Annotated in this window: 47 protein-coding genes (1 of these 47 running past the window's edge); 19 read left to right on the top strand and 28 right to left on the bottom strand. The window is 61.9% G+C overall.

Features of this window, described 5'->3' with window-relative positions; translation table 11 throughout:
* Positions 1–124 precede the first annotated feature (124 nt).
* The 12 genes from ACM6UT_RS10660 to ACM6UT_RS10605 all read right to left on the bottom strand — a co-directional run bounded on the left by ACM6UT_RS10660 (position 125) and on the right by ACM6UT_RS10605 (position 9,887).
* Positions 125–649: a thermonuclease family protein gene (locus tag ACM6UT_RS10660; protein WP_416797306.1), complete on the bottom strand. Its 525-nt coding sequence runs from the start codon at positions 647–649 to the stop codon at positions 125–127.
* Positions 639–1,157 (bottom strand): hypothetical protein, encoded by a 519-nt coding sequence (locus tag ACM6UT_RS10655; protein ID WP_416797305.1) that lies wholly within the window; start codon positions 1,155–1,157, stop codon positions 639–641. Before ACM6UT_RS10655 ends, ACM6UT_RS10660 begins: the two co-directional genes overlap by 11 nt.
* Positions 1,154–3,451, bottom strand: a complete 2,298-nt coding sequence (locus ACM6UT_RS10650; protein WP_416797304.1) for a phage tail tape measure protein — start codon at positions 3,449–3,451, stop codon at positions 1,154–1,156. Before ACM6UT_RS10650 ends, ACM6UT_RS10655 begins: the two co-directional genes overlap by 4 nt.
* Positions 3,452–3,577: 126 nt before the next feature.
* Entirely contained in the window at positions 3,578–5,515 is a 1,938-nt protein-coding gene (locus tag ACM6UT_RS10645; RefSeq protein WP_416797302.1) for a prohead protease/major capsid protein fusion protein, read from the bottom strand.
* Positions 5,515–5,763 (bottom strand): hypothetical protein, encoded by a 249-nt coding sequence (locus ACM6UT_RS10640; RefSeq protein ID WP_416797301.1) that lies wholly within the window; start codon positions 5,761–5,763, stop codon positions 5,515–5,517. The genes ACM6UT_RS10645 and ACM6UT_RS10640 overlap by 1 nt, the downstream gene beginning before the upstream one ends.
* Before the next feature lie 244 nt (positions 5,764–6,007).
* Positions 6,008–6,238, bottom strand: coding sequence for a hypothetical protein (locus ACM6UT_RS10635; protein ID WP_416797300.1), 231 nt, complete (start codon positions 6,236–6,238; stop codon positions 6,008–6,010).
* Positions 6,216–6,707 (bottom strand): hypothetical protein, encoded by a 492-nt coding sequence (locus ACM6UT_RS10630; protein ID WP_416797299.1) that lies wholly within the window; start codon positions 6,705–6,707, stop codon positions 6,216–6,218. The genes ACM6UT_RS10635 and ACM6UT_RS10630 overlap by 23 nt, the downstream gene beginning before the upstream one ends.
* A gap of 187 nt (positions 6,708–6,894) precedes the next feature.
* Entirely contained in the window at positions 6,895–7,854 is a 960-nt protein-coding gene (locus ACM6UT_RS10625) for a hypothetical protein (protein ID WP_416797298.1), read from the bottom strand.
* Positions 7,847–8,116 (bottom strand): hypothetical protein, encoded by a 270-nt coding sequence (locus tag ACM6UT_RS10620; RefSeq protein WP_416797297.1) that lies wholly within the window; start codon positions 8,114–8,116, stop codon positions 7,847–7,849. The genes ACM6UT_RS10625 and ACM6UT_RS10620 overlap by 8 nt, the downstream gene beginning before the upstream one ends.
* A complete protein-coding gene (locus ACM6UT_RS10615) occupies positions 8,116–8,253 on the bottom strand; it encodes a hypothetical protein (RefSeq protein ID WP_416797296.1) in 138 nt (45 codons plus the stop codon). Before ACM6UT_RS10615 ends, ACM6UT_RS10620 begins: the two co-directional genes overlap by 1 nt.
* Position 8,254: 1 nt before the next feature.
* On the bottom strand, positions 8,255–8,464 hold the full coding sequence (locus ACM6UT_RS10610; RefSeq protein WP_416797295.1) for a helix-turn-helix domain-containing protein: 210 nt from the start codon (positions 8,462–8,464) through the stop codon (positions 8,255–8,257).
* Positions 8,465–8,645: 181 nt separating this feature from the next.
* Entirely contained in the window at positions 8,646–9,887 is a 1,242-nt protein-coding gene (locus ACM6UT_RS10605; protein ID WP_416797294.1) for a tyrosine-type recombinase/integrase, read from the bottom strand.
* Positions 9,888–10,315: 428 nt separating this feature from the next.
* Here ACM6UT_RS10605 and ACM6UT_RS10600 point away from each other — a divergent pair, with 428 nt between their 5' ends.
* From ACM6UT_RS10600 to ftsZ, 6 genes are all read left to right on the top strand, one after another.
* Positions 10,316–11,938: an ABC-F family ATP-binding cassette domain-containing protein gene (locus ACM6UT_RS10600; RefSeq protein WP_416797293.1), complete on the top strand. Its 1,623-nt coding sequence runs from the start codon at positions 10,316–10,318 to the stop codon at positions 11,936–11,938.
* 166 nt (positions 11,939–12,104) lie between these two features.
* The gene (locus tag ACM6UT_RS10595; RefSeq protein WP_416797292.1) at positions 12,105–12,638 is read left to right on the top strand and encodes a DUF992 domain-containing protein; all 534 of its coding nucleotides are present in this window, start codon (positions 12,105–12,107) and stop codon (positions 12,636–12,638) included.
* A gap of 171 nt (positions 12,639–12,809) precedes the next feature.
* Entirely contained in the window at positions 12,810–13,424 is a 615-nt protein-coding gene (locus tag ACM6UT_RS10590; RefSeq protein ID WP_416797291.1) for a GNAT family N-acetyltransferase, read from the top strand.
* A gap of 38 nt (positions 13,425–13,462) precedes the next feature.
* Positions 13,463–13,921: an OsmC family protein gene (locus ACM6UT_RS10585; protein ID WP_416797290.1), complete on the top strand. Its 459-nt coding sequence runs from the start codon at positions 13,463–13,465 to the stop codon at positions 13,919–13,921.
* A 281-nt stretch (positions 13,922–14,202) separates the two neighbouring features.
* Positions 14,203–14,364, top strand: a complete 162-nt coding sequence (locus ACM6UT_RS10580; RefSeq protein WP_416797289.1) for a hypothetical protein — start codon at positions 14,203–14,205, stop codon at positions 14,362–14,364.
* A 223-nt stretch (positions 14,365–14,587) separates the two neighbouring features.
* Positions 14,588–15,625 (top strand): cell division protein FtsZ, encoded by a 1,038-nt coding sequence (ftsZ, locus tag ACM6UT_RS10575; protein WP_416797288.1) that lies wholly within the window; start codon positions 14,588–14,590, stop codon positions 15,623–15,625.
* Between the two features lie 22 nt (positions 15,626–15,647).
* On the opposite strand, the gene ACM6UT_RS10570 is transcribed toward ftsZ, so the two are convergent.
* On the bottom strand, positions 15,648–16,235 hold the full coding sequence (locus ACM6UT_RS10570) for an IMPACT family protein (protein ID WP_416797287.1): 588 nt from the start codon (positions 16,233–16,235) through the stop codon (positions 15,648–15,650).
* 496 nt (positions 16,236–16,731) lie between these two features.
* Between ACM6UT_RS10570 and ACM6UT_RS10565 the strand changes: the two genes are divergently transcribed.
* The 5 genes from ACM6UT_RS10565 to ACM6UT_RS10545 all read left to right on the top strand — a co-directional run bounded on the left by ACM6UT_RS10565 (position 16,732) and on the right by ACM6UT_RS10545 (position 22,144).
* Positions 16,732–18,327 (top strand): ABC transporter substrate-binding protein, encoded by a 1,596-nt coding sequence (locus ACM6UT_RS10565; protein ID WP_416797286.1) that lies wholly within the window; start codon positions 16,732–16,734, stop codon positions 18,325–18,327.
* A 164-nt stretch (positions 18,328–18,491) separates the two neighbouring features.
* Positions 18,492–19,496, top strand: a complete 1,005-nt coding sequence (locus tag ACM6UT_RS10560) for an ABC transporter permease subunit (protein WP_416797285.1) — start codon at positions 18,492–18,494, stop codon at positions 19,494–19,496.
* Positions 19,497–19,510: 14 nt separating this feature from the next.
* Positions 19,511–20,434: an ABC transporter permease subunit gene (locus ACM6UT_RS10555; RefSeq protein ID WP_416797284.1), complete on the top strand. Its 924-nt coding sequence runs from the start codon at positions 19,511–19,513 to the stop codon at positions 20,432–20,434.
* A 1-nt stretch (position 20,435) separates the two neighbouring features.
* Positions 20,436–21,287 carry an ABC transporter ATP-binding protein gene (locus ACM6UT_RS10550; RefSeq protein WP_416797283.1) on the top strand — a complete coding sequence of 284 codons (852 nt, stop codon included), beginning with the start codon at positions 20,436–20,438 and terminating at the stop codon, positions 21,285–21,287.
* Positions 21,284–22,144 carry a dipeptide ABC transporter ATP-binding protein gene (locus tag ACM6UT_RS10545; RefSeq protein ID WP_416797282.1) on the top strand — a complete coding sequence of 287 codons (861 nt, stop codon included), beginning with the start codon at positions 21,284–21,286 and terminating at the stop codon, positions 22,142–22,144. The genes ACM6UT_RS10550 and ACM6UT_RS10545 overlap by 4 nt, the downstream gene beginning before the upstream one ends.
* 50 nt (positions 22,145–22,194) lie before the next feature.
* Here ACM6UT_RS10545 and ACM6UT_RS10540 read toward each other — a convergent pair whose 3' ends face one another.
* The 6 genes from ACM6UT_RS10540 to ACM6UT_RS10515 form a co-directional block, all read right to left on the bottom strand.
* Entirely contained in the window at positions 22,195–23,145 is a 951-nt protein-coding gene (locus tag ACM6UT_RS10540) for an oligopeptide/dipeptide ABC transporter ATP-binding protein (protein WP_416797281.1), read from the bottom strand.
* 17 nt (positions 23,146–23,162) lie between these two features.
* A complete protein-coding gene (locus tag ACM6UT_RS10535; protein WP_416797280.1) occupies positions 23,163–24,149 on the bottom strand; it encodes an ABC transporter ATP-binding protein in 987 nt (328 codons plus the stop codon).
* A complete protein-coding gene (locus ACM6UT_RS10530) occupies positions 24,146–25,060 on the bottom strand; it encodes an ABC transporter permease (protein ID WP_416797335.1) in 915 nt (304 codons plus the stop codon). The genes ACM6UT_RS10535 and ACM6UT_RS10530 overlap by 4 nt, the downstream gene beginning before the upstream one ends.
* The gene (locus ACM6UT_RS10525; protein WP_416797279.1) at positions 25,015–25,965 is read right to left on the bottom strand and encodes an ABC transporter permease; all 951 of its coding nucleotides are present in this window, start codon (positions 25,963–25,965) and stop codon (positions 25,015–25,017) included. Before ACM6UT_RS10525 ends, ACM6UT_RS10530 begins: the two co-directional genes overlap by 46 nt.
* 115 nt (positions 25,966–26,080) lie before the next feature.
* A complete protein-coding gene (locus ACM6UT_RS10520; RefSeq protein WP_416797278.1) occupies positions 26,081–27,610 on the bottom strand; it encodes an ABC transporter substrate-binding protein in 1,530 nt (509 codons plus the stop codon).
* Between the two features lie 202 nt (positions 27,611–27,812).
* Entirely contained in the window at positions 27,813–28,046 is a 234-nt protein-coding gene (locus tag ACM6UT_RS10515) for a hypothetical protein (RefSeq protein WP_416797277.1), read from the bottom strand.
* A gap of 115 nt (positions 28,047–28,161) precedes the next feature.
* Here ACM6UT_RS10515 and ACM6UT_RS10510 point away from each other — a divergent pair, with 115 nt between their 5' ends.
* From ACM6UT_RS10510 to ACM6UT_RS10500, 3 genes are read left to right on the top strand one after another with little or no spacing between them, the layout of a single operon-like run.
* Positions 28,162–28,869, top strand: coding sequence for a FadR/GntR family transcriptional regulator (locus tag ACM6UT_RS10510; protein WP_416797334.1), 708 nt, complete (start codon positions 28,162–28,164; stop codon positions 28,867–28,869).
* A gap of 9 nt (positions 28,870–28,878) precedes the next feature.
* Entirely contained in the window at positions 28,879–30,081 is a 1,203-nt protein-coding gene (locus ACM6UT_RS10505) for a mandelate racemase/muconate lactonizing enzyme family protein (protein WP_416797276.1), read from the top strand.
* A gap of 32 nt (positions 30,082–30,113) precedes the next feature.
* Positions 30,114–31,037 carry a DMT family transporter gene (locus ACM6UT_RS10500; RefSeq protein ID WP_416797275.1) on the top strand — a complete coding sequence of 308 codons (924 nt, stop codon included), beginning with the start codon at positions 30,114–30,116 and terminating at the stop codon, positions 31,035–31,037.
* A gap of 184 nt (positions 31,038–31,221) precedes the next feature.
* On the opposite strand, the gene ACM6UT_RS10495 is transcribed toward ACM6UT_RS10500, so the two are convergent.
* From ACM6UT_RS10495 to ACM6UT_RS10470, 6 genes are all read right to left on the bottom strand, one after another.
* Positions 31,222–32,226: a TRAP transporter substrate-binding protein gene (locus tag ACM6UT_RS10495; protein ID WP_416797274.1), complete on the bottom strand. Its 1,005-nt coding sequence runs from the start codon at positions 32,224–32,226 to the stop codon at positions 31,222–31,224.
* Between the two features lie 46 nt (positions 32,227–32,272).
* Positions 32,273–33,550: a TRAP transporter large permease gene (locus ACM6UT_RS10490; RefSeq protein WP_416797273.1), complete on the bottom strand. Its 1,278-nt coding sequence runs from the start codon at positions 33,548–33,550 to the stop codon at positions 32,273–32,275.
* Entirely contained in the window at positions 33,550–34,083 is a 534-nt protein-coding gene (locus ACM6UT_RS10485) for a TRAP transporter small permease (protein WP_416797272.1), read from the bottom strand. Before ACM6UT_RS10485 ends, ACM6UT_RS10490 begins: the two co-directional genes overlap by 1 nt.
* Positions 34,084–34,088: 5 nt before the next feature.
* The gene (locus ACM6UT_RS10480; protein WP_416797271.1) at positions 34,089–35,255 is read right to left on the bottom strand and encodes a fumarylacetoacetate hydrolase family protein; all 1,167 of its coding nucleotides are present in this window, start codon (positions 35,253–35,255) and stop codon (positions 34,089–34,091) included.
* Between the two features lie 226 nt (positions 35,256–35,481).
* Positions 35,482–36,198, bottom strand: a complete 717-nt coding sequence (locus tag ACM6UT_RS10475; RefSeq protein WP_416797270.1) for a FadR/GntR family transcriptional regulator — start codon at positions 36,196–36,198, stop codon at positions 35,482–35,484.
* Between the two features lie 35 nt (positions 36,199–36,233).
* Complete coding sequence (locus ACM6UT_RS10470; RefSeq protein WP_416797269.1) at positions 36,234–37,673, bottom strand: FAD-binding oxidoreductase; 1,440 nt, start codon at positions 37,671–37,673, stop codon at positions 36,234–36,236.
* Between the two features lie 135 nt (positions 37,674–37,808).
* On the opposite strand from ACM6UT_RS10470, the gene denD reads away from it, so the two are divergent.
* From denD to ACM6UT_RS10455, 3 genes are read left to right on the top strand one after another with little or no spacing between them, the layout of a single operon-like run.
* On the top strand, positions 37,809–38,792 hold the full coding sequence (gene denD, locus ACM6UT_RS10465; RefSeq protein WP_416797268.1) for a D-erythronate dehydrogenase: 984 nt from the start codon (positions 37,809–37,811) through the stop codon (positions 38,790–38,792).
* On the top strand, positions 38,789–39,688 hold the full coding sequence (locus ACM6UT_RS10460; protein WP_416797267.1) for an NAD(P)-dependent oxidoreductase: 900 nt from the start codon (positions 38,789–38,791) through the stop codon (positions 39,686–39,688). The genes denD and ACM6UT_RS10460 overlap by 4 nt, the downstream gene beginning before the upstream one ends.
* Positions 39,689–39,698: 10 nt before the next feature.
* On the top strand, positions 39,699–41,483 hold the full coding sequence (locus tag ACM6UT_RS10455) for an IlvD/Edd family dehydratase (RefSeq protein ID WP_416797266.1): 1,785 nt from the start codon (positions 39,699–39,701) through the stop codon (positions 41,481–41,483).
* Between the two features lie 35 nt (positions 41,484–41,518).
* Here the strand turns inward: ACM6UT_RS10455 and ACM6UT_RS10450 are convergent, their stop codons facing one another.
* Together ACM6UT_RS10450 and ACM6UT_RS10445 are read right to left on the bottom strand one after the other, a co-directional pair.
* On the bottom strand, positions 41,519–42,286 hold the full coding sequence (locus ACM6UT_RS10450; RefSeq protein WP_416797265.1) for an SDR family oxidoreductase: 768 nt from the start codon (positions 42,284–42,286) through the stop codon (positions 41,519–41,521).
* A 59-nt stretch (positions 42,287–42,345) separates the two neighbouring features.
* Positions 42,346–44,085, bottom strand: a complete 1,740-nt coding sequence (locus tag ACM6UT_RS10445) for a glucan ABC transporter ATP-binding protein/ permease (protein WP_416797264.1) — start codon at positions 44,083–44,085, stop codon at positions 42,346–42,348.
* A 329-nt stretch (positions 44,086–44,414) separates the two neighbouring features.
* Here ACM6UT_RS10445 and ACM6UT_RS10440 point away from each other — a divergent pair, with 329 nt between their 5' ends.
* Both ACM6UT_RS10440 and pyc read left to right on the top strand, forming a co-directional pair.
* Positions 44,415–45,155: a LuxR family transcriptional regulator gene (locus tag ACM6UT_RS10440; RefSeq protein ID WP_378143164.1), complete on the top strand. Its 741-nt coding sequence runs from the start codon at positions 44,415–44,417 to the stop codon at positions 45,153–45,155.
* 111 nt (positions 45,156–45,266) lie between these two features.
* Entirely contained in the window at positions 45,267–48,728 is a 3,462-nt protein-coding gene (gene pyc, locus ACM6UT_RS10435) for a pyruvate carboxylase (RefSeq protein WP_416797263.1), read from the top strand.
* Between the two features lie 103 nt (positions 48,729–48,831).
* On the opposite strand, the gene ACM6UT_RS10430 is transcribed toward pyc, so the two are convergent.
* On the bottom strand, positions 48,832–49,273 hold the 3' portion of the coding sequence (locus ACM6UT_RS10430) for a GH36-type glycosyl hydrolase domain-containing protein (RefSeq protein ID WP_416797262.1). The gene runs 8,060 nt beyond the window's last position; 442 of the gene's 8,502 nt are visible here — the last part of the coding sequence; its start codon lies beyond the right edge, outside the window; the stop codon is at positions 48,832–48,834.

The raw sequence follows: 49,273 nt of genomic DNA, 5'->3' as shown, positions 1-49,273 counted from the left end.
TTTGCACCCCCCCCGCTTCGTGCCGATGGTAATCCTGATTGGCCCCTCAAACAGAAGAAGCTGCGGGCGCGGGGATCAGGACTTGGTTAGGGATGCCATCGGCCACCCCCAGGAAGTCCCGCAGCTATTCGGTGGAAATCATCGGAGCATCGTGATCCTTGCGCCACTCCCAGGGCCGCTGAAACGATCCAGCCCACATACCGCGCTTGGCAGCGCGTGCTTCGGCTTCGGCGTCGGCGTAGGCGCCCTTGCTGTAGCGCGGCCAGTCGAGCGCGTGGCCTTCCCGCACAAGCCAGTCCTCGACGTTGATGCCGCCGGCCGTGCATTCGGCCACGATCCTGCCATAGCGGTCGCGGTCGATCTGGACGCAGGAGACCGGCCGGCGGGCAGCGAGGAAGTCATCCAGCGCAAAGGCGGCCGTCTGGCCGCACCGGTAGCGCCGGCCGGCAGCGTCAAGGCAAAGCTGCCGGCTTTCCGGCGCGTCGATCCCATTGAGGCGAATACGCTGGCCGTGGACCTCGATCGTATCGCCGTCGATCACGGACGCGACGCCGATGATCGGCTCGGCGGCGAAAGACGACGAGGCGAGCGCGAGCAGCGCGCAAGCGGCGATGGCGCGGAAAATAGTCGTGGCGGCGTCAGTAATCATTTTTCTCCCCCTTCCTGTTTGTTCTAGGACCAATCGGCGAGACAGCCTCGCTGGCTCGCGTTTCATCGTCGGCGCTGTCTGTGACGCGCCGAGCCGGAAATGCGACTACGCGGGCCGTCTCCGTGACCGGAGCGGCAGGCTCACTATTCGTCCTCGCAAGGGCTTCTTCAATGCTCGCGCCCTTCATCAGCGCGGCGATGACATCGGCTTCGCGGCCTTTCGCTGCGGGCGAGGATATGGCGGCCATGCAGCGCCGCATCGCTTCGCGCTCGCCGTGAGACCATGCATATGCGAAGGCAAGGCCGGCATCGTCCATGTCGGCTTCGTTCTGCTGGACGTTGCCGACGAAGAAGAGGCCGGCGCGCTTGAGCGCGCCGTGCGACAGGCCGATATCGACCTCGGCCACGTTGCTGCCGGCGGCGCGGGCCTTCTGCATCAGGCGGTCTAGAAGGCGGGTCATGTAGCCGTCCATCAGAGGAGCGAGCTTGCGGAAATCTTCGATCATCATGTCGCCCCGAACCCGTAATCCGCCTGCAAGCCGCGCAGCGATGCGCGGAGCTTCTCGGAAAATTGGCGCTCGATCTCATCGATCGCGCTGGACAGATCGCGCTCGATCTTCACGCCAACGTTGACGCCGATGTTGTACGTGCCGCCCGGACCCGAGCCGTTTGGATGCACGTAGCCGGATCGGCTAGGGGTGATGATCTCCGGTCCCTTCTCACCGACCAGATACGACCGGCCGGCAGAGACCGGCCCGCCGCTAGCGCGCTTGCCGTCTACGGCCGGGGCATCATCGCCCCCGCCCAGGCCGACATAACTGCCGATGCTCGACGCTATTGACTTGATCTGCCCGAGGACGCCCTTGACCTTGCCGAGCAGGGCGTCGGCGATCTGTGATCCGATGCTGGCCGCCCAATCGACAAGGCCGGTGAAGACCGCCTTGATTGCCTCGATCATTTCGGTTGCGGCTTCCGCGCCAGCGTTGCGCCACTCGCGCTTCTGCGCGTCGGAAAGAACTTCGCGGGAGAAGAAGGACGCGATCCAGTCACCGAAGGCGGATAGCGCGGACGTAGCCGCCTGCCATCCCTTCGCTATTACCTCGCCGATCGGCGCGAGCCATTCCAGAAGCGGCCGGGCCGTTTCAAGGGCAGGAGCAAGCGCCTCACCGATGACGGATGCGAAGCCTGCGACGTATGAGGATGCGGCGTCCCAATATTTATAGATCAGGAAGCCAGCAGCGGCGACGGCCGCGATGCCTGCCGCTACCGGGGCCGTGATCGTGCCGAGCGCGCCGCCGATGGCGGCGAGCGCAGGGCCGACCAACCGTAAGCCAGGAACGATCCTAGCCACCGCCTTCATGGCGTCGGCGGCTTTCGCAAGGCCGCCGTACTTCGCCCCGCCGGCAAGCGCCGCTTGCAGTGCCCACGTTGCCTTGACGGCCGCACCCATCTTGGAGCCTGCCGTCGCAATCCGGCCGAAGGTCGCCGCCAGCAGCGATAGCGCGCCGCCCTTCACGAATAGCCCGGCGAAGCGCAGGCCCGCCATCGCGACCCGGAAGCCGACCAGCGCGGCCGTCGCCATGATGACGTTGCGGGTGAGATTGGGATACTGGCTGGCAAAGCTCGAAATCGCTGCCGACAGTTCGGTCGCCATGTCGGCGATCCGCCGCATGGCGGGCAAGATCGTCTTGCCGATGGTGAGATTGAGGTCTTCGAGCGTATTCGAAAAGCGATCCATGACGGCGCTCGCCGTCTTGAGCCGCTCGGCGAAATCTTGCTCGACCACGCCCTGCGCATTCAGCGCTTCGGCGCGGATGCGCCTGTATTCGTCCAGATTTTGGATCAGAGGCCGCAAGCCCTTCTGCACTTGGGCGTCCTGAAACAAGTCGCCGAGCTTGCCGAGATTGCCCTTGAGCGCCTTGTTTGTGATCTCGGCGATGGCTTCGATCGGCGTCAGACCATTTTTGGCGGCGGCGGCAAGCTCGCGCTCAAGATTGATCCCCATCTTCGCGAATGCCTTCCGCGTCTGCGGTGCATTGATCTTCTGCAGGACGTTCGACAGGTTCGTCGCCGCCTCCGCGCTATCGCCGGCACCTTTGCGCGCGATCTGCAACGCGGCGGCAAGGTCGGCGACCGCCGGCACGCCCTTCTGATTGAGGCCGGCATAGGCAGCACCGAGCGACGGAAAGTATTGGGCCATGTCCTTCAACTCGAAGGCGCCGGCCTTTCCTGCCTGCGCCATGCTGTCGAGGGCGCGGGCAAGCTGATCGGCCGGCACCTTCAAGTTATCGAGCGCCGCATACGAAGCGCGCGCGACTTCCTCGATATTGGCTTTGTATGCGGTCGCGACCTTGCCGATCGGCTTGAGCATCGCCGCTGCATCGGCCTCATTCGCCCCGAGACCGACAAGCGCGTCGAACGCGCCCGCCATGACGGAGGCAGACTGATTGGTCTGCCGCGCCACGGCGCGGACCTGATCGCCGAGGCGGGCCATCGCTTCCTGCGAGCCGCCGGTCTTCTGGCGGATGCTTTCAAGGACATCTTCAAACTTCGCCGAGGCGGCCAGCGGCGCGGACAGTGCTCGTTGCAGGGCGTAGCCGGCGGCCATGGCATCGACCATGCGCCCGCGCGCTTTGTCCATAGCGGCGGCATTGCGCTCTACGGCTGCGTTGAGCCGGCCAGCGAGGCCGCCGACGCGGTTTGCAGCCTGCCCGATGCCGGCGAGCGCGCCGGCAGCCTTACGCGCGGGACCGGACACGCCGTCAATCAGGCGAACTAGCAGTTGAGAAACGTGGTTTGCCACCGTGCCACCTCATGAAGGGAGGAAGCGCCCGCCCGGCGCAAATCGGGCGGGCGCTGGTGGCGGCCCGCCTCGCAGGTGGCGGACCGCCGAAGCGGCAGGTGGACTAGGCCCGCCGCCGAACCGTTATCAGGCGCCGTCGAACGGCGTCTTGAAGAGGCCGCGCCAGTCGAGCACCTTGGCGGCCACGTCGAGGCGCGCCTTGATCTCGATCCCGTCGATGTCGAAGCCCATGCGCGTCTCGGTGAAAACGCCCTGTTGCCCTTCAAGATACGCAAGCTCCACAATGTCGATCGTGGCCGGCGACGCCGCGAAATAATACGCATCATCGTCGCCCGCGATGCCGAAACGCGGGATGCCAAGATCGAGGCGAGGCTCGGCGATGACGGTCAGGTTGCGAAGCTCGCGCGGCACGGCGTCATCGGTCTTCGCGGGCGTCACCGTCGTCAGGAACTTGAGCGCGGCCGTTTCCTGCGCCTTGGGCACGATGAGGTAGGCCGGCGTCAGGTTGAGCGCCGTGGCACCGTCGAGGCCGGTCTGCAAGCCCATGCCCTTGCGCGCTTCGCTGACGGACGTTTCGCCGATCGCGAGGTCGGTTCCAAGATTTTTATGGTCGGCGTGGAACAGCGCCTTGCCGTCGCCCATCGTCGGATTGGCGAGGATTTGCGCCCATACCACGTCGCTCTCAAGCTGCGCGGCCTGGACGCCGAAGGCGCGCGGCAGGCGGTCGAATGCGCTGAGATCGTCGTTGACAATGCTCTGACGGGTCAGGCCGATGACCTTACCGTAGGTCGCGAGGCGGAAGGTTTCCTTGCCTTCGCCGATCGTCCCGCGCTTGAATTCGCCGTGCTCGTTCACCGCTTCCAGAGCGGGCGCTTCGCCGATGCTGACGCGGCTCTGTTCCTTGAAATCCGGCACGGTCGTGACGCGGACGAGCGGGCGGAAAGTTTGGGGCGCGGCTTCGTATGCCATCCTCAAGACCTTGCCAGTGACGCCGGCAAGGACAGCCGGGAAGTCGGAAGTGCCGTGCAGGCCGCCGAACGAACGCTGATCCAGCGCCGCAGCCGCGATCTGCATCTTCGACATGCCGGCGGTGCGGACACCGCGACCTTCGACGGCGGCCCTCGCGATCTCCAAGAGCGGCATCGACATGAACACCTCGGCCCCGGCTTCGAGCCTGAATGCGACGGGATCGACGCGGTGCAGGATCGCCGAGGCCATCGCGGCAGCACGGCGATTGTCGAAGCTGTGATCGGCGACCGTTGCCGGCGCGCCGATCTGGTGGCCGGGGCCGCCGGGGTGGACGCGACGCTCGTCTTCGACCATGCGATCGAACAGCGCTGCGCGGAAATCATCTACCGTCGTGCCTGCCTGGATCGCGGGCGCGATCATTTCCGGCAGGCCGGCGCGGGTTGCGAGGTCGGTGATGATGCCAGCGCGCGTGCGCTCGGCTTCAACGGCCGCCGGATCGGCGGCGGGATTGGTCTTCGTGGGCATCTGGCCCTCCTTGATTTCGATGATTACGGGGAAAAGTTCGGTGTTCGCGGCGCGCACCTGCGCACCGGGATCGGCCGGGATCGGCACAGCGCTGATTTCCATTGGCTCCCATTCGAGGACGCGGTGGATGGGCACGGCACCCTTGGCAGCCTCGGATTTCTCGACGCGGATGACGCGATAGCCGACCGAGACGTTGCGCACGGTGCCTTCCTTGACCTTGGCGACGGACGAGGCGACATCGGGCGCGTCCGAAAGCTGAACGCGGGCATATCCCTTGCCCTTCTCGATCCTGGCCGATCCCGGCACGACCGAGCCAAGCACGCGGCTCAAGTCGTAGCTGTCATGCGTGTCAAGGAACGGCGCGCCCGCATTCAAGCGGTCGAGCTTCACGGCAGCGGGCGTGACCTCAAGGATTTCATCATATGCGCCATCGATCCAAGAGACGCGGCGCACCGCTGCGCCTGTGGTGAAGCAGACTTCAACTGTGTTGTCGGCTTCGCGGAACGATGCGGCGCGGATGGCCGCGCTGCGGTGCTGGACCGGCAAGGCGACGGTGAGAGGCGCGTCCATCAGTTTGCCCGCCCGCGCTTCTCTTCGGCTTCGGCTTGGAGCAGCCGCAGCGCTTCATCCGCAATCAGGTAGCCAACCAGCTGCCGGATGAGTTCGTTCGCGTCGAGGCCGACAACCTCGGCGATCTCGGCAAGCGTGAGGTCGCCGCCGCGTTCCAGCAGGGCGAGGACTGCATCGCGGGTGTGGCCGTCGCAGACGGCCAGGATCGTGCTCAGATTAATTTCGGCGGGGGGAAGAGAGTTCGGCATGACGGTCGGTGTCCTTTTATGACCTGACCGCGCCGAAGGCTCGTCTTGTTCGGTCCTACCGTTTTTCACGGGCTCGGCACCGAAACCCACGCATATTTGCGATCAGGCGATTAGAATGATCAGCGTCAACGGCGTTTTTGTCAATAAAACACGGACATGCTGACGTATTTTTTTGTCTCACTCGGCGCGGAATATCTAAACAATACTTTTCCAACGCCGAGGATTATGACGCTGTGTGAGGGAGTTACTTTTGCTTCGGCGGTTCAATACGCTCGGCCGCGTGCTCCATCATCCGCGCGACTAGATCGGGCCGGCTCGGCTTGGAAGTTTTCTTCGTCTTCGTGGTCTTCGTGGTCATCGCCTTTTGTCTCCTGTCTGCGAGGATCGTTTGCTGTGGCGCGATGCGCGCCGCCGCGCGGCGCAGAAGCAGCGCCGCCGTGACGCGCCGCCGCTTAGGCCGCTTCATCCGCATCATCGTCACCCTTCATCTGCTTGCCGCGCAACTCCGCGTCTTTGCGCCGAAGCAGCGCCGCGAGGCGGTTGCGGATCGCCTCGACCTCGGCCTCAATCGTGCGGCGCATCGGCACGTCGCGCGTCACGCGCGCCGGCATGGCGACAAGCTCATCAACGAGCGCGCGCATCGTGAAATCGAAGACGACAAGAAAATCATCAGCCGGGATGAGTTCGCGCCGGGCCTGCGCCATGCGCAGTTCAAGCTGGTCGGCGCGCGCATGGTGCGCGCGCGCCCTTGCTTCGGTAAGCGCGGTTGGCTCGCGCTGCCGGCCGGCGATGTGGAGCGCTGCCCGCACGATCTTCGCGACCGGAAACTGACCGCGCTTCTGCTGCTCGATCTTGAGCGCAGCGGCGATCTGGCGAACGCGGCGCTCGGAGACGCCGATGAGAGCGGCGATGTCGGGTGCGGAAGCGTATTCAGGAATGCTCATTTCGGGGCCTCATTCGGAAATGGAAACGCACTTTTTCAAGGGCAACATTTGTTCGAAACATGCGGCCGCGCCGCCCGCAGAGGGCGGGGGATGCGGAAAAATCCTTTGCATGGCGGGGGGCTGACGGGGCGCGTGGGGGCGTCAGTGCAGCGAGGCACGGGCGAAGGTGGGATGGCGACCAAGGCCATCACCTTGCTCCTGCCGAAGTGAGCCGCCTTGCGGCGATGGCTACAGGCGTGACCTTGCGGTTGATTTCGTCCGTGGCGATTGCAGTGGCGCGGAGCAGAGGGACAAGGCGCCCCTGAAAGCGGAGGATCGAAGCGTGAAGGTTCCCCTCATCCAAAGTGGCCCGCTCGGTAAAAGTGGCCAGAGGTGTAGCCGTATTGTATTCCGTAGGAATACGGTTGCCGACCGACAGGTCTGGCCACTTTTCAACGTTGGCCGGAAGATCATCGATCCCCTTTTTCGCAAGGAAGGCGCGCAGCGCCTCCGCGCCGCGCTCCGCAGCTTTACGGAAGCTCGATCTATGGATGCCGTGCTTCCGACAGAATGCGGCGACCGATCCTGCCGAGACTTCCTCGATAGGCTTCACGCCCTTCGCCCGGCGCTCGGCGGCAATACGCTCGCGGTCCATCTTGTTCTTCCTTGCCTTCTTGTCGCGCGTGATCTGTGCGGCGCTTTTGTCGGCCGGGGCGAGCGTCCGAAGCCCATACCGCTCGATCTCTTCGGAGGAGACATTGAGAAGCGATCCCGCCCGGCGCGCGGTCATACCGCGCGGCCGGCTGGCAATGCGGGAAACGAGCGTTTCGGCTTCCTCCGCGATGATGCAAGGACACCACTTCGTAATCCATTCGAGGGCGCGCTGATTGTTGATTGACCAGCCGCGCACAACGCGCGCCATCGTCAGAGCATTGGCGGCGACAGTGGCGTAGGCGAAGGCGCGTTCGCGGGTATAGCAAGGGCCTTCATGCCGGCCGAGAATGAGCCGTTCAGTGGAGCGGATGCGTTCAAGGTTAAGATTGAAGCCCTGCCGGTCTTCGCGTGGCCGTTCAGATGGATTGCTCGAACGCCAGATGACGCCATGCTGATCGACCTTGACCGCGTAGCCGTCGCGGACTTCGCGATTGAGGATGATGGGTTTAGCCATTGTGCACCCGCCCGATGTCATAAGGCAGGGGCGACGACAGCAGATCATCAAGCTGCGCGATCCGTGCTTGCAGATAGGCGATTACCTGTTCGGCATCGGCGGTAGCGGCTGCGTCGTCGCAGCCGCGCGACCTCGCGGCGCGATAGGTGCTGTTCGCCGCGTTCTCGATCGTTGCATTCTTCACGCCTGCACGGATGCGAAGGGCCTCGCGGTCAAGCCAGCGCGCGAGGCGATATGTTGCGGGAAGCGGAACGACAGCCATCACGCCCTCCGCTGGACGCGGCGGCGAAGCGCCTGGCCGATCCTATTCGGCAAGATCAGCCGCAAGAGGCCGCGCCGCCGCGCGAAGGCGGCGGCGAGCAGGGCGATGCGATCAGGATGGGAGAGGGCGGCCGTCATATCAGGCGGCCTCCGCGATCGAAGCGATGAGGCGCTCAAGGTCGGCCCGCGCAACGAGCGTCCGGCCGAGCAAACGGCGCTTCGGCAGGAGGCCCTGCCTGAACATTTTATAAAGAGTAGGCCGAGATACGCGAAGCTGCCGCGCAGCCTCCGCGACGGTCAGGAGAAGGGTGCCGTCCTTCTCGGAAGCGATGATTTCTTCGGGGTCCATATTGCACCTGCGCGTCGAGTGACGGTTTTCATTGAATTTTCTCCATCAAATCGACGGCTACGGTGCCGAAGTATCTAAATCGTATTAGCGAAAATCGCGAAAATGCAAGTCAAAAAACGAAAAGCGGCGCAATTCAGCGCCGCTCATTCAGTATTCTGTTCGTTGGAATTCTATATGCGCGTTATGCAGACTTCGGAAACTGCACCACGTTGCTTGCTGTCGTGCCTGTCACATATGCGGCCCAATCGCTCATCAGTGCGCGACGCTTCTCAAGCGCCGCGCCGCGTCTGTAGGCGCCCTCGACGCCGCGCACAGTATGCGCAAGCGCTGCCTCCGCAACCTCGCGCGGATATGCGGTCATGTCGCCGCACCAGTCGCGGAAGGTGGAACGGAAGCCGTGCACGGTCGGACCTTCGACAACGCCTCGCAAGCACATGCTCAAGGCCATATCCGAGAGCGGGGTCCGCTTTCTCGACGGGAAGACGAGGGCCGATGCCTGTTCCTTGCCTTCTGGTGCGAGCGGCAGGACATTCCGCAGGACCGCGACAGCTTCATCCGACAGCGGCACCTGATGCGCCTTGCCAGCCTTCATCCGTTCCGCCGGCACGGTCCATAGCTTCTCGTCAAGGTCGATCTCGCCCCATGTCGCCCCGCGCGTCTCGCCACTGCGTGCGGCCGTGAGGATCGTGAACCTAAGCGCCTGCGCGCTGAGGCTATCGAGCGCGGCGAGCGTCGGCCAGAAGCCCGGCATGGCCTTGTAATCCATCGCTGCATGATGGCCGCGTTGGAGCCGCTTCCGCTTCGGAAGAAGAAATTCGAGGTGCCCGCGCAGCCGGAATGGATTTTCACCGCTCCGCAGGCCCTTCGCTTTGGCCGCGTCGAGGATCGCTTCAAGCCGGCCGCGAATGCGGGCGGCGGTTTCAGATTTCACCGTCCACACCGGCGATAGGATCGCAAGCGCGTCTTCCGTGTCGATCTCGTCCAGCCGTTTTTTTTGAATGTTCTTGCAATAGGCCGGCCCGACCGTCATGCGCCATTGATCGATGTGCTTTTCATTCCGCAGCGCGGTCGCCTTCGTGTCGATGAAGGCCTTCGCGAACTCTTCAAATGTCGGCTTCGCGAGATCAGCCTTCGCCTCTTCCAGTTTCTTGCCGCGCATGACTATCGGGTCGATGCCGGCGTCGAGCAGCTTGCGCGCTTCGGCTGCGGCCGAGCGCGCGTCCTTGAGGCTGACGGCATCCGGGCCAGCGGCCGTGCCAAGCCCCATGTCGCGCTGACGGCCGTTGAGAACGAAACGTAGCAGCCAGGATCGCCGGCCGTCAGGCCGAACGAGCAAATAGAGGCCGCCACCGTCGCCATGGCGACCGACAGGCGCGTTCTTGACTGCAAGCGGGGTGAGTTTGTTCAGCAATCGGGGGGCCACGTTTCGTTCCTTCAATCCATTCCGTTCAAAAGGGACCAGCGGCTCCGGTCCTATTTCCGGTCCTATTTCCGGTCGCCGCTAGCAAGTATCTATTTTCAATGGAAATTGGAAATCCGCAAGATATTTCAACGGGATGCGTTTACATCCTTTGACAACGTTTTTCACGGAAAAACGGAATTTCTAAAGACACCCTCTCCGCCATCGAGCAACAAGGCAGTAGGCTGGGTTCTTCCAAGCTGGGTTCCGATTCTGGTTGGTTCTCCCAGATTTACCAAGTATCCGTTTGGCTCGCCTGACACGCACCTCGTGATCGATGATCTCGCCCGGCGCTATCGCCGCGACAGTGATCAGGTTGCGTCCGTCTGCGTGACAGTTGCGCCTGCCCGTGCCATACGGGTGCCCGCAACCAACCAGGCCTGTTCTCCCCAATGATCCGTATCGACAATATCAGCAAATCCAACAGCCACCGCATCCTTTACATCGACGCCTCGGCAGCGTTGAACCGCGGCGAGAAGATCGGACTTGTCGGGCCGAACGGGGCGGGGAAGACGACGCTCTTTCGGATGATCACCGGCGAGGAACTGCCTGACGAGGGGCAGGTCTCCGTCGAGAAGGGTGTTACGATCGGCTATTTCGACCAGGACGTCGGCGAGATGACCGGACGGTCGGCCGTTGCCGAGGTGATGGAAGGGGCAGGGCCGGTCAGCGCCGTGGCTTCGGAGCTTCGCCAACTGGAGGCGGCGATGTCGGATCCGGGCCGCATGGATGAAATGGACGCGATCATCGAGCGCTATGGCGAGGTGCAGGCGCGCTACGAGGAACTCGATGGTTATGCGCTGGAGGGGCGCGCCCGCGAGGTTCTGGCGGGACTGAGCTTCAGCCAGGAGATGATGGACGGTGACGTCGCCAATCTGTCAGGCGGCTGGAAGATGCGCGTGGCGCTTGCCCGTATCCTTTTGATGCGCCCGGACGTCATGCTGCTCGACGAGCCGAGCAACCATCTCGATCTCGAAAGCCTTATCTGGCTGGAAGAATTCCTCAAAGACTATGATGGCGCGCTGTTGATGACCTCCCATGACCGGGAGTTCATGAACCGGATCGTTACCAAGATCATCGAGATCGACGGGGGCACGCTGACGACCTATACCGGCGATTACGGTTTCTATGAAGAACAGCGGGCGTTGAACGAGAGGCAGCAGCAGGCACAGTTCGAACGCCAGCAGGCGATGCTGGCCAAGGAGATCAAGTTCATCGAGCGCTTCAAGGCCCGCGCCTCCCACGCCTCGCAGGTTCAGAGCCGGGTGAAGAAGCTTGAAAAGATCGACCGCGTCGAGCCGCCGCGCCGGCGACAGACCGTCGCATTCGAATTCCTGCCGGCGCCACGCTCCGGCGAAGACGTGGTCAATCTCAAGAACGTCCACAAGACCTATGGTAGCCGGACGATCTATGACGGTCTCGATTTCATGGTGCGGCGACGCGAACGCTGGTGCATCATGGGCATCAACGGCGCCGGCAAGTCGACATTGCTCAAGCTGGTCACCGGCACCACCGCACCGGACAAGGGGAATGTTTCGCTCGGCGCTGGCGTCAAGCTTGGCTATTTCGCCCAGCACGCCATGGACCTGCTCGATGGCGACAGCACCATACTGCAATGGCTGGAGGAGCGCTTTCCAAAGGCCGGGCAGGCGCCGCTCCGGGCGCTCGCCGGCTGTTTCGGCTTTTCGGGCGATGACATCGAGAAGCGGTGCCGGGTGCTCTCCGGTGGGGAAAAGGCGAGGCTTGTGATGGCCGCGATGCTGTTCGATCCGCCGAACTTCCTCGTTCTCGACGAGCCAACCAACCACCTCGATCTCGATACGAAGGAGATGCTGATCAAGGCACTCTCGGCTTACGAGGGCACCATGCTGTTCGTCTCCCACGATCGCCGGTTCCTGTCGGCGCTTTCCAATCGCGTGCTGGAACTCACACCGGACGGTATCCATCAATACGGCGGTGGGTATGCCGAATACGTCGAACGCACCGGACAGGAGGCGCCGGGCCTGCGCGTCTGACGGGATGCGTCCGGCCGGAGGGTTATCGTCCGACCTCACTCCTTCGTGCAACCTGGTGCCGCGCCTCAACGGATCATTCTTTCGCCACATGCGTTCCCCAACACTGCCCCGCTGCTTCGGGCAGGGACGCACTTGCGGCATCGAAGCCAACAAAGGAGTAACAGGGATGCAGAAGACACTTGCTGTGGCTCTTGCCGTGCTGCCGGTTGTGACGAGTGCGGGTTCCGCAGTCTCGGCAGATGCAATCGCTCGGTCCGAGCCGGCGCCGACCTTTCACGACAGCGGACCGACCGGCGGCGTCCGGATCGGCTACCTTGACTGCAGTATCGGCGGTGGCGTCGGCTACGTGCTGGGATCCGCCAAGGACGTGGAATGCGTGTTCACGTCCGCAATCGGGAGCGAGCCGCTCGACCGTTATGTCGGCGTCGTGCGCAAGATGGGCATCGATGTCGGCTTCACGACACGCAGCCGGCTGGTTTGGGCGGTTTTTGCCCCCACGGCCGGATATCATCTCGGCTCGCTCGGCGGTCTCTACCAGGGAGCCACGGCCGAGGCGACCGTCGGTGCGGGCGTCGGAGCTAACATTCTCGTCGGCGGCACGTCCGGGTCGATCCATCTTCAAACGATCAGCGTCACCGGGCAACTGGGACTCAATCTTGCAGCCACCGGCACCTCCGTCACGTTGACGCCAGCCGGGTGAGCGGCAAGAAGGTACGTCCCGTTCCGCGCGGAACGCATCTTTCCACGATGGGTGACCGAAGGATCAGCGAGATTCTCCACCCGCTTGAAGCGGCCCTTGTGGTGCCACGACCAGTCACCTAGCATTCTGGCTACTTTCAGCCGTCATGTCATCGGAAAGGTGAGGGGGAGCATGGTGCTTATCCGTCCGGCGCGCGCGGATGATCTCGACGCAGTTTACGGGATCTGTCTCGCCACGGGCGATTCCGGTCGTGACGCATCGGGACTCTATTCGGATCCACAGTTGATCGGCCATATATACGCGGCGCCCTATGTCTTGTTGGAACCGCGTCTCGCCTTCGTCGTTGTCGATGAGGAAGGTGTCGGCGGCTATGTCGTCGGCACCGAAGACACCACATCGTGGGAGAAGCGCCTGGAGCGGAACTGGTGGCCGCCTTTGCGGCGACGATATGCCGATCCCGATGAGACGGATCGTCCAACAAGGACGCCGGATCAACGTCTGGCGCATCTCGTCCATCATCCAAGGTCGGACCCCGCGGCGGTGTGCAAGGACTATCCTGCGCATCTGCACATGAATGTACTGCCGAGGCTGCAGGGTCGGGGCGTCGGGTCCGCGCTTCTGGACTGCTGGATCACCGCAGCGGCTTTGCGCGGCATTCGTGCGGCACATGTCGGCGTCAGTCCAGTCAACGCCAAGGGAGCGCGTTTCTGGAAGCGGGCGGGCTTCGCGGAACTGCAGGTTCCGGGTGAGGGAGCTGATGCCTTGTGGCTCGGACGCCTGCTATAGACCTCCTTACGATCCGACAAAGTGAAAGGTGTAACAGGATGAGCAGCGCCGCGACGATCAAGGTACGACCCACGGGCGCGACGGCCACCCTGGGACGTACTGGCTTTCCGCATATCGTGTCGGAGACCGGCGGGGTGATCGATGTCAGGACCGGTGCCGCAGAGGCGGGTTTCAATCCGCTCGACCTGCTCTATGCTTCGTTGTCGGCATGTCTGGCGATGAGCGCTCGCATCGCGGCGAGCAGGCTCGGTATGCTGGATCGCCTGACGTCCGTTACCGTGCATGTCACCGGCTCAAAGGCACCGGGCGAGCCTTCGCGCATCGCGCGCTTCGACATCGAGTTCAGGATTGCCGGTGATTTCGCTGAAGCGACGAGAGAGGAAATTGCCCGTCTTGCCGAAAGCGAAATCTGCACGGTGAGCAATACCATCAAGGATCAGCCTGACTTCGCGATCACGGTCGGCGGCCCCGACGGAGGTCACGATGCCGGCGCATGACCGCGGGTCCACCCATCAGACAGAACCCGCTTCGACCATGTAGCTGTCGGCGGTGCACATGAGCATCGTCGGAGGCGTTGCCGGTCACGTGCTGCGGGGCACCGTCATGCTGGCGCCTCATAACATCTCTCACATCAGCAATAGGTGATTCGCACCTGTCAGCGCCGCCGGATGCGCCGTCGGATCTGCCGCTTTCCGCTTGGCTCAAGCTTTGCGCAAGCGAATTTTCTTACGGACGAAGGGTCAGCCGGGATGTCGACCGGCCTCAAGGGGACAATGATATGTCGAACGAAGCCGATCACTTCTACTACCGCCAGGATCTCGACGTGCAGGCTCTCATTGCCGAAAACAGGGGCGACGAGCTTACCGATATCCTCGTGGAGGCTCTCTATGACGCCTTCCGGATCCTGCGCGACGAGGCGGAAGGCGAAACGCTGCACTAGTGCAGTGACCCGACCTCCCACCAAGTGCCGACCACCGTCTCGCTTCGCTGTGGGCCGTCGGCAGGCCGATACGATGGACATTCAGCTCCGCCTGCTTCATGCCCTTTTTCGAATGTTACAGTTTGTGCGGTGATTCGCATCGTGCCGGCCGGAGGCCGGACAGTACCAATTCCGGCCGCCAGCGCGCAGCGCTGAGCGGCTTCAACGGCTCCGGGAGACGAGCATGACGGACAACAGGAAACCGGAGATTACCGAGATGCGGCCCAAGATAGCGGTCATCGGTGTCGGAGGCGGCGGCGGCAACGCGGTCAACAACATGATCGCCGAGGGGCTGGAGGGCGCGGAATTCATCGTTGCCAATACGGATGCCCAGGCTTTGACGATGTCTAAGGCCGCGCGGATCATCCAGCTGGGCGCGACAGTGACGCAGGGGCTCGGCGCCGGCTCCTTGCCCGAGGTTGGACGTGCCGCAGCCGAGGAGTCGATCGACGAGATCATGGACCATCTGGCCGGCACACATATGTGCTTTGTGACGGCTGGCATGGGTGGCGGCACGGGAACCGGTGCTGCGCCCGTCATCGCGGAGGCGGCGCGCCGGGCCGGCATTTTGACCGTCGGGGTTGTCACCAAACCCTTTACCTTCGAGGGGCGGCGGCGCATGCAGGCGGCGGAGGCAGGCATCGAACGCCTGCGGGAAAGCACCGATACCGTCATCGTCATTCCGAACCAGAATCTCTTCCGCGTCGCAGACGCCAAGACCACCTTTGCCGATGCATTCTCGATGGCCGACCGGGTGCTCTATTCCGGCGTCGGATGCATCACCGACCTGATCGTCAAGGAAGGCCTGATCAATCTCGATTTCGCCGACGTGAAGACGGTGATGCGCGACATGGGGCGCGCCATGATGGGAACGGGCGAAGCCTCCGGTGAGGCCCGCGCCATGAAGGCGGCGGAAGCGGCAATCTCGAACCCTCTGCTCGACGAAGTCTCGATGAAGGGTGCCCGCGGCGTGCTGATTTCGATCTCCGGCGGCACCGACATGACCCTGTTCGAAGTGGACGAGGCTGCCACCCGCATCCGCGACGAAGTCTACCACGACGCCAACATCGTCGTGGGTGCAATCTTTGACCAGAGCCTTGCCGGAAAGTTCAGGGTTTCTGTGGTCGCGACCGGACTGAGCGATCCCCTCTCGGCGGAAGACGCAGCGGTGGCCGGAGGTGAGGGACACATGAGCGAAGGCATGTCCCGACTGTTGCAGTAGCTGCTGTGGTGGCCCCGACGATCTAGGTTGATACGAGAAGGATCGAGCGGCCGCTCGTCACATCGCCAACGAGTCGGCGAACGTTCGTGATCTCGCGCTCAGGAAGGGCAAGCGTGAGCTCGGCGCCTTCGGCCGTGAACACCTCGTCCTCAATGCTGAGGTAGGGCACAGAAAGCAGGCGCGTCTTGACAATAGCCAGGTCGGCAAAGCCGGCCCGTACTTGTGCGGGTACTCGCGGGACGACGAGGCTCTTTGGCGCAGCGCGAAGGCAAGCCGCTGCAGTTCCTCCGTATGCGCGGATCAGGCCGCCAGTGCCGAGCAGGATGCCGCCAAACCAGCGGCTGACAACGACGGCCACGTTGTCCAGCGACTGTCCGTCGATCGCCTGCAGGATCGGTTTGCCGGCGGTACCGCTCGGCTCACCGTCGTCATTGAATCGGTATACCGCGCCGACACGCCAAGCCCAGCAGTTGTGGCCGGCGGACGATTCCGAGTGGACTTCGATGAAATTCTTGGCCGCCGCCTCGCTCGTGATCGGACCAGAGACAGCCTGAAAACGGCTTTTCCGGATTTCTTGCGCAAAGGTCTCGATGGTCTGAAGCGTGTACATTTCCGATCTCCCGGCACCCGGCTTAAGACACCGGCACCAAGAAGGCTAGAGTTCCAATCTCCAGCAGGTCAGACCAACTGTCGGTGGTCTCGTCCAAAAAGCGACCTCAAAACTGCCAAAAAACGCCTCATTCGCGGTTTCGATCACATTTTTGCGGCAAGTTCGTGTCATCGGCTCGACAAGCGGTTTGTAATCGCTATGCTGCGCCCCATACCGCTTTGGTGGTAGAAAAATACTAAAATCGTGCCAATTCAAGAAAACACGAATGACGATCGGCTCGACCCGAACAAAATTCTCCCCTTCTCAGTTTCTTCGATCAGCGCAGCCGGCCGTCGGTGTAGCCTTGATTTTGGAAGAGACCGCCTCGGGTTTTCTCGCGGCGAGGTGGCGAACGCGTGTGTGTAAGAGTTCGGAGAATGTGGCCAGCCCTCGCGGGTGGCGCGAGCCGTTGAAACAACTCGGGCCGGTGGTCCGGTCCTCAATTGGGAGACACACTATGAAGTACAAACTGGGTATCGCTGCTGCACTGCTTTCGGCGACCTTCTTCGCCAGTGCCGCGAGCGCCAAGACCTTCGTCTATTGCTCCGAAGGTTCTCCGGAAGGCTTCGACCCCGGTCTTTACACGGCCGGCACCACATTCGATGCCTCTGCGCATCCGGTCTACAGCCGACTGCTGGAATTCGAACCTGGTACGACCAAGCCGGTCGCGGGTCTCGCCGAGAGCTGGACGGTCTCCGAGGACGGTAAAGAATACGTCTTCAAGCTGCGCAAGGATGTCAAGTTCCATACGACGGACTTCTTCACGCCGACCCGCACTCTGAACGCGGACGATGTCGTCTTCTCGATCGATCGCCAGATCAACAAGAGCAATCCCTGGAACCAGTATGTTGCCGGTGCTGCATGGGAATATGCGGCAGGCATGGGCTTCCCGGATCTGATCAAGGCGGTCGAAAAGGTCGACGACCTGACGGTCAAGTTCGTCCTCAATCGCCCGGAAGCGCCGTTCCTCGCCAATCTCGCAATGCCTTTCGCTTCGATCGTTTCGAAGGAATATGCCGATAGCCTGGACGCTGCCGGCAAGAAGGAACAGCTGAACCAGATGCCGGTCGGAACCGGACCGTTCGTCTTCGTCGGTTACCAGCAGGACGCCGTCATCCGCTACAAGAAGAATGCCGACTACTGGGGCGGAGCTCCGAAGATCGATGACCTCGTCTTCGCGATCACGACCGATGCAGCAGTGCGCTATCAGAAGCTGAAGGCCGGCGAATGCCACCTGATGCCCTATCCGAATGCCGCCGATGTCGAAACCATGAAGTCCGATCCGGCCCTCACGGTCATGGAACAGGAAGGCCTCAACGTCGCCTACGTCGCCTACAACACGACCCAGGCACCGTTCGACAAGGTCGAGGTCCGCAAGGCACTCAACAAGGCGATTAACAAGCAGGCGATCGTCGACGCCATCTTCCAGGGCATGGCGACGCCGGCGAAGAACCCCATTCCGCCGACCATGTGGTCCTATAATGATAAGGTCGAAGACGACACCTACGATCTCGACGCCGCCAAGAAGATGCTCGAAGAAGCCGGCGTCAAGGACCTGTCCATGAAGCTGTGGGCGATGCCGGTTTCGCGTCCCTACATGCTGAATGCGCGCCGTGCTGCCGAAATCATCCAGGACGATTTTGCAAAGATCGGGGTGAAAGCCGAAATCGTGTCCTACGAGTGGGCCGAGTATCTCGACCGCTCCAAGGCGAAGGATCGTGACGGCGCCGTCATGCTCGGCTGGACCGGCGACAATGGCGATCCGGACAACTTCCTCGACACCCTGCTCGGCTGCGACGCCGTCGGCGGCAACAACCGTGCCCAGTGGTGCAACAAGGAGTTCGACGAGCTTGTGAAGAAGGCGAAGGTGACGTCCGATCAGGCCGAGCGGACGAAGCTTTATGAAGAGGCTCAGGTCGTCTTCAAGCGCGAAGCGCCGTGGGCCACGCTCGACCACTCGCTGTCGGTTGTGCCGATGCGCAAGGAAGTCAGCGGCTTCGTACAGAGCCCGCTTGGTGATTTCACCTTCGAGAACGTCGATATCGCCGAGTAAAGGCGTATATTAGAACTTTTGCCGCGGGATGCGTTGCGTCTCCCGCGGCATTCGTACTAATAGAGCACCCAATTGAAGCAGGTCATGCTTGGCGGCTGAGGTCTGGCCGTTCCGGATGCGTATCCGTCAATCAGATCTTCCGCAGACACAGCGACAGGTTCCCTATGTTCAGCTTCCTTTTGCGGCGCCTAGCCGTGTTGATCCCGACCTTCATCGGGGTTTCGATCATCGCCTTTTCGTTCATCCGGCTGTTGCCGGGCGATCCCGTTGCGCTGCTTTCCGGCGAGCGGGTGATGTCGCCGGAGCGCCACGCCGAAATCAGCGCGCACCTCGGCCTGGATAGGCCGCTCGTCGTACAGTATCTCGATTATCTCGGTGGGATCGTCACCGGCGATTTCGGTACTTCTATCGTCTCGAAGACGCCTATCCTCGAGCAGTTCCTCTCTCTCTTTCCTGCCACGGTTGAACTGTCGTTGTGCGCGATCGTCATCGCCGTCATCCTCGGTATCCCGGCGGGTGTCTTTGCGGCAATCAAGCGAGGTTCATTCTTCGACCAGACCCTCATGGGAATCGCGCTTGTCGGGTATTCCATGCCGATCTTCTGGTGGGGGCTGCTGCTGATCATCCTGTTTTCTGGTATCCTCCAATGGACGCCGGTCTCTGGCCGCATCTCGCTGATGTATTTCTTCCCGCCCGTTACCGGTTTCATGCTGATCGACTCCCTCTTGTCGGACCAGAAAGGCGCCTTCCTTTCCGCGCTCAGTCATCTTGTGCTGCCGTCGATCGTGCTCGCGACGATACCGCTTGCGGTGATCGCGCGGCAGACGCGCTCGGCGATGCTGGAGGTGCTCTCCGAAGATTACGTGCGCACAGCGCGCGCAAAGGGACTCTCGCCGTTCAGGGTGATCGGGGTCCATGCGCTGCGAAACGCCATGATCCCAGTCATCACGACGATCGGCCTGCAGATCGGCGTCATGCTCGCGGGAGCAATCCTGACCGAAACGATCTTCTCCTGGCCGGGGATCGGCAAATGGATGGTCGATTCCGTCTTCCGCCGTGACTACCCGGTCATCCAAGGTGGCCTCTTGCTGATCGCGGCCATCATCATGATCGTCAATCTCATCGTTGATCTGCTTTACGGCCTGATCAACCCTCGTATCCGGCACTAGAAGGAGAAAATCCCATGGCCGATACCATCAACGATATCGACAACTCTCCGGAGGTCCTCTCGACCGCCGCGCTGCGGCGGAAGATGCTCAAGGAATTCTGGTTCTACTTTTCCGAAAACCGCGGCGCCGTCATCGGGCTCTTCGTCTTTCTCCTGTTGGTGATCGTCGCCGTCTTTGCGCCGTTTATCGCCCCGCATTCTCCTTTTGAGCAGTACCGCGACGCGGTGCTTCTTCCGCCGGCATGGGTAGAGGGCGGCCGCGGCACCTATCTGCTCGGCACCGATCCTGTCGGCCGCGACATCCTTTCCCGTCTTCTCTACGGCGCGCAGTATTCGTTGTTCATCGGCGTCTTCGTGACCACGCTGTCGTTGTCGTCAGGCGTCCTGATCGGGGTCTTCGCAGGTTATTACCGCGGTTGGGTCGACACCATCATCATGCGCCTGATGGACATTATCCTCGCCTTCCCGTCCCTTCTGCTCGCGCTCGTGCTGGTCGCGATCCTGGGACCGGGCCTGACCAACGGCATGATCGCCATCGCGCTCGTCTTGCAGCCGCACTTCGTGCGTCTTACGCGCGCGGCGGTCATGAGCGAGAAAGGTCGCGACTACGTCACGGCGTCCCGCCTTGCGGGCGCCAGCCCGCTACGGCTCATGTTCCGGACCATCCTTCCGAACTGCATGGCGCCTTTGATCGTTCAGGGGACACTGTCTTTCTCCAATGCCATCCTCGATGCGGCAGCGCTCGGCTTCCTGGGCATGGGCGCCCAGCCGCCGGCGCCAGAATGGGGAACGATGCTCGCCGAAGCGCGCGAATTCATCCTTCGCGCCTGGTGGGTCGTCACCTTCCCCGGTCTTGCAATCCTCATCACCGTGCTGGCGATCAACCTGATGGGCGACGGCCTGCGCGACGCACTCGATCCGAAGATGAAGAGGTCGTGACATGGCCCTGCTCGAAATCCAGAATCTGACGGTCGAGTTCGAAACCGCAACGGGGTGGTTCAAGGCCGTCGACGGCGTATCGCTCTCGGTCGATGCCGGTGAAGTGCTGGCGATCGTCGGTGAATCCGGCTCGGGAAAGTCGGTTTCCATGCTGGCCGTTATGGGGCTTTTGCCCTGGACGGCGAAGATCACCGCCGATCGAATGCTGTTTCAGGGGCGCGACATCCAGAACCTATCGCCAGCGGCCCGCAGAGAGCTGATCGGCAAGGACATCGCGATGATCTTCCAGGAGCCGGTCGCAAGCCTCAATCCGTGTTTCACGGTCGGCTTCCAGATCGAGGAAGTCCTTCGCGTGCATATGGGAATGGACAGGAAGACGCGCCGAACGCGAGCGGTGGAACTTCTCCGCCAGGTCGGGCTTCCCAATCCGGAAGAACGGCTCGGCCATTTCCCGCACCAGATGTCCGGTGGTCAGTGCCAGCGCGTGATGATCGCCATGGCAATCGCCTGCAATCCGAAGCTTCTGATCGCCGACGAACCGACCACAGCGCTCGACGTCACCATCCAGAAACAGATTCTCGACCTCCTGATGTCGCTGCAGGCGAAGAACGGCATGGGACTCATCATGATCACCCACGACATGGGTGTGGTGGCCGAGACGGCCGATCGAGTGATCGTCCAGTACAAGGGTCGCAAGATGGAAGAAGCCGACGTTCTGTCGCTCTTCGAGTCGCCGAAGAGCAACTACACCAGAGCGTTGCTTTCCGCGCTGCCGGAAAACGCAACCGGTGACCGCCTGACGACGGTTTCCGACTTCATGACCGGAGCGGAAGCCGCGGGAGAAGACGCATGAGCGCTACGCAGGAAAAGACCAGGCCGATGCTCGAGATCCGCGACATCAAGCGCGACTATCATGTGCCGACTGGCCTCTTCAAACCGGAAAAGATCGTTCATGCAGTGAAGGGGGTATCCTTCTCTCTGGAGACCGGAAAGACGCTGGCGATCGTCGGCGAAAGCGGTTGCGGCAAGTCGACTCTCGCCCGCATCCTGACCTTCATCGACGAACCGACCTCAGGCGAGCTCTTTATCGATGGCAACAAGGTCGACACCCGGCCGGGACACCTGACCCCCGAGATGCGCCGGAAGGTGCAGATCGTCTTCCAGAACCCTTACGGATCGCTCAACCCTCGTCAGAAGATCGGAGATGTCCTCGGTGAACCACTGCTGATCAATACCGGCATGTCGGCGGCCGAGCGGCGGGAGCGGGCGACCGAGATGCTGGTCAAAGTTGGTCTCGGCCCGGAGCACTACAACCGGTATCCGCATATGTTCTCCGGCGGTCAGCGCCAACGCATTGCGATTGCCCGCGCCTTGATGCTCAATCCGAAGCTTCTCGTCCTCGATGAGCCGGTATCGGCCCTCGACCTTTCCGTCCAGGCGCAGGTCCTCAATCTCCTCGCAGACCTGCAGGACGAGTTCGGGCTGACCTACGTCTTCATCAGCCACGACCTTTCGGTGGTTCGCTACATCGCCGACGAAGTGATGGTGATGTATTTCGGTGAGGCCGTCGAATACGGCACGCGCGATGCGGTGTTTTCCGACCCGCAGCATGACTACACGAAGACGCTGTTTGCGGCGACGCCGCGGGCAGACGTCGAGTCGATCCGCGCACGTCTGGCTGCGAAGGGTCGGCTGAAGGCGGCCGGCTGATGATCACGCTGCCGGCGGCCCCTGCCATTGCGGATGCCGCCGGTTCAGCATTAGGGTCTGTCGAAACCCGGGCGATGGCAGGCGACGGAGCGTCCGGGTGACGCCGGAAGCAATTCCGGTCGTTCCGCCGCGCATCGTTCAATAGCAAACGGACACCTTGTTTGGAACGCGCAGCCGTTTTCTCCTGCCGGCGCGCCGAGCGGCGCTCGGGCCTGTGGCTTCAATCGAGGGAGCGCTCGGACACTCGGTTCGGCGGCCGCCAGAGCTTGCGAATAGGGATGGCGTGGCGTCCGAAAGACCTCGTCGGCCGGCCCCGTCTCCACGATCCGGCCGCCACACATCACGCCCACGGTGTCCGCGATGCAATCAACCGCTGCGAGATTGTGGCTGATGAAGAGGAACGCAACGCCGCGGCGCTCGCGCAGATCCATCATGAGATTGAGTATCTGGGCCTGAACCGATAGATCGAGCGCGGAGACGGGCTCGTCGGCGATGACCAACCTCGGTTCAGTCACCAGCGCCCGGGCTATCGCGATGCGCTGGCGTTGCCCACCGGAGAATTCATGCGGATAGCGGCGCATATGGTCGACGGACAGTCCGACACCCTCGAGCACTTCGGCCACCCTGTCCTCAATCTGCCCACGACCGAGATGTCCCGGCAAGGCATGAAGCGGCTCGGCCACGGTCTTGCCGATCCGCTGGCGTGGGTCCAGGGATCCGAACGGGTCCTGGAATACCATCTGGAATGCGCTGCGCCGGTGCATAAGCTGGCGAGTAGGCAAAGCGAAGAGGTCATCGCCGTCGAACACGACCTTGCCGGACGTCGGCCGATCGAGCGCCGCAACGATGCGTGCGAGCGTCGATTTCCCGGAGCCGGATTCACCGACCAGACCGAAGATGCTCGCGGGTTCCATCCGGAGCGACACGGCGTCAAGCGCACGGTGGCGATGTGGCGCGGAAAACACGGCGTGTGAGATGTAGTCACGCGTCACTTCTTGCACGTCGAGAAGGGGGGCTTTCATCGGGACGTCCCCCGGCCTGGGTCATGGATGCAGCGGCTTCCCCTTCCCACCGGCAAGGAGATCCAGGGCGGGTCCACCTCATGGCACCGCGCCTCACGCTCCGGGCACCGATCGGAAAAGGCGCAGCCGCGCGGAAGATGAGCGACGCGTGGCACTGCTCCCGGAATGGCGGCGAGGCGCTGTCCTCTTTCGAGACGATGCGGGACGGCGTGCATAAGACTGCGCGTGTACGGATTGAAGGGATCGGCGAGAACCGCATGGGTCGCTCCCTCCTCCATGATCCGTCCTGCATACATCACGATCATGCGCTCGCAGATCCTTGCGACGACGCCGAGGTCGTGGCTGACGAAGATAAGCGCCATGCCCTGCTCGCGCACGAGTTCATCAAGGATGTCGAGGATCTCCGCCTGCACGGTGACGTCCAGAGCTGTCGTGGGCTCGTCCGCGATCAGCAAGGCAGGTTCTAGCGCAAGGGCGATCGCGATGCCGACACGCTGGCGCTGCCCGCCGGACATCTCGTGCGGATAGGTTCCGGCCCGACGGCGGGCGTCCGGAATCCGCACCCGGTCTAGTAGTCGGAGAGCCTCAATACGGGCGGTCTGCCAGCTCATTCCCCGGTGCCAGACGAGACCCTCCGCAACTTGATCGCCAACCGTCATGGCTGGATTGAGGGCCGTCGCCGGTTCCTGGAAGATCATGCCGATCCTGTTTCCACGCACTTGGCACATCTCGTCCTCCGAGAGCGCCAGCAGATCTTGCCCCTCGAAGGCAATGCGTCCCTCCGCACTGGCCGCCGAGGGCAGTAAGCCCATGATCGCGAGGGCGAGCAGGGACTTTCCGGACCCGGATTCCCCGACTATTCCGAGGGTCTCGCCCCGTCGCAGATCGAACGAGATATTGTCCAACGCCGAGGACACCGCGCCGTCGCGCCCGTGGAGCGACACGTTCAACCCGTTGGCGGCAAGTAGGGTTTCGTCCCTCATGAGCCCCCCTCGGTTCGAGGATCGAACAAGTCGCGCAGTCCATCACCCAGCATGTTGAAGCCGAGGACTGCGGTTGCTATGGCCAGACCCGGGAGGAGCGCAAGCCATGGAGCGGTTTCGAGATAGGTCTGCGCGTCGGCGAGCATGCGGCCCCATGTCGGTCCGGGCGGCGGCATCCCGAGCCCGAGGAAGCTCAGGCCCGCCTCGGTCAGAATTGCGAGACCGAGCTGGATCGTCGCCTGTACGATGATCTGGTTCGCGATGTTGGGAAGCACGTGCTCGATGGTGATGCGCAAGTCGCCCTTGCCCGCGCCGCGTGCGGCGAGGACATAATTGCGCGACCAGACCTGCCGTGCCGCGCCGGCGGCGACACGTGCAAAGACAGGGACCATGAACACCGCGATGGCGATCACCGCGGTCCCCCGTCCCGTCCCGAGAAATGCGCCGAGCATCATGGCCGACAAGATCGGCGGAACGGCAAAGATCACGTCTGCCGTGCGCATGACGAATGCTTCCGCAAGACCACGTCTGGCGGCGGCAAACATCCCGATCAGAGTCCCCGCCGAGGCGCCGATGGCGACGGCCGCGGCGGCGATCGATAACGAGTTCCATGCTCCGGCCATCAGCATGGATAAGACGTCGCGTCCGTATTGGTCGGTCCCGAGCAGACCGTAGGATAGCGGCGGCTGCAGCTTGTGCGTGATCTGCATCTTGCCCGGAGGGAGGGGCGTCCACACCAGTGAGATGAGCGCAACGGCGACGAGAGTGGTGGTCAGTAATCCGCCGGCGATGAGTCCTGTGCTGCGTCTCGGCGTCCGGCGGACCAGCCGGCCGGCCTTCGTCGTCCCGATCTCGTCGATGCGCCTCATGTCGTCGCCTCGCGCAGTCGCGGGTCGAGAAAGAGGTAGGATAGATCGACCAGGAAATTCACGATCACCACGAGGCCGGCAAAGAACAGGACGACGTCCTGCAAGACGACGACATCCCGTTGCATCAGCGACTGGTAGGCGAGCCTGCCCAACCCCGGCAGGTTGAAGAGATTCTCGACCAGGATCGCGCCGGCGACGAGGAAGGTGAATTGCAGGCCGAGAATCGTAATGACCGGAACCATGGCGTTTGGAACGGCGTGCCGCCAAAGCGCGACTCTTTGTGGAAGGCCCTTGGCGCGGGCGGTGCGCACATAGTCTTCGTTCAACACCTCGAGGACGGCCGTGCGGGTTACGCGGGTCAGAACGCCGGCCTGCGGGAGGGCGAGTGCGACGGCCGGCAAGACGAGCGGTTTCAACGCCGCCCAAAGGCCCGATTCCCAGCCTGGGAAACCACCCGACGGCATGATGCGGAGGCGGACGGAAAAGAAGAGAATCAATAGTAACGCGACCCAAAAGCCCGGCACCGCGATGAAGAGTTGCGAGAGAACGCCGACGACACGGTCGAAGGCGGAACTGCGCCGGGCTGCAGAAAGGGCTCCGAGCGGCACAGCGATCGCAACCGAGAGGACGACCGCAATAATGGCCAAAGGAAGGGTGACTGCAAGACGCTCAGAAAGGAGTTCCGAAACCGGAACGCCGTAGACATAGGAGGTGCCGAAATCGCCACGAACGGCATTCGCAAGCCACATAAAATAGCGAAGCAGGAGCGGCTGATCGAGCCCGAGTTCGTTGCGCAAGGCGGCAAGCGTGTCCGGGCTGGCCGATGTACCGAGCATGATCGCTGCGGTGTCGCCTGGCAGCACGTTCATGACGACGAAGACAAGCACCGACACGGCAAGAAGGGTCAGCAGCAGGCTTGCCACTCGACGCGTCAGTAGAGATAGCATTGCAGATCTCCCGTACCGGCGCAGGTGGCGAGGCCAAGGCCTTGCTCTGCTTCGCCGCCGGCGCCGACGCGCATTGCGTACCGGCGCTCGCTTACGGTCCTCCCGAGAGTAGTACTCATTCTTTCCAACGAACGTCCGTCAACACATTCGAGGGAATCGGCTCGTTCCGCCAAAGCCCCTCGATCCCCTTGTTCCAAACTCCGAGCTTGGGCATCACGAATAGGTACAGCGCAGGTACATCCTCCGCGAGGACTTTCTGGACATCGCCATAGATCGCATCTCGTGCAGCCGGATCGGTTGTCTGCTCCGCCTTTCTGATGAGGTCGTTCAGTATCGGATTCTTGTAGTTGAAGTAGTAGGAATCGCGACTGTAGATGTCGACGTCCATGGGCTCGGCGTGAGCGACGATCGTCATGTCGTAGTCGGCATTCTTGAAGACTTCCTGCACCCACTTCGCAGGGAATTCCGTGGGTTCGATGGTCATCGTCACGCCGATTTCCGCAAACATGGCCTGTATGATCTCAGCGCTGCGGGCGGCATAAGACATTTGCGGCGCTCGCATCACGAAGCTGAAGCCATCGGGATAACCGGCTTCCGCAAGCAGAGCCCTGGCCTTTTCCGGATCGTAGGGATAGATGCCGGTCAGGTCGGTGAAGCCCGGATCGTTCGGTGTGTAGTGGCTTCCGATCGGCGTTCCGAAGCCGGACCAGGCACCATCGACCAGTGTCTTGCGGTCGAGCGCCATCATCAGCGCCTGGCGGACACGCTTGTCGTTGAACGGTTTTCGGGCATTGTTCATGCCAGCGACGACCTTGAGTTCCGTGTTGCCGATGACGGTCGTCAGGTTCGGGTCGTTCTCGAAGCTACCGACGAGCTCCGGCGCGCCGAACTCCGGAAAGGCATCGACGTCGCCGGACTTCAGGGCGGCCGCCTGGGCCTGCGGATCCGATATGAAGCGGAACGTGATCTTGTCCAGTCCGATCGACACCTCCTTGTTCCAGTAGTCCGGATTAGCGGCGAGTTCGACCTTGTCGCCTTTCGCCCACCGGACGAACCGGAACGGACCTGTCCCGACCGGTGTCGTCTTGTCGCTTTCAGCGGTCCTGGTCCCCACGATCACGGACGACGGCCATGCGAGCCAGTAGAGCAGACTGCCGGCCGGCTCGTCGAGCTTCAGGACGAGCGTCTCTGCGTCCGGCGTCTCAATTGCCGCAATCGATGAAAAGAAGCGCTTCTGCGGATTGACCGAGTCTGCGCCGCGGGCGCGCTCCAGAGACGCTTTCGCGACAGCAGAATCAAACGTCTCCCCGTCGTGAAAGATCACGTTCCGTTGCAGTTTGAAGGTGTAGGTAAGACCGTCGGCGGAAATGGTCCAGCTCTTTGCAAGCTGAGGCTTGATATTGCCGTCGTGGTCGATGGTGACGAGACCTTCGAAGACGTTCTGCCACGTAACCTGACCGATTGCGACGGGCGCAGCGATTGTGGGGTCAAGCCCGATCGGCTCGATTGCCATGCCGAGAACGAGCGACCTGTCGGATATCCCGCCGAGGACAGTCGCCGGTGCAGCAAGGATGGCCGCAGCCACGAAACCGAAGAGAAGCCTGTTCGACAGACGACGTCCGGTCGTCCGAAAGGCGTTGATCATCAAAGTGTCCCCTCCTGAAGCGCGTTGCCGGACGTCACGCGTCGGCACTCTCACCGGAAATAGTGGCATCTCGCAACCGCGCGCACAACGGCGTTTCTGCCATCGTCCGCATACGCGAGCGTTCGATTGTCGCTCCTCAGTCGATCAAGCGAGGGCGTTTGGCGGTGACGTTGGAAGTATCGGAGTCGTCCGGGTCCTATCGTCAGTCGGCGAGCGCGGACGACCGTAGGAGGAGACGCTCGGCCTCCGCCATCATCAGCGGTCCGACGCCCTTCACATCGTCGGTCGGTAAGGGCTCCGACAGGTGGGTAGGTGGGTTCCGCCCCTCGTGGCGCAACGCTTTTTCCAGCAGCGAGCGGAGTGCCGCTCGTCCAATCTCCGGTCGACACGTCGCGACGTTCAACTGCGCCGCCATCAGATAGACATAGGCGAACATGGAAAAGCTGATCGGAAGGCGCTGATTTTTTGTCGAGGCGAGGCTATGTTTTTGCAAAGCTGTATTATAGGTCTTTCGGAAGACGTAGGAGACTCATGTGGATCAGGGTGCCACCTTGCAACCGGCCGCGGCATCATCCGGTGACTTTGTTGCTGTCACGATGACGGCGATCACCCGGTTCATCCGGGAGAACGCGTTGAAGCCCGGCGATCGTCTTCCGGCAGAATCCGTGCTTACCAGAGAACTTCACGTCTCCCGCACGGTTATCCGGGAGGCTCTTCGTTCGCTCGCGGCCCTTCGTCTGGTCGATCTCGGAGCCGGGAAGCGTCCGGCCGTTGCGCAACTCGACGACGAGATGATGGCCATGATGATGGCGCACGGCGTCACTACCGATCAGATCGGCGTACAGCACATCTATGATGCCCGTCGAACCATTGAAGGTCGCACGGCCGCGTTGGCGTCGCTTCGCCGTACCGATGCAGAAGCGCACGAGATACTCACCCACGCCCGGGCCATGGAACAGGATTTCGACGAGCCTTCCTTGGTCATGGAACACGACATCGCTTTCCATCTGGCCATCGCACGAGCGTCGCGCAATCCGGTTTTTGCACTGGTCGTTGGAGCCTTCCGCGGGGTGATGCGCGAAACCTGGCCTATCGGCTGGCGCAGCCGGGCGCGCGACGAGGATCGGCGGACCGTGGCCCGCCTGCATGTGGAACTGGCCGAGGCAATCGCCGCCGGCGATCCGAGGATCGCCGTTGATCCCATGAACCGGCACTTCGACGACAGCACAAAGGCGCTTCTGATTGCCGGACTGATTTGAGGAAAACTTATGAAGATAACGGCACTCGAAACGGTGCGCGTGGCCGAGCGCGCCAATCTGCTTTGGCTTTTGGTTCACACGGACGAAGGCATCACGGGCCTGGGGGAGACCTTCTTCGGTGCGGAAACCGTTGAAAGCTACGTGCATGAATACATCGCGCCCCGGGTAATCGGTCGCGACCCGCTGGAAATCGATCGGCTTGCAGCCGATCTCGTCGGGTATCTCGGCTTTCGCTCCTCGGGTGCCGAAGTACGGGGCAATTCCGCCTTCGATATCGCGCTCTGGGATATATTCGGCAAGGCGACAGGTCAGCCGATCGCACAGTTGCTCGGAGGCTTCACGAGGCGGGAGATCCGCACTTACAACACCTGTGCCGGAACCGAGTACATCAAGAAGACGAGCGGGCAGACGACTGCAAATTACGGGCTTTCCGAGGGACGCGACTACGACGACCTGAACGGCTTCCTCCACCGCGCCGACGAACTGGCCCATTCGCTGCTCGAGGACGGCATCACGGCGATGAAGATCTGGCCGTTCGACGCCGCCGCCGAGAAGTCGCGGGGCCAATACATCTCCATGGCGGATCTGAAACAGGCGCTGCAGCCGTTCGAGAAGATTCGCGCCGCCGTCGGCGACAAGATGGACATCATGGTCGAGTTCCACTCCATGTGGCAGCTCCTGCCGGCCATGCAGATCGCCAAGGCGCTCACGCCGTTCCAGACCTTCTGGCACGAAGATCCGATCAAGATGGATAGCCTGTCCAGCCTCAAGCGTTATGCCGAGGTTTCGCCGGCGCCGATCTCCGCGTCTGAAACCCTCGGCTCGCGCTGGGCCTTTCGCGATTACCTGGAGACCGGCGCTGCCGGCGTCGTCATGCTCGACATTTCCTGGTGCGGCGGCCTGTCGGAAGCGCGAAAGATCGCCGCCATGGCCGAGGCCTGGCATCTGCCGGTCGCGCCGCACGACTGCACCGGCCCGGTGGTGCTGTGCGCCTCGACGCATCTGTCGCTCAACGCACCCAATGCGCTGGTGCAGGAAAGCGTGCGCGCCTTCTACCGCACGTGGTACCGGGATCTGGTGACCGCCCTCCCCGAGGTGAAGAACGGCATGATTACGGTTCCGCCAGGCCCGGGTCTCGGCATGGAACTCAATCCCGAACTCGAGCGGGCCTTCGCGGTCTCCCGCCGCATCTCCGACGCGTCCAGCATCTGAACGACGTACGAACCAGACGGAAGAAGAAACCAATGACACAGACGACTGAAACAGCCTTGGGCGGCAGCCGATACCGTGCCATGGCTGGCCCCGCGGTCATGCTGCTCGGCATGCTGATGTTCGCGCTGAATGATGCCATGGGCAAATGGCTCGTCGCCAGTTACGGCCTCGGCCAGGTCATCCTGATCCGCAGCATCGCCGCCCTTCTTATTCTCGCGCCGTTCCTCTGGCGCGCCGGAAAGAAGCCGATCGTCGAGGCCGAGCGACCGCTCATGCAGTTCGCGCGCGTCGTCTTCTCGACCATGGAAGTGTTCTGCTTCTACTACGCGGTCATGTACCTGCCGCTTGCCGACGTGATGACCTACTGGCTGGCAGCACCGATCTACGTCGCCGCCGCCTCGCCGCTGCTGCTCGGCGAAAAGGTCGGCTGGCGCCGCTGGAGCGCGATCTTCATCGGCTTCGTCGGCGTCATCATCACACTCGAGCCCTCGAGCGCCATGTTCACCATGCCGGCGATCATCTCCATTCTCGGTACCTTTGCCTTCGCCTTCATGCTGCTTTCGGGCCGCAGCCTCCGCGGCACGCCCGACAAGACGCTGGTCCTGTTCCAGGTCGGCGGGGCCGGACTTGCCGGGCTGGTGTTTGCGCCTTTCGACTGGACGCCGCTGACCTCGGTTGCCGAAGTTGCCCTGCTCGGACTGCTCGGCGTCGTCGCCATGGGTGCCCACATGCTGGTCAACCGCGCACTGAAGATCTCGGATGCAGCGACCGTCGCGCCGCTGCAATACACGCTGCTGCTCTGGGCGATCCTGTTCGGCTGGATGTTCTTCGGCGACGTTCCCCGCCTGACCATGTTGCTGGGCGCCGCCTTGATCGTCGGCTCCGGTATGTTCATCTTCTTCCGCGAACAGCAGTTGAAGCGGCGCCAACCCGATCGCCCGCTCGACGTGCCCTGATCCTATCGACGGAGGGATTGACGGGTGACGAAAGGGCCGCGGCGACGACGCGGCCCTTTTTCATGCGCGCTGGCAACCCCGGACGCCCGGATGACAAAAAGCCCACGACAACCGCCGTGGGCTTTTCCGTCTGGAGAGCGGCCGTGAAGGAGCACGGCCGCCTTTCTGTCGGTCGGGGAGCCGCTTACTTGCGGATCTCCGCCAGCTTGGCCAGAATGCCGTCGACGACGTCGGCGCCGATCTCGGCCTTGTGCTTTTCATAGACCACCATGGACTTCTCGCGAATGCGAGCCTGTTCCTCGGCAGACAGGGTGTTGACCTCGAGACCGGCGGCCTTGATCTTCTCCAGCGACTTCTTGTTCAGGTCCTGGATGACCTTGCGCTCTTCGTCACGGCCGACGACAGCGCAATCACGAAGCGCTGCCTGTTCTTCCGGCGCATAGGTGTCAAAGATCGCCTTGGAGAACAGGAACAGGAACGGCGTGTAGGCGTGGTTGGTCTCGGTGACGTACTTCTGCACTTCGTAGAACTTCGACGTGTCGATCGTCACATAGGGGTTTTCCTGCGCGTCGATCGCCTTGGTTTCCAGCGCCGAGAACACTTCGCCGAAGGCCATCGGAGTGGCATTGGCACCGAGGTTCTGGAAGGTGTCGAGGAAGATGTTGTTCTGCATGACGCGAACCTTCATGCCCTCGAAGTCTTCCCACTTGGTGACCGGGCGAACGGAGTTCGACAGGTTGCGGAAGCCGTTTTCCCAGTAGGCGAGGTTGATGAGGCCTGCTTCTTCGAGCTTCTTGTTCATCTGCGTGCCGAAGTCGCCGTCGAGAACCTTGTAGGCCTCATCAGCGCTGGCGAACAGGAATGGCAAGTCGAACACGCCGAGAGCCGGCACGATGCCGACCAGCGGCGAGGACGAGGTGACGACGGCTTCCTGAACGCCCGAGCGCAGGGCCTGGGTCGCCTGAAGGTCGCCGCCGAGCGCGCCGCCCCAGAAGGCGGTCAGTTTCAATTTGCCGCCGGACTTCTCATCGAGGCACTTCTGCATCGCTTCGATGCCGTTCCCGACCGGGTGGTCGGCATTGATCCCGTTGGAAACGCGAATATTGCGGTCGTTATATTCGGCGAATGCCGGCGCGGCGGCAGAGCATGCGAATGCGATGGCAGTTGTGGCAAGTAGCAGTCTTCTCATGGTATCCTCCCATTGAGTTAGATGAAGTGGCAAGTCTCGGCCGCAGTCAGTGCAGCCATCGGGCCGGTACGATGACGAGATCCGGAAACACGACGAGGGCGAAGAGAACGATGACCTGCGCGAGCAGGAAGGGTGCGACGCCGATCGTCACCTTGCCGAGCGGCACGCGTCCGACGCCGCTGACGACGTTCAGCACGACACCGACAGGCGGGGTCAGCAGCCCGATGCAGGTATTCATGATGAACAGCACCCCGAAATAGACCGGATCGATCCCCGCCTGCTTGATGATCGGCATCAGAACGGGCGTCAGGATCAGGATGGTGGGGGTCAGGTCGAGTGCGGTACCGACGACCAGCACGACGAGCATGATGACGATCATCAGCAGGATCGGGCGATCGATGAGGGGCTCGATATAACCGGTAATTTCGGCCGGAATGTTCGCCGCTGTAATTAGCCACGCCGAGACGAGCGCAGCACATACTAGGAACATGATGACGGCCGTCGTCTTGGCTGCCTGAAGAATGACATGCGGCAGCTCTCTAGGCGACAGTTCCCGGTAGATAAACATGCCGACGAAGAGGGCATAGGCGGCCGCGACCACGGCCGCTTCCGTCGGTGTCACGATGCCGGCCTTGATGCCGCCGAGAATGATGACCGGCATGCCGAGTGCCCAGAGCGCCCGGCCCGTCGCACCAACGCGTTCCTTCATCGGAGCGCGCGGCAGGGCCTCGATCTTGTCCTTGCGCACCACGAGCAGCCAGGTGACGACCAGCGCGATGCCCATCATCAGCCCGGGGACGATACCCGCCATGAACAGCTGCGTGATCGAGACATTGGCCGAGACGCCGAAGACGATGAAAGCCATCGACGGCGGGATGACCGGAGCAATGACGCCGCCGGCGGCAATGAGGCCGGCGGAGCGCGGGACGTTGTAGCCGGCCTTTGCCATCATCGGAATGAGGATGGCCGCAAGCGCTGCCGTGTCTGCGGCGGCAGAACCGGAGATACTGGCCATGATGACCGCCGCCATGATGGCGACAATGCCGAGGCCGCCGCGGATATGACCGACGCAGGCGATGGCGAAATCGATGATGCGCCGCGACAGCCCGCCGGCATTCATCAGCTCACCGGCGAGAATGAAGAATGGAATGGCGAGCAGGGTGAAGGTATCTGCGCCGGCGATCATGTTCTGGGCGATGATCTGGGTGTTGAACATGCCCATGAACCACATGAGCACGACGCCGCAGAACATCAATGCGAAGGCCACCGGGACGCCGACCGCCATGGCGCCGAGCAGAGAGACAATGAAGACGAGCAAGGTCATCAGGCGCGCTCCGACAAATGCTCAAGCGACATGTTTTCTCCGACGAAGGCGGAGATCTCTTCCTCGGTGACACGGCCTGTCAGCAGGCGGAAAAGGCGTTCGAGCGCGATCAACACGACGCCGGCGCCGGTGAAAAAGCCGATTCCGTAAACCCAGATCATCGGCAGTTTGGTGACCGGTGAGGTCATGCTGGCATTGATAGGTGCCTGTTTCCAGGTGCCCCAGAAGAAGATTGCCGATACCGCGATAATGACGATGTTCGAGAGGATCATGCAGATGATCCGGCCTTTGCGGCCGAACAGCACGACGAGAGTCTCAACGCCGAGATGGGCGTGCTCGCGAAATGCCACGACGGCGCCGACGAAAGTCAGCCAGACGAAGAAATAGCGCGAGAGTTCGTCGGAAACGTTGAGGCCGGAATTGAAGCCATACCGCATGACCACGTTGACGAAGACCATCACCGCCATCGCCGACAGAAAGAAGATCAGCAGCACTTCCAGGACGCGATAGAACGTATCGATTATCTTCTGCATCGCCCTCAAACCCTGTCCAGAAGGCCGCGGGCAGCCAGATTGCGGATCAAGGCGGTTGTGCCGAACGTCCATTCCGGACAGGCGTCGCTGCGTTCCACCCAATTCACCAAGCGGCCGAGCTTGGGTGTCGAAATTTCGACGCGGTCACCGATCTCGTGGGTAAAGCCGAGGCCAGCGCCGTGGCGGTCCTTCACAGGTGCGAACATGGTGCCGAGGAAGAGTACCGCGCCGTCCGGGTACTGGTGGCTGCGGTTCAGCATCTGGGACACCAGGTTCTCGGGGGACCGGCTTATTGCTTCCATCGGGCTTTCACCTGACATCTGGAAGCCGTCTTCGCCCTTTACCGTGAGTGATACCTTCACGCGCCGCAGGTCATCGAGCGTGAAAGCTTGGTCGAACAGGCGGATGAACGGTCCGATCGCACAGGAGGCGTTATTGTCCTTGGCCTTCCCGAGCAGAAGTGCCGACCGTCCCTCGACGTCGCGCAGGTTGACGTCGTTGCCGAGTGTTGCGCCGACGATCCGCCCGTCGGCCCGAACGGCGAGAACGACCTCGGGTTCCGGATTATTCCAGGAGGAGATCGGATGAAGGCCGACGAGCGCGCCGCAGCCCACCGCAGACATCGGCTGGGCCTTGGTGAAGATTTCGGCATCGGGTCCTATGCCGACCTCGAGATACTGTGACCACAGACCCATCTCCTGAAGCAGAGCCTTCACGCTCGCAGCCTGTGGCGAGCCCGCAACGAGACCACGCAGGCTGTCTCCGAGAACCGGTGCGAGGCGTGAGCGGATTTCCTGAGCGCGAAGTGGGTCGCCCTTGGCTTGCTCCTCGATCACGCGCTCGAGCATGCTGTCGGCAAAGGTCACCCCTGCGGCCTTGACTGCCTGCAGGTCGACGGGCGCGAGCAGAGTCCCTGCTCGACCAGATAGGAAATCGTCGAGCGATCCGAGGTCGGGGAAGGCGTTCGGCTCGCGCAATCTCGCAATCAGATCTTCAGCGTCGAGCAGTGTCGCCATGGTGGCTGCCAGCGACGTCAGAGACAGGATTCGGTTGTTCGAGACGAGGACGGGGCAGGGGCCGCCGGCGGCATTCGACCATACGCGACCGACCAGCAGGGCATCGGCCTCCTCAGGCAGGATGGTCTCCGCGCGAAGGATACGATCATTGTTCATCCTTGTTCCTCCCCCAGCTTTCCGTTTCAAAAGCTCGCCCAGAAGCGGGCTCGTTGCCGTATTGTCAGGATGTCAGACAACATTACCGCTGATTTTCTATTACTCCGTGTTGCTCATGTCCAGCGTCGAAAGAAGCGGAAGGCAGGAAAATTACCCGCTCCGATCGCGGCACGGCCTACCGGCGGAGCTTCCTTGATCTGCCGTGTGAAGCTACCGCTCCCAGCCGCTAGAAGGTCTCGAGCGTGAGATCGAGCCGGGATGCGGCGCCGAGCAGGTGCTGGCGCATTGCGTCGCGTGCTTTCAGAGGATCACGCAGTGCGACGGCGTCGCGGATCACGACGTGCTCGGCGATTGTCGCCTCGACAATTTCCTCAAGCACGGCCGCTGCGCGTGCCGCGTTGATCGCGTGACTGATCCGTTCGGCGATAAAGCCGATGAAGAGCGGGAAATATTCGTTATGGGTCGCGGCGGCGACAGCGCGATGGAAGGCGAGATCGGCAACGATGCCTTGCTCTGTCCATTTTTCCGCCCCGGTCATCTGGTCCAGCGCCGCGTTAAGTTGCTTCATGTCCTCGGTGTCGTGGTGAACGGCGGCAAGGCTCGCGGCCTCGATTTCGAGCGGCATGCGGAGCTGGAACAGGCTGCGGAAACTCTCGCGGTCGACGAGTTCCTCCTGCTCGATCCGGATCGTCGGCCGCGCATGCATATCCCGCACGAAGGCGCCGACGCCCTGACGGGTTTCAACGAGCCCTTCGTTTCGCAGTTGTGCGATCGCCTCGCGCACCACCGATCGACTGACGCCGAAGGCCTTGGCCAGAATGTGCTCGGTCGGCAGCTTGTCGCCCGGTTTGATGCGACCCTCACCGATCTCGCGTGTAATGTGGCTCGCAATTCGCGCCGGTAGATGCTCGCTTCGCCTGATCTGGCCGAAGTCTATCGCCATGGAAAACACTGCCTCTCGAACAACCCTCGCTTATTCTACGATAATTCCTTCAAATTCAATTGGCATCCCGGATTCATGACCCTTCTCGGGTCAATCGCCTTCTTGACTGCGGTCAGCAAGTGGCGCTGAACATGGGGCAGCCGTTCCTCGAAGTCGATGCGCTTCAGCCGACCGATGCCGTGTTCGGCGCTGATGCTGCCATGATAGCGATCGAGCACGGTGTTGATCACCTTCTTGGCTGCGTGGATGCGGTTCGATCGTTCGGCAGCCGGCAAGCCTGCGGGCGGAAGGACGTTCATATGCACGTTGCCGTCGCCGACGTGACCGTATGACACGCAGGTGCAATCCGGTGTGTTAGCCGCGACAGCTGCCTCGGCTTCCCTCACGAAGTCGGGAAGGCGCGATAGCTGCACCGAAATATCGGTGCGTAAATGCGTTCCGCGTCGCGCCTGACCCTCATTCATTCCCTCCCGGAAGAGCCACAGGTTGCGCGCCTGGGCGGCTGACGCGGCGATCACACCATCGAGCACCAGCCCGTCTTCCAGCACATTCTCCAGGAAACGCTGCATCAGGTCGTCGATGTCGACGAGGCCCGAGCCGGAGATCTCCATCAATACGTAGACGGGGCAGTTTCCGCCGATCGGCATTGCGAGATCGGGCATGGCCTCCCGGGCGAGTGTGAAGGCAATAGGAGGCATGAACTCGAAGGCGGACATGAGATCACAGCAATCTCGCCGTGCGCGACGATACAGTCGCATAACGTCTTCAAGCGAGTTCAACCCGAGCAGGGCCGTGGCCACCCGATCCGGAAACGGTGTCAGCTTAAGAGCGACGGCGGTGACAATGCCCAGCGTGCCTTCAGCACCAATGAACAATTGCTTGAGATCGATTCCGCGGTTGTCCTTCCTGAGCGTGGAGAGGGCGTCGAAGACCGTTCCGTCCGGCAACACGACCTCAAGGCCGAGTACCAGTTCCCGCGTCATCCCGTAGCGCAGAACGTTTATGCCGCCGGCATTGGTCGAGACGTTGCCGCCGATCCGGCAGCTCCCCTGTGCTCCGAGCGCGAGAGGAAAGAACATCCCCTTCGAGGCAGCAATCTCCTTGATTTCGGCAAGAATGCATCCAGCTTCGACGATCATGGAGAAGTCGTCAGGGTCGAGCGAGCGCACGGCCTTCATCCGCTCCAGACTGAGGATCACCTGAGTTTCCGGTCGGTCCGAGATCGCGCCCAGAACCAGCCCGGTGTTGCCGCCTTGCGGAACGATCGAAAGGCCGAGTTCCCGGCAGGTGCGGACGGCGTCGCAGACCTCGCCGGTTGAGCGGGGGCGCAGGACAGCGACGGCGTTGCTCGTGACGTCGCCGTGCCAATCGCGGCAATAGGGCAGCATTGCGGCCGCCTCGGTGAGGACCGCGGCATCGCCCAGGCGGGCACGGAGAGCAGCCTGCAGATCGGCTGTAGTGTGGGGGCTGTGCATTTTCACGCTTTCACGGTCTTCGGGTCTGGATCGGGGCGTTAAATCGTCTATTCTCAAACGAACCATATAAGGTTATCAGACAACCTTACAACATAATTTCGCGGGCGATCCGGTGCGCCCTGGAGGAGAGGTTTCATGCACGTCCTCATTATTGGCGCAGCAGGCATGGTCGGACGCAAGCTGGCAGGGCATCTCGCTGCATCGGGCCACCTCGGAGGTCATCCGGTCGAGGCGATGACCTTGGTGGATGTGGTGCAGCCGGAGGCGCCCGTGGGGTATGGCGGCACTGTCGTGGCCGAGATTGCTGACCTCTCAGCGTCAGGTACGGCGCGCAGGCTTGTAGCCGGCCGGCCCGACGTCATCTTCCACCTTGCGGCAATCGTCTCCGGTGAAGCGGAACTCGACTTCGACAAGGGTTATCGCATCAATCTCGATGGCACCCGTTATCTCTTCGATGCGATTCGGGAGATCAACAACGAGGACGGTTATCGGCCGCGCGTCGTCTTCACATCGTCGATCGCCGTCTTCGGCGCGCCTTTGCCCTATCCGATTCCTGACGATTTCCACACGACGCCGCTCACCAGCTACGGAACGCAGAAGGCGATTTGTGAGCTGTTGCTGGCGGATTTCAGCCGCCGCGGCTTTTTTGACGGAATCGGAATACGGCTGCCGACGATATGCATCCGGCCTGGGAAGCCGAACAAGGCTGCCTCCGGCTTCTTTTCGAGCATTCTGCGCGAGCCGCTGGCCGGGCAGGAGGCCATTCTGCCGGTCAGTGAGGATGTTCGCCACTGGCACGCCTCGCCGCGTTCGGCAGTGGGCTTCCTTGTTCATGGTGCGACGATCGACCTCGAAAAGGTCGGCCCGCGACGGAACCTCTCCATGCCAGGACTGAGTGCGACCGTCGGCGAGCAAATCGAGGCACTCCGGCGCGTTGCCGGCGACAAGGCGGTCGGGCTTATCCGGCGAGAACCGGACGAGATGATCATGAAGATGGTTGCCGGCTGGGCGCCGGGCTTCGAGGCCAAGCGCGCGACAGCTCTTGGCTTTGTTGCCGAAAAGTCGTTCGATGAGATCATTCGCGTTCACATCGAAGACGAAATGGGAGGAAAGCTGTGAGCGACACCAGCCAGGATCGGCCTTCGCGCATCGCATTTCTCGGAACGGGTCTGATGGGAGCGCCGATGGCCCGACGCCTGCTCGGTGCCGGCTTCAAAGTGACGGTCTGGAATCGGGACACGTCGAAAGCGGAAGCCCTGCGTCCGGCAGGGGCAGACGTCGCTGCGACGCCGGCGGATGCCGTGCGGGGTGCCGAGGTCGTGTTCACGATGTTGAGTGACGGCAAGGCGGTCGAGGACGTTGTCTTCACGTCAGGTTGCGCCGACGCCCTTCGGCCCGGCACCGTTCTGGTCGATACGAGTTCGATCGCTCCGCCGATCGCGAAGGACCACGCAGCGCGGCTTTCAGTGCGCGGGATACACCATCTCGATGCGCCCGTGTCCGGGGGCGTCGTCGGAGCAGAGGCCGGCACCTTGGCGATCATGGCCGGGGGGGACGCGGCGGTCGTCGAGCGTCTTTCGGCTGTCTTTGCCGCGCTCGGTCGGGTAACCCATGTCGGTCCGAGCGGCGCGGGGCAAATCTGCAAGCTTGCCAACCAGCAGATCGTTGCGATCACGATCGGAGCGGTGGCTGAGGCCATGGTACTGGTTGAGGCTGGTGGTGCCTCGCGGGAGAAGTTCCGGGAGGCAATACGCGGAGGATTTGCCGAAAGCCGGATCCTGGAACTGCACGGTGGCCGGATGATCGCCCGTGACTTCAAACCAGGCGGACCTTCCAGACTGCAATTGAAGGACCTGGACGCCGTGGCTTCAATGGCCGAGCAGTATTCGCTCGATCTGCCGCTGACGGAGCAGGTCCGGAGCGACTTTTCCGAGTTTGTCGCCGGCGGCGGTGGAGAGCAGGATCACAGTGCCTTGCTTCTCCACCTCGAACGGTTGAATGGGCAAAAGGCATAAGGTGATGACGATGACTGACGACAGGAACATGCGGCGCAGATTGCGCTCGCAGGATTGGTTCGACAACCCGGATCACGCGGACATGACGGCGCTCTACCTCGAGCGTTTCATGAACTACGGTATCACCCCGGAGGAACTCAGGTCCGGAAAACCGATCATCGGGATCGCCCAGAGCGGCAGCGATCTCAATCCCTGCAATCGCCACCATCTCGAATTGGCCCGACGCGTCCGGGACGGCATTCGTGATGCCGGGGGCATTCCGATCGAGTTTCCGACACACCCCCTGTTCGAAAACTGCAAGCGTCCGACGGCAGCGCTTGATCGCAACCTTGCCTATCTCGGCCTCGTCGAAATCCTCTACGGGTATCCGTTGGACGGGGTCGTCCTGACGACGGGATGCGACAAGACCACGCCCTCTTCCCTTATGGCGGCTTCGACCGTCGATATCCCGGCTATTGTGCTATCCGGCGGACCGATGCTCGATGGCTGGCATGACGGTGATCTCGTCGGCTCGGGCACCGTGATCTGGCGCTCGCGGCGCAAATATGCGGCGGGCGAGATAACGCGCGAGGAGTTTCTGGAGACAGCGCTCGATTCCGCGCCTTCCGTCGGCCACTGCAATACGATGGGGACAGCCTCGACCATGAACGCAATGGCCGAGGCACTCGGCATGTCGTTGACCGGTTGTGCGGCCATTCCCGCGGCTTACCGCGAACGTGGGCAAATGGCGTACCGGACAGGGCGCCGCGCCGTCGAACTCGTGCTCGACGACGTGAAACCCTCCGACATTCTCACTCGTGAGGCCTTTCTCAACGCCATTCGCGTCAATTCGGCGATCGGTGGTTCGACGAACGCACAGCCGCATCTTGCGGCGATGGCGAAGCACGCAGGTGTGGAGCTCCATCCGGAAGACTGGCAGGTTTACGGTTATGACGTCCCGCTTCTCGCGAACGTTCAGCCCGCCGGCGCCTATCTCGGCGAACGGTTCCATCGCGCAGGCGGGGTCCCCGCCGTCATGTGGGAGCTCCTGAAAGCCGGCAAGCTGGACGGCGGCTGTCCGACGGTGACCGGCAAGACGATGGCGGAAAATCTTGAAGGAAAGGAGGCGTGTGACCGCGAGGTGATCCGCCCGTTCGACGCGCCGCTCAAGGAGCGCGCCGGTTTCCTCGTCCTCAAAGGCAACCTCTTCGACTTCGCGATCATGAAGATGAGCGTCGTTTCGGAGGAATTTCGCGCCCGCTATCTTCGTGAGTCGGGACGAGAAGGCGTATTCGAAGGAAAGGCGGTAGTGTTCGACGGATCCGAAGACTACCACCGCAACATCAACAATCCCGAGCTCGGAATTGACGAGAAAACCATTCTGGTCATTCGCGGCGCGGGACCACGCGGTTGGCCGGGTTCGGCCGAGGTCGTCAACATGCAGCCGCCGGATGCTCTCCTCAAGCGCGGCATCATGAGCCTGCCGACGATCGGCGACGGACGTCAGTCCGGAACGGCCGACAGTCCGTCGATCCTGAATGCCTCTCCGGAAAGTGCGGCGGGTGGCGGGCTCTCCTGGCTCAGGAATGGCGATGTCATCCGCATCGATTTCAACAATGGCCGCTGCGATGCGTTGGTGGACGAAGCCGAGATCGCAAGACGCAAGACGGAAGGCCTGCCCGCGGTGCCTGCGGACGCAACCCCCTGGCAGATGATCTACCGCCAGACGGTGACCCAGCTGTCCGACGGCGCGGTGATCGAAGGGGCGCCGGACTTCCGGAAGCTGGCCGAGAAGCTGCCGCGGCATAATCATTGACCTTCTCCGGCGGAGGCCAGCGTCCTCCGCCGCCTTTAGATGACCGCGCTCATACCGCCGTCGACGTAGATGATCTGGCCGTTGACATAATCGGAGGCGGAGGAGGCGAGAAAGATCGCCGTGCCGACGAGTTCCTCGGGCTTACCCCATCGCCGGGACGGAGTGCGCGCCTTCACCCACGCGTCGAACTGGGGATCGGAGGTCAGGGCTTGATTCATATCGGTCAGCATGTAGCCCGGACCGATCGCGTTGGCCTGGATACCGTGTGCGGCCCATTCGGCGGTCATCGCCTGCGTCAGCATCTTGATACCGCCTTTGGCGGCCGTATAGGGCGCTATGGTGGGCCGTGCGAGGCCGCTCATCAGCGAGCCGATGTTGATGATCTTGCCGCGTCCACGCGGAATCATGCGTCTGGCCGCCTCGCGCCCGACGATGAAGGCGCTTGTAAGATTGGTGTCGATGACCGAGCGCCACTCTTCGAGTGACAGATCGATCATCGGCTTTCGAAGCTGGATGCCGGCATTGTTTACAAGGATGTCGACCTTCAGTCCCTCGGCGTCCAGCGTCGTGAATGCCTCGACCACCGACTTCTCGTTTGTCACGTCGAAGGCGGCAGTCCTGACGGAAAGGCCGTCGGCTCTCAGACTGTCGGCGCTTTCCTCGATGCGCGCCGTGTTGGTCCCGTTGATGACGAGGGATGCGCCGGCATGGCCGAGCGCCCGGGCGATGGCATAACCAAGGCCACGCGAGGACCCGGTGACAAGTGCCGTCCGGCCGGTCAGATCAAAAGAATAATCCTGCAAGTCGCTCTCCCTGGGAAACCTGTTGTCCGGCGGGCCGGCAGTCGTCGCTTTCCGGCGTGTCAGACGTTCTTTTCTTCTGTCAGCAGGCCACTGGTTTTCAGCAGCGCGGCAAAGCGGCCGCCGCCGGCGCTCAGTTCGTCGTATCCACCCTTTTCGACGATTCTGCCGTGGTCGAGGAAGAGAACGATGTCGGCTTCGCGAACCGTGGAAAGCCTGTGCGCGATGATGAAGGTCGTCCTGTCCTTGCGCAGTCGGTCGATGGCAGCCTTTACGCGCGCTTCGGTCTCGACGTCGAGCGCACTCGTCGCCTCGTCAAGCACGAGAATCGGCGCGTTCTTGAGGATCGCGCGCGCGATCGCGATTCGCTGGCGCTCACCGCCAGACAGGCGGTTGCCGCGCTCGCCGACCTGGGTGGTGTAGCCTGCTAGGCGGCTGTCGATGAATTCGGCCGCCGCCGCTGCCTCCGCCGCCTTCAGGACGTCCTCGTCGGTCGCATCCTCACGCCCGATTCGGATGTTCTCGCTGATCGAACGGTTGAGCAGGCCTGCGTCCTGGAACACCGTCGCAATCGAGTGGCGCAGGGACTTGCGGGTGACGGTGGAAATATCGACCCCGTCGATGAAGATCTTCCCGGCCTGCGGTTCATGCACGCGCTGAAGAAGGTTGATCAGCGTCGTCTTGCCGGCTCCGGTCGGGCCGACGATGGCGATCGTCTGTCCGGCCTTCACTTTGAAGGAAATGTCGTGGACGCCTTGGGTAGTGTTGGCGAAATCGAAAGACACGTTTCGGAACTCGACGTCGCCCCGAACATCGGTAAGTTCACCGGCACCGGCGGGTTCTTCGCGCTCCTGGACAGAGTCTTCGAGTTGGTAAAAATCTTCCAGCTTTGCTCGGGCTTCAAAGATTTGCGTGGCGAAGGCGCGCATCTGATCCAGACGTCCGATCAGAAGTCCCGCGAAACCGGTGAAGGCGATGATATCGCCGACCTTCAGTTCGCCCGCCTGGACGAGAATCGTCCCGACGACGAGGATGAGCAGCATGGAGATGGTCGAGGCAATGCGGTTCAGGGCACTGGCAATTGCCCACCAGTCGAGGACTGGGTATTGGGCGGCCAGCAGTTGTTCGGCGTATTGCTTCAGCGCCCGTGTTTCGGCTTCGATACGGTTGTAGCTGTGTACGACCGAGACGTTGCTGATGGCATCGCTCACATGTGAGAAGACGGTGTGATAATGCCTCTCGACCGAAGCTTGGCCCTCTTTCGTGCGGTTCATCACCGTCTTGCCGATGATCATGTAAAGCACACCCAGAACCACCAGCACGATTGTCAGGCGGAAGTCCATCGAGAGTGCCGTCGGAAGCAGAAGCGCAAGCGCAACGGCTGTCGCAAGGTGTGTGCGCATGAACTCGAGCCAGAGTCCGAACAGTGTCTCGCTTGCGCGAAGCAGGGTGTGGAGCGCGTTGGAGGTTCCGCGTTGATGGTGCCAATTCAGCGGCATCGAGATGATGCGTCCGAAGGCTTCCGTGAGAAGGTCGGCACGGCGACCATGCGCCAGGCGATCAGCCTCGCGAGCAACGAGCACATACGCGATGGTGTTGAATACGCCGAAACATCCCCACAGTATAAGGATACTGCTGGCATCTCGCTTTTCCGAAATCGCGTCGACGATTCGTCCGAAAAGCACCGGTTCCACGATCGTTATGACGGCCAGGATGATGTTGGCGACGACGACCAGCGCGACCTTCATCCGATAGGTTGCGAGATATCGCAGCGCTTTTATATAGACTTGAAACAAAGACAATGGTGTTCTCTCAATTCGTGCGCGTTGCCGTATACATGTGGTTCGCGTCCTTCGGGCAAAGCAAGTTCGTTGTGGTGCTTCGTCGAACGGGTCGCGTCCGTGCGTCCCAGCATAACCGGACCTGTCGGGCGTAATTTCGGCAGGAACCACTATAAGTCAGCGGGTCTCCGCTAGCCAGTTTTCGATTGCATGACAAGATTTTGCATGTCGTAATTAAGGGCATCCTAACCGAATCTGGTAGTCTAGCTTCACCGCATGACACAAGAGCTCGTGGAAATATCCGGAGGCATTCCGAAGATGGATGCCGCGGCGCGTCAGAGGGGATACAGATGAGCATAAACCAGATCGTTCAGTTCCTGGTTGTGGCTGACGAATGCAAGAATGCCGAGGATCTGACGGCGGAGCTTGAGAAGCTGCTGAACCACTATCAGTTCGACTACTACGGGGTCGTCCGGCAACCGAAACCGAACGAGAATCCGATGAGACTGGTGCTGGCGGGCCGTTGGCCCGAGCGGTGGCCGGAGACGTACATCGCCAAGAAATATGTCCTCATCGATCCGACAGTTCGATACCTCGGTCAGGCGCAACGCGGTTTCCGGTGGCGCGATACGATATCGGTTTTCCGCGGTGACCCTCATCGCAAGCGCATGGAACGCATGATGGCCGATTCTCAGCGCTTCGGGCTGGAAGACGGCTATATCTTTCCGATCCACGGCCGTAACGGCCTGCTCGGCAACATGACGGTCGGCGGCAAACCCGTCGAGCTTTCACCCGTCGAGATGACGCTGTTCGAAGCCGTTGCGAAAAAGGCCTTTTGGCGGCTAATGGAGCTGCGGCGCCAGTCGGGCGAACTCGAGTCCGTCAGCAAGGTCGAAACTCGGATGACGCGTCGTGAAATGGAGGTCCTGAACTATCTGGCCGATGGTCTCACCTCAAACGACATCAGCCGGATTCTCAAGATCTCGAACCACACGGTGGACTGGTACATGAACGGCATTCAGGACAAGCTGAATGCGAAGAATCGCCAGCACGTCGTTGCGCTCGCGTTCCGCCTCGGCCTGATAACCTGAGACGCCATATTTTTCCCCCAGTCGGTCGGACAAATTGAACTTCCTGTGACAACAGGATAAGGAGATTTCGCGGTGCAGCATGCCCGTGGCCGATCGACTGAGGAGACCGATTTGACCATTTCCAAGATTCTTGTTGCCAACCGATCCGAGATCGCCATCCGCGTTTTCCGTGCGGCGAATGAACTGGGACTGAAAACAGTCGCGATCTGGGCCGAGGAAGACAAGCTTTCCCTGCATCGTTTCAAGGCGGACGAGAGTTATCAGGTCGGGCGCGGCCCGCATCTTGCCCGTGATCTCGGCCCCATCGAGAGTTACCTCTCCATCGATGAAATCATCCGTGTCGCCAAGCTTTCGGGAGCCGACGCGATCCATCCTGGTTATGGCCTCCTTTCCGAAAGTCCGGAATTCGTCGATGCCTGCAATGCTGCAGGCATTACTTTTATCGGACCTAAGGCCGACACCATGCGCCAGCTGGGCAACAAGGTTGCAGCCCGCAATCTTGCAATCAGCGTCGGCGTGCCGGTGGTGCCGGCGACCGAGCCGCTGCCCGACGACATGGCAGAGGTCGCCCGCATGGCCGAAGAGATCGGCTATCCGGTGATGTTGAAGGCCTCCTGGGGTGGCGGCGGGCGCGGGATGCGCGCCATCCGCGATCCCAAGGACCTCGCCCGCGAAGTGACCGAGGCCAAGCGCGAAGCCAAGGCAGCCTTCGGCAAGGATGAGGTCTATCTCGAAAAGCTGGTCGAGAACGCCCGCCACGTTGAAAGCCAGATCCTCGGCGATACGTACGGCAATGCGGTGCATCTCTACGAACGTGATTGCTCCATCCAGCGCCGCAACCAGAAGGTCGTCGAGCGCGCTCCGGCACCCTATCTGACCGCGGCCCAGCGCCAGGAGCTCGCCGAGTATTCGCTGAGGATCGCCCGTGCGACCAATTACGTCGGTGCCGGTACCGTCGAGTATCTGATGGATGCCGACACCGGCAAGTTCTACTTTATCGAGGTCAACCCGCGCATCCAGGTCGAGCATACGGTGACGGAGGCGGTGACCGGGATCGATATCGTCAAGGCACAGATCCATATCCTCGACGGGCATGCAATCGGCACGCCCGAATCCGGCGTTCCGAAGCAGGAAGATATCCGTCTCAATGGGCATGCGCTGCAGTGCCGGATCACCACCGAAGATCCGGAGCAGAACTTCATCCCCGACTACGGCCGCATTACGGCCTATCGCGGAGCGACCGGCTTCGGTATTCGCCTGGATGGCGGCACCGCCTATTCGGGGGCCGTCATCACGCGCTACTACGATCCGCTCTTGGAAAAGGTGACCGCCTGGGCGCCAACGCCCGAAGAGGCTATCCGACGGATGGACCGCGCGTTGCGCGAATTCCGCATCCGTGGCGTGGCGACGAACCTCACCTTTCTCGAAGCGATCATCGGCCATCCGAAATTCCGAGACAATAGCTATACGACTCGCTTCATCGACTCGACGCCCGAACTTTTCGCACAGGTGAAGCGCCAGGACCGTGCAACCAAGCTGCTGACGTATCTCGCCGACGTTACGGTAAATGGTCATCCGGAAGTCAAAGGCCGTCCGCGCCCCCCCGAGGACGCGGCCGATCCAGTTGTGCCGTTCATCGAAGGGGAGGTTCCAGACGGCACGAAGCAGTTGCTCGACAGACTGGGCCCGGTGGAGTTTGCGGCATGGATGCGCGACCAGAAGCGTGTCCTCGTGACCGACACGACGATGCGCGATGGCCACCAGTCGCTGCTTGCAACCCGCATGCGCACTTTCGACATCGCCCGTGTGGCCGGTACCTACGCCCGTGCGTTGCCGAACCTCCTTTCGCTGGAGTGCTGGGGTGGCGCGACCTTCGATGTCTCGATGCGTTTTCTGACCGAGGACCCATGGGAGCGTCTGGCGCTCATCCGTGAGGGTGCCCCGAACCTGCTGTTGCAGATGCTGCTGCGCGGCGCTAACGGCGTCGGCTACAAGAACTATTCCGATAACGTCGTAAAATACTTCGTCCGCCAGGCCGCGGCAGGTGGCATCGACCTTTTCCGCGTCTTTGACTGCCTGAACTGGGTAGACAACATGCGCGTTGCGATGGATGCCGTTGCCGAGGAGAACAAGCTCTGCGAGGCCGCGATCTGCTATACCGGCGATATCCTGAACGAGGCGCGCGCGAAGTACGATCTCAAATACTACACTGCGCTTGCAGCAGAGCTCGAGAAGGCGGGCGCCCATATCATCGCCGTCAAGGATATGGCGGGGCTCCTCAAGCCCGCTGCGGCCAAGATCCTGTTCAAGGCCCTCCGCGAGGCGACGAGCCTGCCCATCCATTTCCATACTCATGACACCTCGGGGATTTCCGCCGCGACCGTTCTTGCCGCCGTGGATGCGGGTGTCGATGCCGTCGATGCGGCGATGGATGCGCTTTCCGGCAACACCTCGCAGCCCTGCCTCGGCTCGATCGTCGAGGCTCTGCGCGGCTCGGAGCGAGACCCTGAACTCGACCCCTACTGGATCCGCCGCATATCCTTCTACTGGGAAGCAGTTCGCAATCAGTACGCCGCCTTCGAGAGCGATCTCAAGGGACCTGCCTCAGAAGTTTACCTGCACGAGATGCCGGGGGGACAATTCACGAACCTCAAGGAGCAGGCCCGCTCGCTCGGTCTCGAGACGCGTTGGCATGAGGTGGCGCAGGCCTACGCCGATGCCAACCAGATGTTCGGAGATATCGTGAAGGTGACGCCATCCTCCAAGGTCGTCGGTGATATGGCACTGATGATGGTCAGCCAGGACCTCGCGGTGGAGGACGTGGTCAATCCGGAGAAGGATGTTTCTTTCCCGGAGTCGGTCGTGTCCATGCTGAGGGGCGATCTGGGGCAGCCACCGCTCGGATGGCCGGAAGGCTTGCAGAAGAAGGTGCTGAAGGGCGAAAAACCCTACACCGTGCGTCCCGGTTCGCTTCTCGCCGAAACGGACATCGAGGCCGAACGTGCCGCGATCGAGGAAAAGCTCGAGCGCAAGGTCACCGATTTCGAGCTTGCATCCTATCTGATGTATCCGAAGGTCTTCACAGACTACGCACTCGCCGCCGAGACCTATGGCCCGGTATCAGTCATCCCCACGCCGAACTATTTCTACGGCCTGCCGGCCGGCGAGGAGCTCTTCGTCGATCTGGAGAAGGGGAAGACACTGGTCATCGTCAATCAGGCGATCGGCATCGCCAACGACAAGGGAATGGTTACCGTCTTCTTCGAGCTCAACGGGCAACCGCGCCGCATCAAGGTGCCGGACCGTACTCACGGAGCCGCAGCCGGCGCCGTTCGTCGCAAGACGGAAGCGGGTAATCCGGCCCATATCGGAGCGCCGATGCCTGGGGTCGTTTCGACGGTTGCCGTTTCGTCCGGCCACAAGGTCAAGGCCGGCGATGTTCTGCTGTCCATCGAAGCGATGAAGATGGAGACGGCGATCCATGCCGACCGGGACGGCGTCGTCGCCGAGGTGCTGGTGCGGGCAGGAGACCAGATCGACGCCAAGGATTTGCTGGTCGTCTTCGAAGGATAACCAATCTTGCAGTTTGGAAAAACGAAGCCCCGGAGAGTGATCTCCGGGGCTTTTCAGTTCGTATGTCTCGCTTGCGTTCTGGTTCCCGGTGTCGGTGCGGGAGCTATTTGGACTTCGCGAGCGTGAAGCCGCTTTCATCGTCCGCCAGCCTCTTTCCATCGACGGCTACCTCGTAGCCGCCGTCTTCCGACCGTTTGACGGCGAGGCCATACACGCGCCCGGCGATCGTGAGCTTTGCTTCGAAGCCCTTCCATTCGGGAGGCAGGCACGGACGGACGAACAGTGTGTCGCCCCGTCTGGTAATCCCAAGGATACCCTCGACCGCGAAGCGATAGAGCCAACCTGCCGAGCCGGTGTACCAGGTCCAGCCGCCTCGTCCGAGATAGGCCTCGTCGCCGTAGACGTCCGCCGCGACGACATATGGTTCGACGCGGTAGCGTTCCGCCGCGTCCCTGTCGAGGGCATGTTTCAACGGATTGAGAATATTGAAGCAGCGCCACGCATCTGCATCGCGACCGAGTTCTGCAAGCGCCAAGCCGAGCCAG

This window comes from Ciceribacter azotifigens (assembly GCF_048159625.1).
GTDB classification, from domain to species: Bacteria; Pseudomonadota; Alphaproteobacteria; order Rhizobiales; family Rhizobiaceae; genus Allorhizobium; species Allorhizobium azotifigens.
The sequence above is the reverse complement of the archived record's forward strand: the minus strand, read 5'-3'. Positions and strand labels throughout refer to the sequence as shown.

Bases quoted from the DNA above. Each gene is read 5' to 3' on its own strand.
- ACM6UT_RS10660 (WP_416797306.1), bottom strand. From the start codon at position 649: ATGATTACTGACGCCGCCACGACTATTTTCCGCGCCATCGCCGCTTGC.
- ACM6UT_RS10655 (WP_416797305.1), bottom strand. From the start codon at position 1,157: ATGATGATCGAAGATTTCCGCAAGCTCGCTCCTCTGATGGACGGCTAC.
- ACM6UT_RS10645 (WP_416797302.1), bottom strand. From the start codon at position 5,515: ATGGACGCGCCTCTCACCGTCGCCTTGCCGGTCCAGCACCGCAGCGCG.
- ACM6UT_RS10640 (WP_416797301.1), bottom strand. From the start codon at position 5,763: ATGCCGAACTCTCTTCCCCCCGCCGAAATTAATCTGAGCACGATCCTG.
- ACM6UT_RS10635 (WP_416797300.1), bottom strand. From the start codon at position 6,238: ATGATGCGGATGAAGCGGCCTAAGCGGCGGCGCGTCACGGCGGCGCTG.
- ACM6UT_RS10630 (WP_416797299.1), bottom strand. From the start codon at position 6,707: ATGAGCATTCCTGAATACGCTTCCGCACCCGACATCGCCGCTCTCATC.
- ACM6UT_RS10625 (WP_416797298.1), bottom strand. From the start codon at position 7,854: ATGGCTAAACCCATCATCCTCAATCGCGAAGTCCGCGACGGCTACGCG.
- ACM6UT_RS10620 (WP_416797297.1), bottom strand. From the start codon at position 8,116: ATGGCTGTCGTTCCGCTTCCCGCAACATATCGCCTCGCGCGCTGGCTT.
- ACM6UT_RS10615 (WP_416797296.1), bottom strand. From the start codon at position 8,253: ATGACGGCCGCCCTCTCCCATCCTGATCGCATCGCCCTGCTCGCCGCC.
- ACM6UT_RS10610 (WP_416797295.1), bottom strand. From the start codon at position 8,464: ATGGACCCCGAAGAAATCATCGCTTCCGAGAAGGACGGCACCCTTCTC.
- ACM6UT_RS10600 (WP_416797293.1), top strand. From the start codon at position 10,316: ATGATCCGTATCGACAATATCAGCAAATCCAACAGCCACCGCATCCTT.
- ACM6UT_RS10595 (WP_416797292.1), top strand. From the start codon at position 12,105: ATGCAGAAGACACTTGCTGTGGCTCTTGCCGTGCTGCCGGTTGTGACG.
- ACM6UT_RS10590 (WP_416797291.1), top strand. From the start codon at position 12,810: ATGGTGCTTATCCGTCCGGCGCGCGCGGATGATCTCGACGCAGTTTAC.
- ACM6UT_RS10585 (WP_416797290.1), top strand. From the start codon at position 13,463: ATGAGCAGCGCCGCGACGATCAAGGTACGACCCACGGGCGCGACGGCC.
- ACM6UT_RS10580 (WP_416797289.1), top strand. From the start codon at position 14,203: ATGTCGAACGAAGCCGATCACTTCTACTACCGCCAGGATCTCGACGTG.
- ftsZ (WP_416797288.1), top strand. From the start codon at position 14,588: ATGACGGACAACAGGAAACCGGAGATTACCGAGATGCGGCCCAAGATA.
- ACM6UT_RS10570 (WP_416797287.1), bottom strand. From the start codon at position 16,235: ATGTACACGCTTCAGACCATCGAGACCTTTGCGCAAGAAATCCGGAAA.
- ACM6UT_RS10565 (WP_416797286.1), top strand. From the start codon at position 16,732: ATGAAGTACAAACTGGGTATCGCTGCTGCACTGCTTTCGGCGACCTTC.
- ACM6UT_RS10560 (WP_416797285.1), top strand. From the start codon at position 18,492: ATGTTCAGCTTCCTTTTGCGGCGCCTAGCCGTGTTGATCCCGACCTTC.
- ACM6UT_RS10555 (WP_416797284.1), top strand. From the start codon at position 19,511: ATGGCCGATACCATCAACGATATCGACAACTCTCCGGAGGTCCTCTCG.
- ACM6UT_RS10550 (WP_416797283.1), top strand. From the start codon at position 20,436: ATGGCCCTGCTCGAAATCCAGAATCTGACGGTCGAGTTCGAAACCGCA.
- ACM6UT_RS10545 (WP_416797282.1), top strand. From the start codon at position 21,284: ATGAGCGCTACGCAGGAAAAGACCAGGCCGATGCTCGAGATCCGCGAC.
- ACM6UT_RS10535 (WP_416797280.1), bottom strand. From the start codon at position 24,149: ATGAGGGACGAAACCCTACTTGCCGCCAACGGGTTGAACGTGTCGCTC.
- ACM6UT_RS10525 (WP_416797279.1), bottom strand. From the start codon at position 25,965: ATGCTATCTCTACTGACGCGTCGAGTGGCAAGCCTGCTGCTGACCCTT.
- ACM6UT_RS10520 (WP_416797278.1), bottom strand. From the start codon at position 27,610: ATGATCAACGCCTTTCGGACGACCGGACGTCGTCTGTCGAACAGGCTT.
- ACM6UT_RS10515 (WP_416797277.1), bottom strand. From the start codon at position 28,046: ATGTTCGCCTATGTCTATCTGATGGCGGCGCAGTTGAACGTCGCGACG.
- ACM6UT_RS10505 (WP_416797276.1), top strand. From the start codon at position 28,879: ATGAAGATAACGGCACTCGAAACGGTGCGCGTGGCCGAGCGCGCCAAT.
- ACM6UT_RS10500 (WP_416797275.1), top strand. From the start codon at position 30,114: ATGACACAGACGACTGAAACAGCCTTGGGCGGCAGCCGATACCGTGCC.
- ACM6UT_RS10495 (WP_416797274.1), bottom strand. From the start codon at position 32,226: ATGAGAAGACTGCTACTTGCCACAACTGCCATCGCATTCGCATGCTCT.
- ACM6UT_RS10490 (WP_416797273.1), bottom strand. From the start codon at position 33,550: ATGACCTTGCTCGTCTTCATTGTCTCTCTGCTCGGCGCCATGGCGGTC.
- ACM6UT_RS10485 (WP_416797272.1), bottom strand. From the start codon at position 34,083: ATGCAGAAGATAATCGATACGTTCTATCGCGTCCTGGAAGTGCTGCTG.
- ACM6UT_RS10480 (WP_416797271.1), bottom strand. From the start codon at position 35,255: ATGAACAATGATCGTATCCTTCGCGCGGAGACCATCCTGCCTGAGGAG.
- ACM6UT_RS10475 (WP_416797270.1), bottom strand. From the start codon at position 36,198: ATGGCGATAGACTTCGGCCAGATCAGGCGAAGCGAGCATCTACCGGCG.
- ACM6UT_RS10470 (WP_416797269.1), bottom strand. From the start codon at position 37,673: ATGCACAGCCCCCACACTACAGCCGATCTGCAGGCTGCTCTCCGTGCC.
- denD (WP_416797268.1), top strand. From the start codon at position 37,809: ATGCACGTCCTCATTATTGGCGCAGCAGGCATGGTCGGACGCAAGCTG.
- ACM6UT_RS10455 (WP_416797266.1), top strand. From the start codon at position 39,699: ATGACTGACGACAGGAACATGCGGCGCAGATTGCGCTCGCAGGATTGG.
- ACM6UT_RS10440 (WP_378143164.1), top strand. From the start codon at position 44,415: ATGAGCATAAACCAGATCGTTCAGTTCCTGGTTGTGGCTGACGAATGC.